This is a genomic window from Paenibacillus sp. PvR133 (assembly GCF_017833155.1).
Taxonomy (GTDB): domain Bacteria; phylum Bacillota; class Bacilli; order Paenibacillales; family Paenibacillaceae; genus Paenibacillus; species Paenibacillus polymyxa_B.
Window position 1 is genome coordinate 460,982 of the sequence record NZ_JAFIBS010000001.1, and the last position, 57,671, is coordinate 518,652.

Genomic DNA, 57,671 nt, shown 5'->3' on the forward strand with positions numbered 1-57,671 from the left:
TGTTTATGGTAATGTTTATTTTTACTTTTTTAGTTTTGACACGGCGAATCGTTAGAGACTTAATTACATTGGAGCAAGGGCTTCAGATTATTTCCGAAGGTAATTTAAAATATCGGGTACCTGTTGTTCGGCAAGATGAACTTGGACGGGTTGCGCTCAACATCAATCGAATGACAGAACGTTTAGAGCAACAGATTGTAAAAGAACGTGAAATAGAGAAATCCAAGATGGATTTGATCACAGGTATTTCACATGACTTGCGCACGCCTCTGACAAGCATTATCGGCTATATCGAGCTTTTAAGAACAGACTCATATCAGGATAAAGATGAATATACGCGCTTTGTTCAAAACACCTATAACAAAGCAATTCATTTGAAGAAGTTGCTCGATGACTTGTTCGAATATACTCGGCTCACTTCAGTCGATACCCACTTAAATCTGAGAAGGATCAATTTATTTCAACTCTTGGATCAATTGCTGTTCGAGTTCGAACCCATTGCTCAAGAAAACGGTGTATATATCGTAAAAGATATCGGTGACTCCCCAGTCGTTACCTCCATTGATAGCGATAAAATTGCTAGAGCAATCGATAATCTCCTCATGAACGCCTTAAAGTATTCCTTGAAGCCGGGAGGCATTTGCATTCGACTGAAAACGAGTCCTGAGCAAATTACGATTGAGGTCGAAAATAAAGGAGCTCCCCTCACGCAAGATCAAGAGGAGAAGCTATTTGATCGTTTTTATAAGGTTGATCATTCAAGAAGTAGCGAAGGTATCCAAACTGGAGCAGGACTGGGTCTTTCCATCGCTAGGAATATTGTTGAGTTACATCAAGGCACCCTAACGCTCAATCATAGTCATAACGTTTTTACATTCCAATTGAATTTACCTTTTGAAAACAACTCAAGTAGCTAACCGCAGTCCTTAAAGAATATTTATACAGTGGCGGATTATTATGATTTTACATCTTAATAAATCCATTTACAGCGACTCAGGATATTCCTATTTCATAACCATTTCCTCAATATACTGAATGTCGCATATAACGTGCTTAAATGATCAATTTTCTTTTTCAAAGAATTATCTCTAATAATCTGTCCATCTTTAGTCCATTGTCCATATATTTGAACTAACCGCCCTGTAGTTCGTGAGAGTTCAAGAAGAAGTGCTGTCTTCAGATGCTCTTTTTGAACTAAAGTTAGGTTATTATCCATTTTTATTTTATTAAATTCTTCTATCAAATCTCTTACTAATTCATTATTCACTTCTTTCAATGAAGCCATTGTCTTCTCCAAGAGCTTCACGTTTCCTTTTTATCTCTTGATACCCTGGAACTAAACATACTTCGGTTTGGACATCTTTGTACTCTAATTCAGCAGATTTATAGATTGATTTTCCGCAAATAGTTAAAAAGTAGCTCAATTTATCTAAGTTTGGTTTCGCTAAATTCTTTTTCCCATTAAGTTGACCCTTGTGAACATAGTCCTTAAGCGAATCAATTATATCCACCATTAAACCGATAAACTCTTCCTTCTGATCTTCCTTAAATTTTTTTACTCTCTCAATTAAATTGTCATAATAAACTGACAATTGGCTCTCGTTCGAGATATTTGAGACAAGTGTATTTATAAGTAACGAAAGATGTGATACGCAACAATTAGCAATAATAAGAATTTATAACAGTTTGAACTCTTCTGTCATCTAGTGAATTCAAACTATCTATTATTGGTTTAATATTAGTAGGTAATGGAACAAAGTAATCACCCCCTTCATCATATTCTTCGTAATCGAGTTCAGTTCCGTTAACGTCTTCTTTTCTAATTGTTGATTCTTCCTCTTCGTCTGTAATCGTTCTAACTTTATAAAGTTCCATTATCGTGCTTTATTACTTTATTTGTTGTTCTAAGGCTTCCAAGGTATCTAGTGTCACGGGAGCCGCATAGTCTTCGTGCCATCATACGATATTAAAAAACCTAATGAGGTGAGCCTATTGTTCGTTCAATTAACCGTGAGTGAGATAATGATCTGAAAACAAAAAAACTGGCACAAAAAATATCTCGATGGATAAGCCTTGAAAAAACAGCATCATTTTATGATAAATCTAAATGGGATTTATGCAGGAAATGCAGGATATAAAGAGAGTCTTAAAAATCTCAATTCAGCTTATTCGACCCCTTTTACAAAAAAAACTACCAAGCAGATTTGGATGGTAGTCTGTTGTGTTTTGTCGATTTTCCAATAAATTGAAATAGTTACTCGGCGGCACTTGACGTCAGATTCCTGTGGTGGATTTTTCCCTTTCATTCGAAAAAAAACACCCGGCAGGATGCGTACCGAGGGAAATACGGCATACACCCAAGCCGGGTAAGGGATTAGAAAATAATATCAATGGCCTCTAGCACATCTTGCTCCTGTTCGGATTGCCCGTTCAGGGAAATATCCTTCAACAGCACCGAAGGCTGTTCGCAAATTTGGGTGATGATCACGAGCAGGTCCTGAGCGAAATTGTCGATCAGATTGAGCGTAAACAACTTGGTGGCATATTCAAACTGCCCGTTCATTCCCTCATCCAGCAACGAAATGACCAAGGTAAGATCAAATTGGGAAACCGTATGAGTTTCCGGATAAGATTCGATCTTGATATCCCCGAAGCTTTGAACGTTATCTTCCTTGGTTTCCAGAGTAAACATGACATCGAATACAGGATTGCGGCTTTGATCTCGCGGCGCCTGCAGCTTTTTCACAAGCTCCTCGAACGGATAATCCTGGTGGTCGTAGGCCCCCAGCATCGTTTCTTTGACTTCGTTCAAGTAAGCGCGGAACGTCTTCTCCCCGGACGGATAATGGCGAATCGCCAAAGTGTTGACAAACATTCCGATGAGCGGCTCCAGGTCGGCATGTGTGCGGCCCGAAACCGGCGTGCCTACAATGAAGTCTTCTTGTCCCGAGTACTTGCTGAGCAGGATTGAATAGGCCGCCAATAACACCATATAAAGGGTGGCACCGTTCTCATCGGCGATGCGCTGCAAGCTGTCGGTCATCTGCTTGTCGATGCTGAAAGGCAGCACATCTCCCTCAAAGCTGCGAGCGGCAGGTCTGACAAAGTCCGTAGGCAGTTCAAGCGTCGGCAGTTCGCCTTCCAGCACGTCCAGCCAGTAGGCTTCCTGACGTTTCAGCCGCTCTTTTACAGGTTCGGACTGCTGCCAAGCGGCGAATTCCTTGTATTGAATCCGAAGCGGTTCCAGAGTCTCGCCGTTATACAGACGCAGCAGCTCTTCGACGAAGATGCCCATCGACATGCCATCCGTGACGATATGATGAATGTCCAGCATGAGCAGATGCCGTTCCGCTTCCCATTCGACTAAGCCCACACGCAGCAGCGGCGGCTGCTCCAAATCAAAGACGCGTACAAAGCCGTCTACGATGCTCTTCGTTTCACTTTCCGTCGCTTTCCTATACTCGACGGCAAACTTCAAGTCCGGATAAATCCGTTGTACCGGTTCGCCGTCGACCATTTCGAAGCCGGTTCGCAAAATTTCGTGACGAGCTATCAATCCTTTGAGCGCCGCCTCGAATTGATTCCGTTCCAAGCGCCCGACGAGAACCGTCATGCCGGACATGTTGTAGCTAAGCTCGGCGCCTTCCATCTGCTGCTGGATGTACAGCCGTTTTTGCACGGAGGAAAGCGGATAGTAATCCCTCTTATCCAGAACCGGAATGGAGAGGTATTCCTGCCGCTCCAATTGGCTGATCGCTTCGGCCATCGCTTCGATGGTCGAGTGCCGGAACACATCGCGCAGCGGCAGGTCCACGCTCAGCTCCTTGTGCACCTTGCTGACCAGCGTCGTCGCCCGCAGGGAATGCCCGCCGAGGTCGAAGAAGTTGTCCGTCACGCCAATCGTGACTGGCCCGAGCACGTTCTGCCAGATGGCGACCAGTTTCGCCTCCAGTTCGGTGCGCGGCGCCACGTATTCGCGGCCTGCGCTTGCTCCCCCTTCCGGCGCCGGCAGCGCCTTCCGGTCAATTTTCCCGTTCGGCGTCAGAGGCAGGCGCTCCAGCTCCACGAAGTACGACGGGATCATGTAACCCGGCAGCTCGCTGGAGATCGCCCGTTTCAGGTCTGCCGCCGTCAGTTCGCCATCCGTTGTGTAGTACGCGCACAGCGCTTTCTGCCCGTTCGCGTCACTTCGAACCAGCACCACCGCTTCGTGCACGCCTTCCACCCGCAGCAGCTGCGACTCGATCTCGCCCGTCTCGATCCGGTACCCCCGGATTTTCGCCTGGTTGTCGATCCGGCCGATGAAGTCCACGTTGCCGTCTTCCATCCACCGCGCCAAGTCTCCTGTGCGGTACAGCCGCTCGCCCGCGGCGAACGGGCTGTCTACGAACTTCTCTTCTGTCAGCTCCGGACGGTTCAAGTACCCGCGCGCTACCCCGACTCCGCCGATGACCAGCTCGCCCAGCACCCCGACCGGCACCGGATTCAGATGCGCATCCACGATGTAGAATTTCGCATTCAGCCACGCTTTGCCGATCGGCACATGGCCTGTCTGCGGCAGCTTCGCCAGTTCCTCGTCGTAGAAGCTTGAGTCGATCGCCGCTTCCGTCACGCCGTATGCGTTGATGATCCGGAACAACGAGCCGAAGCGTTCCTGCAAGGTCCGGTAATCCGCCACGCTGCAGCTGTCCGAGCTCGTGATCAACAGCTCCATCCCGCTCATATCCAGCCGCTGCTCGTGCACGTACTCCAGGAACGGCACGATCAGCGCCGGCGTCGATTCGAAGATGGTGACCCGCTCCCGCTCCATCCAGTAGTGCAGACGAGACGGATCGATCCGGTCGTCCTTCGGCACAATCACCATCGTGCCTCCGTTGTACAGCGTCCGCGCGATATCTCCCACGAACACGTCGAACGAGAAGCTGGCGAGCTGCAGCAGCCGCACCGGGAACTGATCCAACCGGTATTCCCGCTGGTAGCCCGCCGCCGTGTTCACCAGGCTGCGGTGCTCGATCATCACGCCCTTCGGCTTGCCCGTCGTTCCCGACGTATAGATCACGTACGCCAGGTCCTCTGGACGGGCTTCATGGAAGCTGTCGGCATTCGTCCCCTCCTCGCTGTACGAAGTTTCGTCGTCGAGGTACAGCACCGCCGCCAGCGCCAGCTCCTCTTCGCCGAGCCAGGCTCCGGCGCGCTCTCGCAGCGGCGTTTGCGTCAGCAGCACCTTCGCTCCGCTGTCTTCGAGCATGAACCGCACGCGCTCCGCCGGGTAATCCGGGTCGAGCGGCACATACGCCCCGCCCGCTTTCCAGACGGCCAGCACGGCCACCAGCAAGTCCACCGAACGCTCGGCGAGAATGCCGACGATTGACTCCCGGCCGATGCCGCTTGCGCGCAGCGTAGCCGCCAAGCGGTTCGCCCGCTCGTTCAGCTTCGCATACGTCAGCCGGTCGTTCTCGTACACGACGGCCGCCTCTTCCGGCGTGCGCTCCGCCTGTTCCTCGAACAGCCGGTGGAACGCGGCCGCAGGAGCCGCTTCCGGCTGCGCCGGGTTAAACGCGCCGAGAATTTGCTCTTTTTCCGCTGGTGTCAAAATGCCCAGCTCGGCAATAGTCGCCGATGGGTTGCGGAGAATGGATTCAAGCAGCTGCAAGTAGTGAGCGGCCAATTTCTCCACCGTTTCGGTTTTATAAAGAGCAGTGGCGTATTCAAACAGATATTCCAAGCCTTCCTCGATCTCCGTGACGTCCAAGCTGAGATCGAATTTAGAAACAATTTCTTCGCTGGCATACGTCGACAAATGAAGTCCGGGAAGCTGGATTTCCAAATTCTCTGTATTCTGCAAAGCAAACATCGTATCGAACAGCGGATTGCGGCGTAAATCACGAGCCACGTTCACCTTATCCACCAGTTCCTCAAACGGATAATTCTGATGTTCAAAAGCGCCCAGCGTCGTCTCCTTGATTTCCTTCAAGTAGCCAAGGAACGTCTTACCGGCAGCCGGATAACTGCGGATGGCCAGGGTATTGACGAACATCCCGATCAGCGGCTGAACGTCGCTATGATTTCTTCCCGCAATCGGCGTACCGACCACCACCTCTTCTTGCCCTGTATATTTATGCAATAATATTGTATAACCAGCAAGCAGAACCATGTAAAGCGTTGCGCCGTTCTCGGCTGCAAGCCGTTTCAGACCCTCGCTTTTCTCGCTATGCATAAACAATTGCAGCGTGCGGCCCTCGTAGCTCTGCATAGCCGGGCGCGGATAGTCCGTCGGCAATTCCAAAACCGGCAGCTCTCCGCGGAACATGTCGAGCCAGTAGGCTTCCTGCTTGGCAAGCTGAGCTTTCTGCTCGTCCGATTGCTGCCATACCGCATAATCTTTGTACTGAATGCGGAGCGGCTCCAACTGCTCCCCGCTGTACAAGTGGACGAACTCTTCGATCAGTACGTCAATCGAAACGCCGTCAGATACGATATGATGCGTATCGAACATTAGAATGTGCCGGTCCGGCGCCAGTTCGGCAAGGCCTACCCGCAGAAGTGGCGGCTTCGCTAGATCAAACGGACGAACGAATTGGCGCACCGTTTCTTCCGCCTGCTCCCCGCTGATCTGCACATATTCCACCTGGAAAGCGGCTTCTTCGTAAATCCGCTGAACCGCTTCGCCTTTTACCATCTCAAAGCCGGTACGCAGCGTTTCATGACGAGCTACGAGCCCGCGGAACGCTTCTTCAAACCGCTGCCGGTCGAGCTCCCCTTCGAGCAGCATAGCTCCCGGTATGTTGTAGCTCAGCTCGGCTCCTTCCAGCTGGTTCAAGATATAGAGACGTTTCTGAGCGGAAGAGAGCGGATAATACTCGCTAGGTTCCGCAGCCGGAATAGCCGTGAACGAGCCGATCTCCAGCCGCTCCATAGCCGCGGCCATTTCCTCAACCGTCGAGTAGCGGAATACGTCGCGAAGCGGGAATTCAACGCCTAGCTCCTTATGCATTTTGCTGACAAGCGTCGTCGCCCGCAGGGAGTGTCCGCCGAGGTCGAAGAAGTTGTCCGTTACGCCTACCGCCTTCTCCCGAACAAGCACATCGTGCCAAATGGCGGCCAGCTTCGCCTCCAGTTCGGTGCGCGGCGCCACGTATTCGCGGCCTCCGCCTGCTCCCCCTTCCGGTGCCGGCAGCGCCTTCCGGTCGATCTTTCCGTTCGGCGTCAGAGGCAGGCGCTCCAGCTCCACGAAGTACGACGGGATCATGTAACCCGGCAGCTCGCTGGCAATCGCCCGCTTCAGGTCCGCCGCCGTCAAGCCTTCTTCCGCTGTATAATAAGCGCACAAAGCTTTCTGACCTTCTTGATCTTCCCTGACGACGACGACCGCTTCCTTTACGCCACCTACACTCAGCAGCTTCGCTTCGACTTCGCCCGTCTCAATCCGGTACCCCCGGATTTTCGCCTGGTTGTCGATCCGGCCGATGAAGTCCACGTTCCCGTCCTCCATCCACCGTGCCAAGTCTCCCGTGCGGTACAGCCGCTCGCCCGCGGCGAACGGGCTGTCTACGAACTTCTCTTCCGTCAGCTCCGGACGGTTCAAGTACCCGCGCGCTACCCCGACTCCGCCGATGACCAGCTCGCCCAGCACCCCGACCGGCACCAGATTCAGATGCGCATCCACGATGTAGAATTTCGCATTCAGCCACGCTTTGCCAATCGGCACATGGCCTGTCTGCGGCAGCTTCGTCAGCGGCTCGTCGTAGAAGCTTGAGTCGATCGCCGCTTCCGTCACGCCGTATGCGTTGATGATCCGGAACAACGAGCCGAAGCGTTCCTGCAAGGTCCGGTAATCCGCCACGCTGCAGCTGTCCGAGCTCGTGATCAACAGCTCCATCCCGCTCATATCCAGTTGCTGCTCGTGCACGTACTCCAGGAACGGCACGATCAGCGCCGGCGTCGATTCGAAGATGGTGACCCGCTCCCGCTCCATCCAGTAGTGCAGACGAGACGGATCGATCCGGTCGTCCTTCGGCACAATCACCATCGTGCCTCCGTTGTACAGCGTCCGCGCGATATCTCCCACGAACACGTCGAACGAGAAGCTTGCGAGCTGCAGCAGCCGCACAGGGAACTGATCCAACCGGTATTCCCGCCGGTAGCCCGCCGCCGTGTTCACCAGGCTGCGGTGCTCGATCATCACGCCCTTCGGCTTGCCCGTCGTTCCCGACGTATAGATCACGTACGCCAGGTCCTCTGGACGGGCTTCATGGAAGCTGTCGGCATTCGTCCCCTCCTCGCTGTACGAGGTTTCGTCGTCGAGGTACAGCACCGCCGCCAGCGCCAGCTCCTCTTCGCCGAGCCAGGCTTCGGCGCGCTCTCGCAGCGGCGTTTGCGTCAGCAGCACCTTCGCTCCGCTGTCTTCAAGCATGAACCGCACGCGGTCTGCCGGATAATCCGGGTCGAGCGGCACATACGCCCCGCCCGATTTCCAGACGGCCAGCACGGCCACCAGCAAGTTCACCGAACGCTCGGCGAGAATGCCGACGATCGTCTCCCGGCCGATGCCGCTTGCGCGCAGCGTAGCCGCCAAGCGATTCGCCCGCTCGTTCAGCTCCGCATACGTCAGCCGGTCGTTCTCGTACACGACAGCTGCCGCTTCCGGCGTGCGTTCCGCCTGTTCCTCGAACAGCCGGTGGAACGCTGCCACAGGAGCCGCTTCCGGCTGCGCCGGGTTAAACGCACCGAGAATTTGCTCTTTTTCCTCTGCCGTCAAAAGCTCCAACTGATTCACGCGCAAGTTCGGGTTAGCTGCAACCTGCTCCAGTGCCCAGGTAAAATGACTGTAGAGCTGCCTGATGTCATCCTCTCTGAACGTCAGCGCATTGTACGTAAACCGCAGCAAAATATGCTCTTCCGGAATGACAGTAATGTCCAAGTTGTAGTTCGTTTGCTCCGGCGACTGGATATTAGCGATTTTCAGCGCTTCTTTGTCTCCTCCGACGACCTGCTCAATTTGTTCTTCCATCGGATAATTTTCAAACACCATGATGTGGTTGATCAAGTCACGCTTTTGCTCACTCAGCGACTGAATTTCGAACAGCGGGAACGTTTCGTAAGCTCTCGATGCCAGCGCTTGATCCTGGGTTTTTCTCAAGATAGCGGCTACCGTCTCCTCGGCTTTGCCTTGAATACGGACCGGGATCGTATTAATAAACAGGCCGATCATGCTTTCGATACCCGGAATCTCCGCTGGACGCCCGGATACGACGGAGCCAAATACGACATCTTCGCTGTTGTTGTATACCTGCAGAACCAGTCCCCATACGGTCTGCATGAATGTATTAAGCGTCACCTGATGCTGGCGCGCCACCCGCTCGATTTGCCCGGTCAGTTCCTTGCTGAGTTCCACATCGATCTCAGCTACTTCAAAAGCGCCCTGCTTCAGCCCTGTTTTCTCCCGAGGCAGCTTGGTCTGCTGATCGTAACCCGCCAAATACTCGGACCAGTAACGCGAAGCTTTCGCGGCATCTTGAGCTTCCAGCCATTCGATATACCGGGAGTACGAGGTAACCGGAGGAAGCTCCAGCGTCCGCTTCTCCTGGAACGCGAAGTAGGTGTCGAACACTTCCTTGATCATGAAGGACATGCACCAGCCGTCCATCAAAATGTGATGGTGACTCCAGATCACATGGTAGGACTCGTCGCCCGTGCGCAAAACGGTCACGCGCATAAGAGAGCCTCGGGCCAAATCGAACTTGTTCGCTTTATCCGCGCTGACGAAATCGGCTATCGTCTTCTCCGGGTCTTCATCGCTTACCGAGCGAATATCTTCGAAGTACACTTCACACTTCCGCTCGCGGAATACCACTTGAATCGGCTCGTCTCTCCAGTCGGTAATAAAGTTAGTCCGCAGCGCCTCATTCCGCTGCACCAGCGTATCCAATCCTTGGGTGAAGGCTTCGACATTCAGGCTTCCGTACAGATCGAAGGTCACCTGTTCGAAGTAAGCTTCCGAATCGGCATCCAGCAGGCTGTGGAACAACATCCCTTTTTGCAGCGGAGTCAGGGAGTATACATTCTCCAGTTCGCCGAGCGCCGCCGTATGTTCGGCCAGCCGCTCCAGTTCCTCCAACGTCACATCTTGAAGCAGTACGTCGCTAGGCGTAAGCTCCGGCCGCTCTTTCGATACGCAATGGCTGATGACTTCACGCAAGCTCGAATGAAGCAGGGTGCCCAGGCGCTCTACCGTTTCCCGTTTATACTGGGTTACCCCATAACGGATCGTGAGTTCCTGCACTCCTTCCGACACCATACCGTTGATATCGAGGACATAATCCATCACTGCATTCGGGCTTGAATCGGAGCCCGGGCTGAACGGAGACGGCCTCGAGCCGCTGCTTTCGTAATCCTGGTCGAACTGACCCAAATAGTTAAAGCTGATCTCCGGCTCCAAAGCGAAGCGCTCGCCGTCACGCGGCGCCGACAAATAACGCAGGATGCCGTAGCCGATTCCTTTGTTCGGAATGCGGCGCAAGCTTTCTTTAACCTGTTTCACCTGATGACCGAGCGCCTGGGCGTGACCCGGCTCCAGAACGACAGGGAATTGGCTTGTAAACCAGCCTACCGTGCGCGTAATGTCCACATCCGGCAAAAGTTCTTCCCGGCCGTGGCCTTCGAGATTCACCAGCACGCGTTCCCGGCCGCTCCAAGCTTGTACCGCGAGGCCAAGCGCGGCAAGCAGCAAATCGTTCATTTCCGTATGGTAAGCACGGTGTGCCTGCTTCAGCAGCTGTTCGGTTTCCTCCGCCGTCCAGCGGACGGTCACGAGCCCGCTGTCCTTCAGCTTAGATCTGCCTTGTTCAAAATCTTTCGGAAGCGGCTCATAGGTCAATTGCTCGATATGCTGCCAATACTCTCTCTCGCTTTCCATCGCCGGACCGTTCGCATAATCAGCGAGCTGTTTCGCCCACGTTTGGAATGAATCCGTTTTGAGCGGCAGACGGATCGGCTGCCCTTGCAGCGCCTGCTCATAGCCGGCAGCAAAATCCTCAAGCAGAATCCGCCAGGATACGCCGTCTACGACCAAGTGGTGGATCGCGATCAGCAGATGATCTCCATCCGCACAGCGGAACAAGCCGAGCTTCAGCAAAGGCCCTGCCTGCAGGTCAATGCTGCGCTGAAGCTCGTTCGCCTTGGCTTCGATCGCCTGCGCGCAGTCCGTCATTCCGCGGAAATAGATCACTTCCAGGCTGTAGAGCTCGCCGTCGCTTTCCGCGATGCCCCGGTTCCATGCCGCATACCCGCTCTCGGTCCGGCGGAAGACGAGGCGCAGCGCATCGTGATGCTCGGCCAGCTTCCGCACGGCCTGACGAAGCGCCGCTTCGTCGTAGCCTTCCTCCCGGTACAGCATCACCGCCTGGTTAAAGTGGTGCGGCTCGGCGAACGACTGCTCGAAGAACCAGCGCTGAATCGGCGTCAGCCGCGTCTCTCCCGTAGCTGCCCCCTGATCGGCGCGTCTTAAGACCGGCTGGAGATACGGGCTTAATTCCGCTACGGTCGGATATTTGAACAAATGCTTGATTTCCAGCTTGTACCCGGCCTGATATAGCCTGGACGACACCTGGATCGATTTAATCGAATCCCCGCCGAGCTCGAAGAAATTGTCCATCACGCCGATCGGACGACCCGTTCCCAGCACCTTTTGCCACACCGCAACCAACGTCTGCTCCGCCGGCGTCCGGGGCGCCACATATTCCGTTCCCACGAGCACACTGCTTTCCGGTGCGGGCAGCGCCTTACGGTCGAGCTTCCCGCTGTGTGTGAGGGGCATCCGCTCCAGCTGCACGAAGTAGGACGGAATCATGTACGTGGGCAGATCCTCCGCCAGCGCGCTTCGCAGCTCGCTCGCCGCAAGCGGCTTGTCCGCCACGAAGTACGCGCAGAGGTGCTTCTGACCGGCTTCGTCCTCTCTGGCGATGACAACCGCCTCTTGGACGGACGCCACTTTCAGGACCTGCGCCTCCACCTCGCCGAGCTCGATCCGGTACCCGCGGATTTTCACCTGATGGTCGATCCGGCCCATATACTCGATGTTGCCGTCCGGCAGCCATCTGGCCAGATCGCCCGTCCGGTACATCCGCCCGCCCGGCGTAAACGGACACTCTACGAATTTCTCCACGGTCAGCTCGGGACGGTTCAAGTAGCCTCTAGCCAGGCCTTCGCCCGCGATGCACAGCTCGCCCGGCACGCCGATCGGCTGCAGCGCTGTCGTCCCTTCCTTGACAATATGCAGCCGGATGTTCGAGATCGGCTTGCCGATCGGCACCGATACATGCGTCTCTTCCGGTCCGCAATCGTAGTACGAGACATCGACCGTCGCTTCCGTAGGCCCATAAAGGTTGATCAGCTGCGCTTGATTCACGGATGACGCAATCCACTGCCAGAACCGGCTCACATGCGACGTCGCCAGCGCTTCCCCGCTTGCAAACACCCGTTTCAGCGAAGACAGCTTGTTCCCCAGATCTTCGCTCGGCTGACGCTCGACATATTCGAGGAAGGCGTGCAGCATCGACGGCACGAAGTGCATCGTGGTGACGGCTTTCCGTTCGATCGTGTCCAGAATCGTCTCGGGATTCTTCTCTCCACCCGGCGGCAGCAAGCAAACTTTGGCCCCCGTCCAAGCCCACCAAAACAGCTCCCACACGGAAACGTCGAAGGTGATCGCCGTCTTTTGCAGAATCGTATCTCTGGAGTCGATCGGGTAAGCATTCTGCATCCACAGCAGCCGGTTGATCACCGGACGGTGCTCCACCATGACGCCCTTGGGCTTGCCAGTCGAGCCCGATGTGTAAATGACGTAGGCCAAGTGCTCCGGTCCGCTCGCCGGCTCCAGGTTCGAGCCGTCTTCGTCATACGCGGATGGATCGTTCAGATCGACGAGCGATAGACCGCCAAGCGGCTCAGTCCCGGCAAATGACGCGCTTTCCCTCAAATGGCTCTGAATCAGCAGCAGCCTAGCGCCCGAATCTTCGAGCATGTAGCGAATGCGCTCCTGCGGGAATTGCGGGTCGATCGGCACGTAGGCGCCCCCGGCCTTCAAGATCGCATAGATGCCGACGATCATCTCCAGCGAGCGCTCGGCCATGATCGCGATCGGCTGATCGGCCTGCACGCCAGGGGCACGCAAGGATCGCGCCAGCCGGTTCGCCCGCTCGTTCAGCTCCCGGTAAGTCAGGCGGCTGTCCTCATAGACGACGGCCACCTGCTCCGGCGTTCGCTCTGCCTGCTCCTCGAACAGCTCGTGGATCGTTCTCTCTCTCCACGACTCATCCGCTTCCAAACCTGTACCCTCTGCGGCGGGTTGCTTCGCAAGAGCCGAAGACGACACGTCAAACCCGACCAGCAAATCATGCTTTTCGCTGTCCGTCAAGATATCCAAATCCGAAATCCGTGCACCCGGCTGAGCCAGGATCGACGCCAAAAGCTGCTCGTAATGACCCGCCAGCCGGACCATCGTTTCCTGTCTAAACAACGAGGTAGCGTACTCGATCTTGCAAACCAGCTCGTTATCGGCTTCCACGATATCAAAGCTAAGATCAAACTTTGCCGTCTTTTCCTCGATGTCGAACAGCGACCATTGCAAGCCTTCCAGGGTTAAATCCAAGCTTTCGTGCTTTTGCAAAGAAAACATGGTGTCAAACAGAGGATTCCGGCTTAAATCCCGGCTCACCTGAAGAGCTTCCACCAGCTCCTCGAACGGATAGTCCTGGTGCTCGTAGGCTCCAAGCGTCGTTTCCTTCACTTCCTGCAAGTAATCCAGGAACGTCCGCTCCGCCGCCGGACCCAAGCGAAGGGCCAGCGTATTGACGAACATGCCGATAATCGGCTGCAGGTCGGCGTGAGAACGGGCGGCAATCGGAGTGCCGACCACTATATCTTCCTGTCCCGCGTATTTATGAAGCAATACGGAGTACGCAGCCAGCAGAAGCATGTACAGCGTCGCCCCCGAATCGCCGGCAAGCCGTTTGAGAGCTTCGCTTTTCTCCGCATCCAGCGTAAACGTGAGCGTTTGACCGTCAAACTGCTGGACGGCCGGGCGGGAGAAGTCGAGAGGCAACTCAAGAACCGGAAGCTCGGAGCTGAATACCCCGCGCCAGTATTCCTTCTGCCGTTTGATGCGCTGGCGCTGCTCCTCGGATTGCTGCCAAACGGCGTAATCCTTGTATTGAATCCGCAGCTCCGGCAATTCTTCCCCATTGTAAAGCCGCACGAATTCACGCAGCAGCACGTCCATGGAAAGGCCGTCGGAACCAATATGATGAATATCCAGCGCGAGCAGGAATTTCTCTTTCTCCAGTTCGATCAGCAGGGCGCGCAGCAAAGGCGGCTGGGTCAAGTCAAAAGGCTGAATGAAGCCTTCAAGAATGGCCGCAACCTGATCTTCGCTTGCTTGAAGCTTCTCGACCTTGAAAGCTACGAGCGGATGAATACGCTGAACCGGCTCCCCATTCACGATTTCAAATCCGGTGCGCAGCATATCGTGCCGGGCCACCAAAGTAGTCAGCGCCTTTTCCACTTTGGCCTCGTTCAAAGCCCCTCTCAATTGCAAGGCGCTTGGGAGATTATAATTCAGCTCCAAGCTATCCAGCTGGTGCAGGACGTACAGCCTTTTTTGCGCGGAGGAAACCGGATAGTACGCTTTCTCTTCCGCTTTCGGAATCGAGCTGTACTGCGATTCTTCCAAGCTAGCAATAGCCCCGGCCATCGATTCTACCGTCATATAGCGGAACACATCGCGCAGCGGAAGTTCGACGTTCATTTCCTTCCGAATCTTGCTGACAAGGTTCGTCGCTCGCAAGGAGTGGCCTCCGAGCTCGAAGAAATTGTCCAGGACTCCAATACCGGAGTAACCCAGCACTTCCTCCCAGATCTTCACAAGCTCGGACTCCGTCCGGTTACGCGGTGCTACATATTCGACGCCCGTCTGCAAGCTGCCTTGGGGCTCCGGCAGCGCTTTGCGGTCTACTTTGCCGTTGGCCGTCAGCGGCATGCGCTCCAGCTGCACGAAGTACGACGGGATCATGTACCCCGGCATTCCCTGGGCCAGCGAGGTTCTCATTTCGCTGACCGTCAGTGTCCGGTCCGCCACAAAGTAGGCGACAAGTGCCTTCTCGCCCCCCCCGTCCTGACGGGCAAGCACCACCGCTTCTTCCACGCCCTCGACGTTCAGAAGCTGCGTCTCGATTTCGTCCAGCTCGATCCGGTACCCGCGGATTTTGACCTGGTGGTCGATCCGGCCCAGGTATTCGATGTTGCCGTCCGGCAGCCAAGCCGCCAAGTCGCCCGAGCGGTACAGTTTCTCCCCCTCCGCAAACGGGGAATCGACGAACTTCTCCGCCGTCAGATCCGGACGGTTCAGATATCCTCTTGCAAGGCCTTCCCCGGCCACGTACATTTCGCCCGCTACGCCGATCGGCACTGGGCGGCGGTTTTCATCCAGGACGTACACCCTCAGCGTCGGGATCGGCTTGCCGATATTGCTCTTCGCCGCCTCTATTTCGACCCATGTGATTTCCTTATACGTCACGTGAACCGTCGTCTCGGTAATGCCGTACATATTGATCAGCTTCGTCTCCGGGTACTTCGTCTTGAAGCCCTTGAGCAGCAGCGGACTGAGCGCTTCGCCCCCGAAGATGACGTTGCGAATCCGCAGATCGTACGGATGGTCCGCCAAGACCTCACGCAGCAGCTGGTAGAAGTACGTTGGCGTCTGGTTCAAAATCGTGACCTGTTCGCGGCCCAGCAGCGCCAGGAAATCGGCCGGATTTTTCGCCGTGAGTGGCGGTACGATGACCAGCTTGCCTCCATACAGCAGCGCTCCGTACATTTCCCAGACGGAGAAATCGAAGCAGAACGAGTGGAACAGCGTCCACGTGTCGGATGGCCCGAAGTCAAACAGGTTCTTGTCGTTGAACAGGAGGCGCACGACGTTCTTATGCTCGATCAGCGTTCCTTTCGGTCTGCCGGTCGTTCCCGACGTGTAGATGACATATGCCAGGTTGCCCGGCCCGGAAATCGGCTCCAGGTTCGAAGCGTCCAGCGCATCGGCGGAGTCCGCCCCTCTGTCGCCCCAAACGAAATCGTCCAATTCGAGGCGCGTTCCTGCGAAGTCGGTCTTCTCGTGCAGATGCTTTTGAATCAGCAATAATGGCGCGCCCGAATCCTCGATCATGAAGCGGATGCGCTCCTCCGGGTAGTCGGGATCGACAGGCACGTAGGCTCCGCCCGCTTTGAGAATCGCCAGAATGCCGACAACCATATCGAGCGAGCGTTCGGCCAGAATCGCTACCAGCTGGTCCGCTTCTACTCCCGTCTCCCGCAGCTTCCGCGCAAGGCGGTTGGATCGCTCGTTCAGCTCGCGGTAGGTCAGCTGCCGCTCGTTCATGACGGCGGCCACGTTGTCCGGGTAAAGCTCCGCCTGCTCTTCGAACAAGCCGTGAATCGTCTGCTGCCGCGGGTAGTCCGCCTCCGAATCGTTGAAACCGCGCACCAGCTCGCGGATTTCCTCCTCCGTGAGCATTTCCAGCGAGGCAATATCCTCGTCCGGCGCTGCTGCGATGGTTTCGAGCAGCTTGTCATAATGTCTGGCGAACCGCTCCGCGGTCTCTTGTTTATACAGAGCCGTAGCGTACTCCAACCGGCATTCGAGCTGACCGTCCAGCTCCGAAATATCCAGGAGCAGCTCGAACTTGGATGTTTGGTTTTCTAGTGGATAAAACGATTGCTCCAGCCCCTCGATGACAATTTGCTCGTTCTCCGTATTTTGTAGGGAGAAGAACGTGTCAAAGAGCGGATTCCGGCCGGTCGCGCGCGGAATGTGAAGACTTTCTACCAAGTCTTCGAACAAATAATTTTGGTGTTCGAAAGCCCCGAGCGTGATGTCCTTGATTTCTTCCAGGTACGTAAGGTACGGCTTGGAACGCTCCGGACGGCTGCGAATGGCCAGCGTGTTGATAAACATCCCTACGATCGGCTGCACTTCTTCCTGCGTTCTTCCGGCAATCGGCGTTCCTACGATTAGATCTTCCTGACCCGAATATTTATGCATAAGGATGGTGTAAGCCGACAGCAGCACCATGTACAGGGTCGTCCCTGTCCGTGCCGCCAGCTCTTTCAGCTTCTCCGTCCGATCTTTCTCGATATAAAACTTCACGGTTCGGCCGTCAAAGCTTTGCACCGCAGGCCGCGGGAAGTCCGTCGGTAGCTCCAAGACCGGCAGCTCGCCCGACAGCTGTTCCAGCCAATACTCCTTCTGCGGCTGGAGCATCTGCCCGTAAGCTTCGGAATGCTGCCAAACGGCATAATCTTTGTATTGAATGCGCAGCGGGGCCAGCTCCTCGCCCCGATACAGGCGGCTGAACTCGTCGAAGAGCAGCGCTGTCGAAATGCCGTCCGAGACGATATGGTGCATATCGAACAGTAGAATGTGGCGATCCGCGGCGACTTCGATCAGGCCGATGCGGAGAAGTGGCGGCTTGGTCAGATCAAACGGGTGATAGTAAGCTTCCACCACTTGCTCCACTTCCCGCTCGCTCGCTTGGAAATAATCTACAGCAAACTCCACCTCGTCATAGATGCGCTGGACAAGCTCGCCTTGAACCTGCTCGATCCCGGTACGCAGCGTCTCATGGCGCTGAATCAGCGCCCGGAACGCGTGCTCGACGCGCGTGCGGTCCAGCTTGCCTTCGAGAAGAAGCGCCGCCGACATATTGTAGCTGCGCTCGGCCCCGTCAAGCTGGCGCAGGACGTACAGACGCTTTTGCTCGGATGAAACCGGATAGTACTCGGCCTCAGCCGCCTTTGTAATCTCATACGTCTCCTGCTGCCTTAAACCGCCGATTCTTTGGGCCAGCTGTTCGATCGTGGTGTAGCGGAAAACTTCCCGCAGCGGAACCTCGACTTGCAGCTCTTTCCGAATCTTGGAAACCAGCGTGGAGGCCCGCAAGGAATGACCACCCAAGTCAAAGAAATCGTCTTGGACTCCAACTCGCGCAATACCCAGCACCTGCTGCCAAATGAGAGCAAGTCTTGTTTCCAGCGTTGTGCGAGGAGCCACATACTCACGGCCTACTTCTACCTCTCCGGTCGGTTCAGGCAGCACTTTACGGTCAATTTTGCCGTTCGGCGTGAGCGGAAGCTTATCAAGAGACACCAGCCGGGCCGGGACCATATGGGCCGGCAGCTCTTGCTTCAATTGGGACAGCAGATCGCTCAGCTGCAAGGAAGCATCCGCCGCGACGTAGCCGCACAAATACTTTTGCCCCTGCTCATCCGTACGGTCGGTCACCACAGCCTGCTTGACGCCCGGGAAACGCAGCAGGGCCGTTTCAATTTCGCCGAGTTCGATCCGGAACCCGCGAATTTTCACCTGATAATCGATCCGGCCGATGAAGTCGACGTTGCCGTCTTCCAGCCAGCGGGCCAAATCGCCTGTCCGGTACAGACGTTCGCCCGGCACAAACGGGCTGTCCGCAAACTTCTCAGCGGTTAAGTCCGGACGGTTCCAGTACCCGCGCGCCACCCCGGCGCCGCCGATGACAAGCTCGCCCGGAACCCCTACAGGAACCGGCTTTAACGCGGCATCGACAATGTAAAACCGGGCGTTCAGCCAAGCTTTGCCGATCGGCACATGACCCGACGGCGGCAGCTTATCCAGCGGCTCACCGTAAAAGCTGCTGTCAATGGCCGCTTCGGTAACGCCATAGCTGTTGATGATGCGGAATTGTCCGCCGAATCTTTCCTGCAGCAATCGGTAATCGGTGACACTGCAAGCATCCGAACTGGTAATCAGCAACTGCATGGAGCTAACGTCCAGCCCTTCTTCATAAATATGCTGCATGAACGGCAGGATGAGCGCAGGCGTCGATTCGAATACCGTAATGTTTTGGTCCCGAATCCAGCCGTATAAGAGGTTCGGATCAATCCGGTCATCCTTCGGCACAATCACCATCGTGCCTCCGTTATACAGCGTCCGCGCGATGTCTCCGACGAACACGTCAAACGAGAAGCTGGCCAGCTGCAGCAGCCGCACCGGAAACTGATCCAACCGGTACTCGCGACGGTACGCATCCGCCGTATTCACGAGACTACCGTGCTCGATCATGACGCCTTTCGGGCGTCCCGTCGTACCCGAGGTGTAAATCACATAAGCCAAGTCTTGCGGGGCGCTGTCGGCAGATTCAAATTCCACGGTTAAGGCATCCCCGTTATAAATATGTTCATCGTCCATGGCATAGACAGCTTGAAGCTTCAGCCGGTCATCGGCCAACCAACCTCTGGCCCGCTCCAACAGATGACGCTGCGTAAGCAGCACCGATGCATCGCTATCGCTGAGCATGTACTCAATCCGCTCCGCCGGATAATCGGGGTCCAGCGGTACATAGGCTCCGCCGGCTTTCCAAACGGCGAGCACCCCGACCAGCAGTTCCACTGAACGCTCCGCCCAGATCCCCGTAATCGTCTCCCTTCCCACGCCCTGTTCGCGAAGGAGAGAAGCCAGCCGCTCGGCGCGTTCGTTCAATTCGCCGTAGGTCAGCTGTTTGTCCATGTAGACGACTGCCGGATGATCCGGAATTTCCCGGGCAAACTTTTCAACATACCGATGAAACGCTTCTCCCTCGCTCAGCCCTGCCACCGGCGGGTTAAAAACGTTGAGAATGCAGTGTCTCTCCTCATCGCTCAGCAGAGAAATCTCGCGTACCGGCAGTTCGGGAGTCTGAAGAAACTGGTCCAGAATGGTTACATACTGTTCCATAATCCGATCAATCTCGGCCGTCTCGAACAGGCCGGTACGATAGGAAGCATGGAGAATTACATGGCCTTCATTCAGCATATGGTCGAAGCGCAGCAGCAAATCGTCCATCTCGTGCCTAGCGAAGTGAGCCTCCAGGCGTACCTTGATTTCTTCGTACTCCACGATTTTCAAAGGCAGATATTCCAGAGACGTGCGGAACAGCCCCGAAAGATCGTTGCGGCCGTGTTGTTCGCGTAAATCCTGGATCAATTGGTTATAAGGGTATTTCTGATACCGCAGATCCGCCGTATTTTCCTTGGAAACCGTTTGGATCAAGGAAAGCACGTGCCCGTCTGGATTCAGACGAATCCGCGTAGCCACGGTGCTGACGAACATGCCTATCGTTTCTTTTTCCTTCTTGCTGGTGCGATTGGCGAAAACCGTGCCGACCGGAACATCGGTGCTGTCGGTCAGCTTGTACAATAAGGCGTACATGGCGGACAGAAATAACGTATATAAGCTGACCTGATATTGTTCGCTGAAGGCCAGAATGCGTTCATACCGGGAACCATCCAAAGTGATGGCCAGTTTATTGGATTCGCTGCCGATCGAGAATGGCGGATACGATTTAATGCCGGTCGTTTCAGGCAAAGTGTTGTACTTCGTCAGCCAGTATTCCTTGCCTTTTTGATAACGCTGCGATTGCTCATATTCACGCTCCGCGGAAATATAATCCAGATAGGTAGGGGCCTGGTAACTGCTGGAGATGCCTTTGCGCAGTTCCAGGTATTTTTCCATCACCGCATGCAGCAAAGCATTGACGGACAAGCCGTCGGCGATAATATGATTTACCGTCAAATTGAGCCATACTTGGCCGTTCGCAAAATGGATAATCGTAAATTGGTAGAGGTGTTCGTCGAACACGCTGGCCGGTTTTTCGCTTACTTCTTTCACCCAAGCATAGAATTGTTCGGTTGTGCCTATTTCGAGGCGGCTTATCCTAGCTTGGACATTCTCCGGCTCTTCGAACCACTGCGTTGGATTTTGCAAATCCCCGCTAATGCGGATTCGGAAAACGTCATAGGTTTTGACGATCTCTGCCGCCGCTTGCTCCAGAAGCTGTGTGTTGATCTCGCCCGTAATCTGGTAGGTCGCGGAAAGCATCGTGATGGACGTTCCCGGATTCATAATTTCCATGAACCATATTCGGCGCTGGGCTTGCGTTAATCCATATTGCTCGTTGGTATTCTCTCTCACATCGACACACTCCCGGTTTAGAGATTCTTTATAGATAGGCTTTGTACCTAGATGTCACTTAGTCACTCTTAGAAGAACCGCGCGGCCATTCCCGGAACGGCTCCTTCGGACTCTGTCCCCTTTTTCGTGTCTGCGTTTTCTGGTAACTACCGGTTATAAAGTCATACCTTGGATTACTAAAAGACTCTGTCGCATTCGCAAGCAGGAAGCCGCCCGCCGTAAAGCGGGTCTAGCCGTACAGCCGGGCGTAATAACCCCCGAGCGCCAGCAGGTCCTGATGGCGGCCCCGCTCGACGACCGTCCCTTGGTTCATGACGGTAATCAAATCCGCATGTTCCACGGTGCTGAGACGGTGGGCGATCAGAATGGTGGTGCGCCCCTTCATCAACACGTTCAGGGCCTGCTGTACCCAATGCTGGGATTCGTTATCCAGCGCGGAAGTCGCTTCGTCCAGCAGCAGAATCGGGGCGTTTTTGAGAATCGCCCGGGCGATCGCAATTCGCTGCCTTTGTCCGCCCGACAACGACGCTCCTCTCTCTCCCGCCGGCGTTTTATACTGTTCAGGAAGTTCCTGAATGAAATGGTGAGCGTATGCCGCTTTGGCCGCTTCGATCACTTCTTCATCCGTTGCATCCGGGTTGCCGTAGCGGATGTTTTCCTCAATCGTGCCGGTAAACAAGAACGGCTCCTGCGGAACGTATGCAATCTGCCTGCGGATTTCGTCCAGCGTGTAATGGCCGAACGGTTTGCCTTGGAGCAGGATTTCTCCGCTGTCCACAGGATAAAAGCCGAGCAGCAGCTTGATCAGCGTACTTTTGCCGCTGCCGCTGGCCCCCACGATAGCGGCGACCTGGCCGGGAAACACCTGCATGGACATGTCGACAAGCACCTTTTTATCCGCCTGATAGGAAAATTCCACATCGCGAAACTCCACCGCAGCCTCCGACACGAGCTCGCTGTGAGGAGATCCCAAACTCTCCGGTTCCTCTTCCTCTCTTAGTACCTCTTGAATCCGGTGAGCGCCTGCGAGCGAATTTTGGGTCATCGACAGAACCATCCCCAAGTTCAACAAGGCGTGCGTCAGATTCACTTGCAGAACCGCCAGGGCGGCAACGCTTCCCATTCCCATCAGTCCGTAGGCATAAAGAAGACTGCCGATGACGATAATGCCGCAGAACGTGACGTAACTGATAAAATGGTTCACCGCAGCCTGCATGCCATTCTTCTGCGCGGTTTGCCGAAGCGTCTGCGTCATTTGTTCGTTCAACGCCTCATACTGGCCGTAAATCGTGCGGATGCGGAACAGCTTCACAATTTGAATGCCGCCCATAAAATCTTTGAATTTTTCGGTCATTTTACCAAGCGTTTGCAAGCCTTGTTCGGACAAGACGCGAATATCCCGCGCAAATTTCAGGCTGACCACGGAGGACAGCAGCAGAATGACGAAGGATACGCCGGCAAACCGCCAATCGATCAACACCATAGAGACAATGGAGCCGATGCAAAAGACAACCTGAAGCAGCAAAACGAAGTAAACCTGCGAGAATGTAAACTCAACGGTCGTTACGTCGTTGTTCACCCGTGACAGCAAATCCCCATGGTGGGTCTGCTCCAGGAATCTCGGCCGCACCCGGCACAGCTTGTCATAAAGACGTTCGCGGATATTCAGCACAGTCAGCTCGACACTGCGCTGGTATAAGTAAATGAACCAGGGAGAAATTATATTTTCCAGGAACAGGGCCGCGCCCAAAATAATAAAGGCTTCGACCATCAGGGACGTATCTCGGGACACGGCGAAATCAACCAAGTTATGTACGACCAAACTGAAGGCGATCAGGAACAATGTCTGGGTGAGCGCCGTCACGGCCAGGCCAATGGCGTACTGGGTTTTGCGCTTGCGGTTCATAAACATCAGCAAGTAGCCGAGTTCTTTCACTTGCGAGAGCCATCCGCCCTTTTTCATGTGTACGCCACCTCCCTGCGTTCGGCAGACTCGGTAAATTCCTGATAGTACGACTGGGCGTACAGTCCCTTCATCTTCAGCAATTGTTCATGAGTGCCCTTTTCAACAATACTCCCCTGTTCCATGACCCAAATTTCGTCGGCGTTTTGTACTGTAGAAAGCCGGTGGGCAATAACCATCGTCGTTCTCTGCTTCATCAATACGCCCAGCGCTTTCTGAACCGCGCTTTCCGACTCCGGATCAAGAGCCGAAGTTGGCTCGTCCAGCAGCATAACGGGAGCAACCTTCAGAAAAGCCCGGGCCATTGCAATGCGCTGGCGCTGCCCGCCGGACAAAAAGCCTCCGCGCTCTCCGACATACGTCTGGTAGCCGCCCTCAAGCTGCATAATGAAGGAATGCGCCTGAGCTGCTTTGGCGGCTTCGATAATCTCGTCCATCGACGCTACTTCCCGCCCGTAGCCGATATTTTCAGCGATCGTGCCGCTAAACAAATATGAATCCTGGGTTACCACGGAAAAATGCGACCGAAGCTGCTCCGGATCGGCGCCGTGGATCAGGCTGCCGAACACGCGGATCTCGCCCTGGTCCTCCGGAAGCGGATAAAAGCCGCATACAAGCTTAAACACCGTGCTCTTCCCTCCGCCGCTCGCTCCGACAAGCGCGATCGTCTTCCCTTCCGGCACCGAGAAGCTAACATTCCGCAGAATCGGGGAGCTCTCCTCATACCCGAAGGTTACGTTCTGAAACTCGATAGGGGCGGCGCTCGCTTTCGGAAGCGAACGGCCATTTTCCGTTTCGGTCGGCTGCTCGACGATTTCGGAGACCCTTCTCAGAGCACCGGACATTTCAAACGTCCGCGTGATGAGCTCGGGAATGTGCTCCAGAGGCTCCAGACACAGATTCAGCAAGTACAGGAAGGCGATCAGCTCTCCCGCGCCTAGCTGCCCGTTGTAGATCAAATAGCTTCCGTAACTGACGGCGAAGATGATCGGGCTGATCATCAGCGTGGAAAGCAGCGGGTTGACCCAGGCTTCCCGCTTTTTCACGGCCAGCTTTTTTTGGGCCGTCAATTGCAGCAGCACTTGGTAGGAGCGAGATAACATGCCGGATAGCAGGTAGCTTTTTACAATAGGCATACCCCCAAGCGTATCTTGGAGGTTGACGTTCATTCGGCCCATGTTCGCCTGGGCTTCCTCCGTCAACCGCTCCAACTGCTTGCCGATCCATTGGGAAACCAGCAGCGCTACGGGAAATAACAGCAGGCTGTACAGCATCATCTCCCATTGGAGGTAGATCAAATAAGCGAAACATCCGATGAACAATAGCGGATGATAAAACCACTGGGCAAGGTCCCGAATCATAAACTGCTGGATGAGCTGCAGGTCGTTGTTGATCCGCGACAACACGTCGCCGGAGTGCTGCTTTTCCAAATAGGAGACCGGGAGTTTGCCGATATGACGCATGACATGGTTGCGGATATCCTGCACCGCAGAGGCGCTGCTTCGCTCCACGCCGAAGCTCATGAAAAACTTCGCCGGCACACCGATCAAGATGACCACAAAGACCGTGTACACGATTTGCAGAACGATTGGCCCCGCCCCCTTCTCGGCCTGGGTGGTCAGCTGCTCGATCAAACTTCCCGTCCATATCTCAATAACGGCGGCGGCAATTGCGGACAAGGTACCGACGATCATCCAGCCTTTGTGACGGCTTACATAGGACATCAGCCAGCGGAACGCTTTCCAGGCGGCGTAAGCGGTTTGGCGCTTGGAAGGCGCCGCTGTGCCTTGTTCTTGAACAGACGGCTGCCGGTCAGCTTCCATGCAGTACCCCGGCCTCCGCTTCGATCTGCCGCTTGACTTGCTCTAAGATGTCCCGGATGACAACGGCTGTTTCGTCCACGCGCGCGAGTTCCAGCAATTCCTCGTGCGCGCCCTCCAGCCGGTAATCGGCGTAAGCTTGCGTCGTTGCCCCCCGCCAGGACGGCAATTGGTGCTCCAGGCGGAACGCTTCGCTGTCCTTCGCAATCAGTTCGTAAATCCGGGCCGGGATCGTGCCAGAATTAATAAGCTGCGCTTCGTACGCCAAGGTCGCTTTGACCTTCCGGTGAACCCGCTCCCGCACGAGCGGGTTGCTCATTAATTCCTTCTCTTCTTCGTCGAAATCGGCAAGCGTTTCTTCAAGCTCTTTCTCCGACGTTTCGGAAGGCGTCAGCGTGTCCTTAATCCACGAGTCCACCATGAGCACGTCCGTTACGGAATACCCTCTTTTCTCCATCGTTTTGGCTACCTCGAACGTCAGGTTGCCTCCGAAGCAGTAGCCGAGCAGCACGTAAGGTCCTTCCGGCTGGATGCTGACGATCTCGTCCACATAACGGTTCAGCATGGCCTCGTAATCGGCGGCATCGTCGATAAAATCAATGCCGTAGAGCACAAACCGGCCGTCGAGCCTGCTTGCGAGCTCTCGGTAACCGATGCCGAAGCCGCTGCCCGGAGGGAAGCAGAACACGTTCAGATCTCCTGCTTTATTCAGCTTAATGAAGGAGTCTCCCCCTTTATCCAGGCCCAGATCCCCCTCTCCGAAAGCCATGGCTTCAACTGTTACATTATGGAATTGGCGGTTCAGCGGTATCTCAATGCCCGTTTCATCGTAAACGGCTTGAACGAGCCTCATCAGACTTAACGAATTGCCACCCAACTCAAAAAAGTTATCCTTTACACCGACCTGCGGAACGCCAAGCGTATCCTGCCAGACGCGGGCGATCTTCATTTCGAGCAGCGTTCTCGGCGCGACATATTCCGCTCCTCCGGCCGCGGCTTCCTCCGGCGCGGGCAGCGCTTTGCGGTCGATTTTCCCGTTCGGGGTCAGCGGCATCCGCGAAAGCTGCACGAGGTGCGAAGGAATCATATACCCCGGAAGCTGCTTGGCGAGCTCCTCCTTGAGTTCATGCGCCGCCAGCCTCGTTTCCGCGACGTAGTAAGCGACAAGCTGCTTTTGGCCGTTCGCGTCGTCGCGGTCGAGCACCTTGGCTTCTTGCACGGCGGCGATCTTCAGCAGCTGCGTCTCGATTTCGTCCAGCTCGATCCGGTACCCGCGGATTTTCACCTGATGATCGATCCGGCCCAGGTATTCGATGTTGCCGTCCGGCAGCCAAGCCGCCAAGTCGCCCGAGCGGTACAGTTTCTCCCCCTCCGCAAACGGGGAATCGACGAACTTCTCCGCCGTCAGATCCGGACGGTTCAGGTATCCTCTTGCAAGGCCTTCCCCGGCCACGTACATTTCGCCCGCTACGCCGATCGGCACTGGGCGGCGGTTTTCATCCAGGACGTACACCCTCAGCGTCGGGATCGGCTTGCCGATATTGCTCTTCGCCGCCTCCATTTCGACCCACGTTATTTCCTTATACGTCACGTGAACCGTCGTCTCGGTAATGCCGTACATATTGATCAGCTTCGTCTCCGGGTACTTCGTCTTGAAGCCCTTGAGCAGCAGCGGACTCAGCGCTTCGCCCCCGAAGATGACGTTGCGAATCCGCAGATCGTATGGATGATCCGCCAAGACCTTACGCAGCAGCTGGTAGAAGTACGTTGGCGTCTGGTTCAAAATCGTGACCTGTTCGCGGCCCAGCAGCGCCAGGAAATCAGCCGGATTTTTCGCCGTGAGCGGCGGTACGATGACCAGCTTGCCTCCGTACAGCAGCGCTCCGTACATTTCCCAGACGGAGAAATCGAAGCAGAACGAGTGGAACAGCGTCCACGTGTCGGACGGCCCGTAGTCGAACAGGTTCTTGTCGTTGAACAGGAGCCGCACGACGTTCTTATGCTCGATCAACGTTCCTTTCGGTCTGCCGGTCGTTCCCGACGTGTAGATGACATATGCCAGGTTGCCCGGCCCGGAAATCGGCTCCAGGTTCGAAGCGTCCAGCGCATCGGCGGAGTCCGCCCCTCTGTCGCCCCAAACGAAATCGTCCAATTCGAGGCGCGTTCCTACGAAGTCGGTCTTCTCGTGCAGATGCTTTTGAATCAGCAATAACGGCGCGCCCGAATCCTCGATCATGAAGCGGATGCGCTCCTCCGGGTAGTCGGGATCGACAGGCACGTAGGCTCCGCCCGCTTTGAGAATCGCCAAAATGCCGACGACCATATCGAGCGAGCGTTCGGCCAGAATCGCTACCAGCTGGTCCGCTTCTACTCCCGTCTCCCGAAGCTTCCGCGCAAGGCGGTTGGATCGCTCGTTCAGCTCGCGGTAGGTCAGCTGCCGCTCGTTCATGACGGCGGCCACGTTGTCCGGGTAAAGCTCCGCCTGTTCTTCGAACAAGCCGTAGATCGTTTTCCCCCGCTCGAACTCGGTTTCGGTGTCATTAAATCGCTTCAGCAGCGTCTCCCTCTCGTCTGGGGACAGCACATCGGCTTGTCCGAGCTCTAGATCCGGCTGAAATAAAAGCACGGACAGCAGCCGAACAAGATGGTCGGTCGCCTGTTCCACAAATGCCCGCTCGTACCGCTGCCCGTCAAAGCTTAATTCCAGCTCGATGGAGTGGTTTTGGCGGTCGAAGCGAAAAACCGTATCGGCTGCCACCCGGTTACCCAGCGGTCCCGGATGAATCGGGGCGAAGGATGCGACGGTGTTGACGACCGGGAGGCCGTCCCCCGTATAGTCCAGATGGAGCGGCTCCACCATTTTTCGAAAAGGCAGGTGCTGATGCTCCAGCGCCTCGCCGATGGAGGCCTTGATGCCCCCGAGCAGCGTTTTCAGCGTAGTCTGGCGGCTTACGGACGTCTTGATCACCAAGATGTCATGCGGCGGCGGAGTCCCGTCGAGGTCTGCGCTATAAGAAGGCATGCCGACCAGCACTTGGTCCCGCCCGGTATATTTGAACAGCAGGCTTTTTACTCCTGCCAAAACAATCATGTACAAAGCCAAATCCGAACCGTTGGCGAGGCAAATGATTCTCTCCGAGAGTTCGCTCGGCAGAGTACGGTGAAGCAAGCCCGGCTCGGCCGCAGCTTCCCCGTCGGCGGATAATTTGGAGGATTGACTATAGGGAAGGAAGCTCAGGCTGTCATCGGCGTCAAACTTGCCGCTCCAGTACCGTTCTTCCTTTTCAAACAAAGATTTCATTTGTACCTCCCCTAAAAATGAAGTGACCGCATGCCCCGGCGCAGGTCCGAAAAAGCTTGCTTTTGGCCTGCGCGTTTACGGGCTTGGACGTTGTTCGCCGTCTTCCTTGGGATGCGCGCCGCTTTCGCTTGACGGCGGAGGCGCGCTTGTAGGATTAGAACGCGAATTCGATCGTATCGACGGCACTCTTTGCGCCTGCCGCCGGTTTATGACATTCAATCCGGCTTAGCTCGAGTTGTGGATTTTCCGCAATTTGAGACAGTACCCGCAGGTAATCCTCGGTCAAGGTGCGGATCATCGCTTCTTTGAACAGCTTGGTGGCGTAGAAGAAGCCCCCGCTCAGCGCCCCGTTGTTTTCATACATAAATAGCGTCAGATCGAACTTCGCTTCTTCCAAATGGTCAAGCTCGTAAGTCTTCAGGCTGACCCCTTCCAGCTCGGCGTCTCGTTCTTCGATATTTTGCAAGTCGAAAACGGCATCGAACAGCGGGAAGCGGCCCGGCTCCCGCTTCACATTCAAACGCTCCACGAGCTCCTCCAATGGATAATCCTGGTTCTCGAAAGCACCCAAAGCCGTTTCCTTCACTTCTTCCAGGTAGGACAAGAACGTTTTGTCGTCCGACGGACGATTGCGGATCGCCAGCGTATTGACAAACATCCCGATGACCGGTTCCAAATCGGCGTTCGTTCTTCCCGCCACCGGGGTGCCCACGACCAAGTCCTCCTGCCCGCTGTACTTGGACAGCAGCACGGTATAAGCCGCAAGCAGCACCATGAACAGCGTGCTTTCACGCTCGGCCGCCAATTCGCGCAGCCGCGCAGAGAGAGAAGCTTCGACGTCGAACTCCAGATGCGCGCCTTCGTAGCTGCGAGTCGCGGACCGTTCGTAGTCAATCGGCAGGTCCGCCGTCGGCAGCTCGCCTTCGAAGGTTTGCAGCCAGTACGCTTCCTGCCGCCCGATCCGCTCTCGGTGAGCCTTCGACTGCTGCCAAACGGCATAATCCTTGTATTGAATGCGCAGTGGCGGCAGTTCTTCCCCGGCGTAGAAACTTGAGAACTCATCGATCACAATCGCCATCGATACGCCGTCGGACACCATATGGTGCATGTCGAAAAGGAGAATATGCAGGTTCGACTCCAGCTCGATGACCCCGGCTCGCAGCAGCGGCGGCTTGCCGAGATCAAACGGACGAACGAAGCTGCGGACGATCTGCTCGATTTGAGCCGCATCTTCTTTATCCGCTTGATGATGCTCGATAGCAAAATCGACCTGCGGGTAAATCCGCTGAACCGCTTCGCCCTTCACGATTTCAAAACCGGTGCGCAGCGATTCATGCCGTGTTATCAATTTCCGCAAGGCGGCTTCCAACCGGTCTAAATCAAACTCGCCTTCCACCTGCACCAGCTCCGGCATGTTGTAAAGCTGATCCGCTCCATCCAGCGTGTGCTGAATGAACAGCCGTTTCTGCGCGGAGGACAGAGGGTAGTACTCTCTCTCCTCCGCTTGAGGAATGGCCTCATGCTCCCGCCGTTCCATCCGGGCGATCGCCTCGGCCATCGCCGCAATCGTCGAGTGACGGAATACGTCGCGCAGCGGCAGGTTGACGTTTAATTCCTTAAATACCTTGCCCGCCAGCGTCGTCGCTCGCAGGGAGTGGCCGCCGATGTCAAAGAAGTTGTCGTGAACGCCAATCTCCTTCCCAAGCCCCAGCACCTCCTGCCAAATCGCCGCCAGCTTCGTTTCCAGCTCATTGCGCGGTGCGACGTACTCCGTTCCGCTTCCCGCTTCCCCTTCCGGCGCTGGAAGTGCCTTCCGGTCAATCTTTCCGTTCGGCGTCAGAGGCAGGCGCTCCAGCTCCACGAAGTACGACGGGATCATGTAGCCCGGCAGCTCCTGCGCCAGCGCGCCGCGCAGATCGTTCACTGCCAGCTCCGCTCCGGTATCCGGCGTGTAATACGCGCATAGCGCCTTCTGCCCGTTCGCGTCACTTCGAACCAGCACCACCGCTTCGTGCACGCCTTCCACCCGCAGCAGCTGCGACTCGATCTCGCCCGTCTCGATCCGGTAGCCCCGGATTTTCGCCTGGGTGTCGATCCGGCCGATGAAGTCCACGTTGCCGTCTTCCATCCACCGCGCCAAGTCTCCTGTGCGGTACAGCCGCTCGCCCGCGGCGAACGGGCTGTCTACGAACTTCTCTTCTGTCAGCTCCGGACGGTTCAAGTACCCGCGCGCTACCCCGACTCCGCCGATGACCAGCTCGCCCAGCACCCCGACCGGCACCGGATTCAGATGCGCATCCACGATGTAGAATTTCGCATTCAGCCACGCTTTGCCAATCGGCACATGGCCTGTCTGCGGCAGCTTCGTCAGCGGCTCGTCGTAGAAGCTTGAGTCGATCGCCGCTTCCGTCACGCCGTATGCGTTGATGATCCGGAACAACGAGCCGAAGCGTTCCTGCAAGGTCCGGTAATCCGCCACGCTGCAGCTGTCCGAGCTCGTGATCAACAGCTCCATCCAGCTCATATCCAGCCGCTGATCGTGCACGTACTCCAGGAACGGCACGATCAGCGCCGGCGTCGATTCGAAGATGGTGACCCGCTCCCGCTCCATCCAGTGGTGCAGACGAGACGGATCGATCCGGTCGTCCTTCGGCACAATCACCATCGTGCCTCCGTTATACAGCGTCCGGGCGATGTCTCCCACGAACACGTCAAACGAGAAGCTTGCGAGCTGCAGCAGCCGCACAGGGAACTGATCCAACCGGTATTCCCGCCGGTAGCCCGCCGCCGTGTTCACCAGGCTGCGGTGCTCGATCATCACGCCCTTCGGCTTGCCCGTCGTTCCCGACGTGTAGATCACGTACGCCAGGTCCTCCGGACGGCATTCGTGCAAGTGATCATCCGCTTCCAGCGGCGCATTCGCCCGCTCGTCGCTGTACGACGCTTCGTCGTCGAGGTACAGCACCGCCGCCAGCGCCAGCTCCTCTTCGCCGAGCCATGCTTCGGCACGCTCTCGCAGCGCCGTTTGCGTCAGCAGCACCTTCGCTCCGCTGTCTTCAAGCATGAACCGCACGCGGTCTGCCGGATAATCCGGGTCGAGCGGCACATACGCCCCGCCCGCTTTCCAGACGGCCAGCACGGCCACCAGCAAGTCCACCGAACGCTCGGCGAGAATGCCGACGATCGTCTCCCGGCCGATGCCGCTTGCGCGCAGCGTGGCCGCCAAACGGTTCGCCCGCTCGTTCAGCTCCGCATACGTAAGCCGGTCGTTCTCGTACACGACGGCCTCCGCTTCCGGCGTGCGCTCCGCCTGTTCCTCGAACAGCCGGTGGAACGCGGCCACAGGAGCCACTTCCGGCTGCGCTGGGTTGAACGCGCCGAGAATTTGTTCTTTTTCCTCTGCCGTCAGCAAGTTCAGCTCGGCGATCTTCGCATCTGGACGGCTTACGATCGTTACGAGCAGCTGCTCGTAATGTTTCGCCAGCCGTTCGATCGTCTCCCTTTTGTAGAGAGCCGTCGCATATTCGAAGCTGTAATCCAAGCCGCCGTTCTCCTCGCCCACATCCAAGCTGATATCAAACTTCGCGGTATCCAGTGCGCTCGGATAAGGAATCAGGCGAAGCCCTTCCAGCTCAAATTCCTCGTTCTCAATATTCTGCATCGTAAACAGCGTGTCGAAGAGCGGATTGCGGCTTAAATCACGGGTGACTTGCACCTTGTCCACCAATTCTTCGAACGGATAGTTTTGATGCTCGAAGGCGTGGAGGGTCGTTTCTTTGACTTCGTTCAGGTATGACAGGAATGTCTTCTCCGAAGCCGGATAACTGCGGATAGCCAGCGTGTTTAAGAAAATCCCGATCAACGGCTGCACATCCCCATGATTCCTTCCGGCAATCGGCGTACCGACGATCACGTCTTCCTGACCTGAATATTTATGCAGAAGGACGTTATACGCCGCAAGCAGCACCATAAACAGCGTTGTGCCCGTTTCCGAGGCCAGCTGCTTCAGGCCGTCGGTTTTCGAAGCGTCGAAGAAAAACTCCAGCGTTTGGCCTTCGTAGCTCTGCACGGCCGGACGCGGATAGTCGGTCGGCATTTCCAGCACCGGAAGCTCGCCTTGGAACATGTCCAGCCAGTACGCCTCCTGACGCTGAAGCCGTTCCTTCTGCTCCTGCGAATGCTGCCAAACGGTGTAGTCTTTGTACTGAACGCGCAGAGGCTCCAATTGCTCGCCGCCGTACAAGCGGACGAATTCTTCAACAAAGATTTCCATCGAGACGCCGTCGGAAATAATATGATGCATGTCGTACATTAGAATATGGCGTTCCGGAGCCAGCTCGACAAGGCCTACCCTCAGCAGCGGAGGCTTCGCCAAGTCAAACGGACGGACGAAACGGCGAACCGTCTCTTCGGCCTCTTGCTCATCCACTCGATAGAACTCCACAGCAAAATTCACGTCATGGTATAACCGCTGCGATGCTTCGCCATCCACCATTTCGAACCCGGTGCGCAGCATTTCATGCCGCGCCACGAGCTTACGGAACGCTTCTTCGAACCTTGTCCGATCCAAAGCACCCTCCAGCAGCATCGCTTCCGGCATGTTGTAGCTAAGCTCCGCGCCTTCCAGTTGATTCAGGATAAAGAGACGTTTTTGAGCAAAAGATTGCGGGTACACCTCCCGGTCATCCGCCACCGGAATGGCAACGAATGTCTGCTCATCCAGCCGGGAAATGACGGATGCCATGCTCTCGATCATGGAATGGCGGAACACGTCACGCAGCGGCAGATCCACGTTCAACTCTTTATGAATCTTGCTGACCAGCGTCGTCGCCCGCAGGGAGTGGCCGCCGATGTCGAAGAAGTTGTCGTGAACGCCAATCTCCTTCGCAAGCCCCAGCACCTCCTGCCAAATCGCCGCCAGCTTCGTTTCCAGCTCATTGCGCGGTGCGACGTACTCCGTTCCGCTTCCCGCTTCCCCTTCCGGCGCCGGCAGCGCCTTCCGGTCAATCTTTCCGTTCGGCGTCAGAGGCAGGCGCTCCAGCTCCACGAAGTACGACGGGATCATGTAGCCCGGCAGCTCCTGCGCCAGCGCGCTGCGCAAATCGTTCACCGCCAGCTCCGCTCCGGTATCCGGCGTGTAATACGCGCATAGCGCCTTCTGCCCGTTCGCGTCACTTCGAACCAGCACCACCGCTTCGCGCACGCCTTCCACCCGCAGCAGCTGCGACTCGATCTCGCCCGTCTCGATCCGGTAACCCCGGATTTTCGCCTGGTTGTCGATCCGGCCGATGAAGTCCACGTTGCCGTCTTCCATCCACCGCGCCAAGTCTCCTGTGCGGTACAGCCGCTCGCCCGCGGCGAATGGGCTGTCTACGAACTTCTCTTCCGTCAGCTCCGGACGGTTCAAGTACCCGCGCGCCACTCCGACTCCGCCGATGACCAGCTCGCCCAGCACCCCGACCGGCACCGGGTTCAGATGCGCGTCCACGATGTAGAATTTCGCATTCAGCCACGCTTTGCCGATCGGCACATGGCCTGTCTGCGGCAGCTTCGCCAGCTCCTCGTCGTAGAAGCTGGAGTCGATCGCCGCTTCTGTCACGCCGTATGCGTTGATGATCCGGAACAACGAGCCGAAGCGTTCCTGCAAGGTCCGGTAATCCGCCACGCTGCAGCTGTCCGAGCTCGTGATCAACAGCTCCATCCCGCTCATATCCAGTTGCTGCTCGTGCACGTACTCCAGGAACGGCACGATCAGCGCCGGCGTCGATTCGAAGATGGTGACCCGCTCCCGCTCCATCCAGTGGTGCAGACGAGACGGATCGATCCGGTCGTCCTTCGGCACAATCACCATCGTGCCTCCGTTGTACAGCGTCCGCGCGATATCTCCCACGAACACGTCGAACGAGAAGCTTGCGAGCTGCAGCAGCCGCACCGGGAACTGATTCAACCGGTATTCCCGCCGGTAGCCCGCCGCCGTGTTCACCAGGCTGCGGTGCTCGATCATCACGCCCTTCGGCTTGCCCGTCGTTCCCGACGTATAGATCACGTACGCCAGGTCCTCTGGACGGGCTTCATGGAAGCTGTCGGTGCCAACATTCTGATGGCTCTCACCGCCGTCGTCCACAGCATCCGTCAGCTTGCCGGAGACCATGCCGGAGCCAATCGGCGCATTCGCCCGCTCCTCGCTGTACGACGCTTCGTCGTCGAGGTACAGCACCGCCGCCAGCGCCAGCTCCTCTTCGCCGAGCCAGGCTTCGGCACGCTCTCGCAGCGGCGTTTGCGTCAGCAGTACCTTCGTTCCGCTGTCTTCAAGCATGAACCGCACGCGGTCCGCCGGATAATCCGGGTCGAGCGGCACATACGCCCCACCCGCTTTCCAGACGGCCAGCACGGCCACCAGCAAGTTCACCGAACGCTCGGCGAGAATGCCGACGATCGTCTCCCGGCCGATGCCGCTTGCGCGCAGCGTGGCCGCCAAGCGGTTCGCCCGCTCGTTCAGCTCCGCATACGTCAGCCGCTCGTTCTCGTACACGACGGCCGCCTCTTCCGGCGTGCGCTCCGCCTGTTCCTCGAACAGCCGGTGGAACGCTGCCACAGGAGCCGCTTCCGGCTGCGCCGGGTTAAACGCGCCGAGAATTTGCTCTTTTTCCTCTTCCGTCAACAAGTTCAGCTCGGCAATCTTCGCATCCGGACGGCTTACGATCGCCGCAAGCAAATGTCCGAAATGAGTCGACAGCCGCCGGATCGTGCTTTCTTTATAAAGAGCCGTTGCGAATTCAAAGCTGCACTCCAGGCCGCCGTTTTCTTCCGTAACATCCACACTCAGGTCGAACTTGGCCGTGCCGTATTCGCTAGGGTACGGGGACAATTTCAGCCCTTCCAGCTCAAACTCTTTATCCTCCAAGTTTTGCAGGGAGAACATCGTGTCAAACAGCGGGTTGCGGCTCAAATCCCGGCTGACCTGCACTTTATCAACGAGCTCTTCGAACGGATAATTCTGATGCTCGTAAGCGCCTAAGGTCGTTTCTTTCACTTCTTCCAAATACGACAGGAAGGTCTTCTCCGAAGCCGGATAATTGCGGAGCGCCAGCGTATTGACGAACATTCCGATCAAAGGCTGCGTGTCTCCGTGCGTTCTGCCCGCAATCGACGTTCCGACGATCAAATCGTCCTGACCTGTGTATTTATGCAAAAGCACGGTATATGCCGCAAGCAGCACCATATACAGCGTCGTTCCTCTTTGAGCGGCCAGCTGCTTCAAGCCTTCGTTCGTTGCCTCGTCCACGAAGGACGTCAGCGTTTGTCCCTCAAAGCTCTGCACGGCAGGACGCGGATAGTCCGTCGGCATTTCCAGAACCGGCAGCTCGCCCCGGTAACGGTCCAGCCAGTAAGCTTCCTCGCGTTTCAACTGCACTTTTTGCTCGTCCGACTGCTGCCATACCGCATAGTCCTTGTATTGAATGCGCAAAGGCTCTAATGATTCGCCGCCGTACAGACGAACGAGTTCCTCGACTAACACGTCCATCGAAACCCCGTCGGAGACGATATGGTGCATGTCGAACATCAGCAAATAACGTTCGGCTGCCAGCTCTACGAGCTCCGCCCGCAGCAGCGGAGGCTTCGCCAAGTCGAAAGGCCGGATAAAGTCCTGCACGACTTCAGGCGCTTCTTCCTCGCTCGCATGACGGTACTCGACGGCAAAGTCGACGCTCTCGTAAATGCGCTGTATTGCTTCGCCTTGTACGATCTCAAAGCTGGTTCGCAGTGTTTCGTGCCGTGCGATCAGTCCGCGGAAAGCCTTCTCCAGCAGGCTCCGGTCAATCGATCCTTCCAGCAGCAGCACGCTCGGCATGTTGTAGCTCTGATCGGCCCCTTCCAGCTGATTCAGGATAAACAGCCGCTTCTGAACTGAGGAAAGCGGATAATATGCTCTTGCGCCTGTCAGCGGAATCGACGAGAACGACTGCTCTCCGATCCGGGAGATGGCAAGAGCCATCTCTTCGATCGTCGAGTAGCGGAATACGTCGCGCAGAGGCAGCTCGACGTTCATTTCCTTCTGAATCTTGCTGACAAGGTTCGTCGCCCGCAAGGAGTGACCTCCGAGCTCGAAGAAATTGTCCAGGACTCCAATGCCAGAGTAGCCCAGCACTTCCTCCCAGATCTTCACAAGCTGGGACTCCGTCCGGTTACGCGGCGCTACGTATTCGACGCCCGTTTGTATGCCGCCTTGCGGCTCCGGCAGCGCTTTGCGGTCCACTTTGCCGTTGGTCGTCAGCGGCATACGCTCCAACTGCACGAAGTACGACGGGATCATGTACCCCGGCATTCCCTGGGCCAGCGAGGTTCTCATTTCGCTGACCGTCAGTGTCCGGTCCGCCACAAAGTAGGCGACAAGCGCCTTCTCGCCCCCGCCGTCCTGACGGGCAAGCACCACCGCTTCTTCCACGCCCTCGACGTTCAGCAGCTGCGTCTCGATTTCGTCCAGTTCGATCCGGTACCCGCGGATTTTGACCTGGTGGTCGATCCGGCCCAGGTATTCGATGTTGCCGTCCGGCAGCCAAGCCGCCAAGTCGCCCGAGCGGTACAGTTTCTCCCCCTCCGCAAACGGGGAATCGACGAACTTCTCCGCCGTCAGATCCGGACGGTTCAGGTATCCTCTCGCAAGGCCTTCCCCGGCCACGTACATTTCGCCCGCTACGCCGATCGGCACTGGGCGGCGGTTTTCATCCAGGACGTACACCCTCAGCGTCGGGATCGGCTTGCCGATATTGCTCTTCGCCGCCTCCATTTCGACCCACGTTATTTCCTTATACGTCACGTGAACCGTCGTCTCGGTAATGCCGTACATATTGATCAGCTTCGTCTCCGGGTACTTCGTCTTGAAGCCCTTGAGCAGCAGCGGACTCAGCGCTTCGCCCCCAAAGATCACATTGCGAATCCGCAAATCGTATGGATGATCCGTCAAGACCTCACGCAGCAGCTGGTAGAAGTACGTTGGTGTCTGGTTCAAAATGGTAACCTGTTCGCGGCCCAGCAGCGCCAGGAAATCGGCCGGATTTTTCGCCGTGAGTGGCGGTACGATGACCAGCTTGCCTCCATACAGCAGCGCTCCGTACATTTCCCAGACGGAGAAATCGAAGCAGAACGAGTGGAACAGCGTCCACGTGTCGGATGGCCCGAAGTCAAACAGGTTCTTGTCGTTGAACAGGAGGCGCACGACGTTCTTATGCTCGATCAGCGTTCCTTTCGGTCTGCCGGTCGTTCCCGACGTGTAGATGACATATGCCAGGTTGCCCGGCCCGGAAATCGGCTCCAGGTTCGAAGCGTCCAGCGCATCGGCGGAGTCCGCCCCTCTGTCGCCCCAAACGAAATCGTCCAATTCGAGGCGCGTTCCTGCGAAGTTGGTCTTCTCGTGCAGATGCTTTTGAATTAGCAATAACGGCGCGCCCGAATCCTCGATCATGAAGCGGATGCGCTCCTCCGGGTAGTCGGGATCGACAGGCACGTAGGCTCCGCCCGCTTTGAGAATCGCCAGAATGCCGACAACCATATCGAGCGAGCGTTCGGCCAGAATCGCTACCAGCTGGTCCGCTTCTACTCCCGTCTCCCGCAGCTTCCGCGCAAGGCGGTTGGATCGCTCGTTCAGCTCGCGGTAGGTCAGCTGCCGCTCGTTCATGACGGCGGCCACGTTGTCCGGGTAAAGCTCCGCCTGCTCTTCGAACAATTGAACGAGCGTCTTCCCGCGCGGAAATTCCGTGGTGGTGTCGTTAAAACGTCCGAGAAGGTCGGCCTTTTCCGCTTCCGTCACTAGTTCCAGCTCGCCCACGGTAATTTCCGGGTTATCCGTCACTTGCTCCAGCAGATGGACGAGATGCCCCTTGAGCCGCTCGATGCTGTCTTTATCGAACACTTCGGCGTTAAAGTCGAACCGAATTTCGATCTCGGCTCCCGGCACCACGGTCACGTTGAAGTTATAGTTCGTCTGCTCCTCCATCTGAACGTCAGCGATCGTCAGGTCGCCGTGCTGCTGGTCGCCCGCCTGCTCCATCTGCTCGTCCACCGGATAGTTCTCGAAAGCGATGATATGGTTGATCAGGTTCTGCTTTTGCACGCTGCGGGCTTGAATTTCATACAGCGGATAGTAATCATATCGCCCGGACTCCAGCGCACGCTCTTGGAGATTCGCCATCATATCGGCGAACACGGTGTCGGCTTCGCTCGTGACGCGGACCGGCACCGTATTGATGAACAGCCCGATCATGGACTCGATGCCCGGGATTTCCACCGGTCTTCCGGCCACGACGCTGCCGAATACGGCATCGTTTGTTCCGTTATATTTTTGCAGCATCACGCCCCACGCGGCTTGCAGCAGCGTATTGACCGTAACCAGGCGCTGTTTCGCCACCCGGTCCATCCGCTCGCTCAAGTCCTTACCCAGCTCGGCGGTGACGTGATCTGCCGTAAATCTGCCGTTCGACGCCGCTTCCTTTTGTCCCGGGAGTACGGTTTGCCCTTCATAACCTGACAGGAATGCCGTCCAATAGCCGGATGCCGCCTGATCGTCCTGTTTCTCCAACCATTCGATATAGGCGCCATAATCCGATCCCTTATCTCCCGCTGGCTGCGTGCCGGAGGTCAAGGCCGAGTATATCTCAAACAGCTCCTGCGTCAGCTGCGCCAGGCACCAGCCGTCCATCAAAATATGCTGGAAACTCCACAGCACATGATAGCTTTGCTCTTCGGTGCGCAGGATCGTAACCCGAACGAGCGCGTCATATTCCATGTCGAAGCCGCGACGCTTGTCATCCTCAGCCTTTTTATCCAAATACGCTTGTTTCTCGTCCACCTGCAAATGAAGCAACTCTTCATATTCAAAGCCGACCGGCTTGTCGCGGTATATGATTTGCAGCGGCTCGCCCGCCGGTCCCTTCACAAAATTTGCCCGCAGCACCAGATGACGTTTCGCAAGTTCCATCCAGCTCCTCTCAAAAAGCTGAACGTCGAGCGCTCCACGCATCGTAAAGCGCGTCTGCTCGAAGTAAGCGGCCGTTTGCCGGTCAAGCGCGTTGTGGAACCACATGCCCTTCTGCATCGGCGTAAGCGAGTAAATATTTTCGATTTCCCCGACATGGCCCGAACGCTGGGCGATTTGCTCCAATTCCGCGATGGTCAAGCCTTTAAATTGCACGTCGCTCGGTGTCAATTCGGTATTTTCTTTGCCTGCACAGTGGGTAATGAGCTCTCGAAGACTTTTCTCAAACTGCTGAGCGAAGGCTTCCATCGTTTCCTTGCGATACTGCTTCCGGCTGTAGCTGAGATCGAGCGATAAAGCGCCGTCCAGCACCATGCCGTTGATATCCAGCACAAAGCTGCGGGCCTGCCGGTCGCTGGCCGGGCTGCCGCTGGAATAAGAAGATATGCCGATCTCGTCCTGATTGACATCATCGTCGAACTGGCCGAGGTAGTTAAAATTAATTTCCGGCTCTGCGCCCCAAACAAAGCCATCCTCCGATTTGGAGAGATAGCGGCATACGCCGTACCCAAGCCCCTTGTTCGGAATGCGGCGCAAGCTTTCCTTGACCTGTTTAATCTGATAGGCCAAATCCCGGTCGGTTTCCGGCTCCAGGACGACCGGAAACTTGGTCGTAAACCAGCCGACTGTGCGCGTGATGTCGATATCCGTTCCGATCGATTCGCGTCCGTGTCCTTCGAGATTGATCCGCACCCGTTCGTGTCCCGTCCACTTGCGAACGGCTATGCCGAGCGCCGTTACCAAAATATCGTTCATTTCGGTGTTGTAGGCCCGGTGAACCCGCTTCAGCAGCAGCTCCGTTTCTTCGGGAGTCAAACGGACGAACAGCGATTCGCTGTCCTGCTGCGTCGTAACGTCCGCCTCCAGATCCTTCGGCACAGCCGGAACCGCAATTTGTTCCACGGCCTGCCAATAGGCCCGTTCCTTCGCCATCTCCGGGCTTTGCGCGTAAGCGGCCAGCTGCTCGGACCAAGTGCGGTACGCATCCGTTTTCGCCGAGAAACGAATTTCCTCGCTTTTGCCGGCCTGCTCGTAACCCAGAGCGAAATCCTCCATCAAAATGCGCCAAGACACGCCGTCCACCACGGCATGATGAACCGCGAGCAGCAAATGATCGCCGTCCGCGCACCGGAACAGTCCCGCCTTCACGAGGGGCCCGTTCTCCAGATCGATGCCCGCTTGAATGTCCGTTGTCTTCGCTTCCACAGCCTGCGCGGTATTCTCCGCATCCTTGAAGTCGAACACGTCCAGCGTGAACAGCCCGCCGTCCTGAATCGCGCGGTTCCGCGCGCTAAACCCTTTTTCCGTCTTGCGGAACACCATCCGCAAGGCGTCATGATGCTCGGCCAGCTTTTGCAGCACCTGACGCACCGTCTCTTCGTCGAAGCGTTCCTTCCGGTACAGCATTACCGACTGGTTGAAATGATGCGGGTCCGCAAAGGAGCTCTCGAAAAACCAATGCTGAATCGGCGTCAGCGCCGTTTCACCCGTTATTTCGCCCTGATCAATGGTACGTCCGATCGGTTTCACATGCAGGCTGAGCTGTGAAATAGTCGGATATTTGAACAAATCCCGGATTTCCAGCTTGTAGCCGGCTTGATGAAGCCGCGAAGATACTTGAATGGACTTGATCGAGTCTCCGCCCAGCTCGAAGAAATGATCCGTTACCCCAACGCGATCAGCGTTCAATACCGCCTGCCACACATCGGCAAGCGTCCGCTCGGCTTCATTGCGGGGAGCTACGTACGCGCCGCCGGTCAGCGCGTTTCCTTCCGGAGCGGGCAAAGCCTTGCGGTCGATTTTGTCGTTCGGCGTGAGCGGCATCTGCGGAAGCTGAACAAAATGCGCCGGAATCATGTAATTCGGCAATTTTTGCGCCAGCGCGCTTCTTAGCTCGCCGAGCGTAAGCGGGCGCCCCGCGACCAGGTAAGCGCACAGTTCTTGCCCGCTTTTGCCTTCCCGCGCGATTACGATCGTCTCCTGCACGGAGTCGATCTTCAGAAGCTGCTCTTCAATCTCGCCGATCTCGATCCGGAATCCACGGATTTTCACCTGATGGTCGATCCGGCCCAAGTACTCAATATTTCCGTCCGGCAGCCAGCGGGCGAGATCTCCCGTCCGGTAAAGGCGTTCTCCCGGCGCAAACGGATGTTCCACGAACTTCTCTGCCGTCAGCTCCGGATGGTTCAGGTAACCTCTCGCAAGCCCCACGCCTGCCACGCACAGCTCGCCGTCCACTCCCGGAGGCACAAGCTGCAGGTGGGCATCCAAAATAAAAATCCGGTGATTGGCCAGCGGGCGCCCGATCGGAATGACTCTGCCCTCCGGCTGCTCCTCATCCGCATCCCAAAGCGTCGTAACAATCGAAGCTTCGGTAGGGCCGTAAGCATTGAAATAGTGGACCTTGCGTTTCCACTGCTGCACGAATTCGGCCGATACCGCCGAGCCTCCCGTTACGAGCTTCGTTAAGCTGGGAAGGCGGTCCGGGTTCAAATAAGCACTGTACGTCGGAGGCAAAATCGCCGCCGTAATCGCATGCTCGTTCATATAACTCTCGAACAGGCGGTTGTCGAGAATCGTCTCGGCCGTCGGGATGTACAAAGCCGCGCCAAAATAGAGCGCTTTGAACACTTCCCAGCAGGACGCGTCGAACGACAGGCTGGCGAATTGAACGATCCGGTCATGCTCCGTGATGCCCAGCCTGTCCGCGAACATCAGCTTCAAGCTGACCAAACCGCGATGCTCCAGCATGACCCCTTTGGGATTGCCCGTCGTACCTGACGTATAGATGACATAAGCCAGATCGTTCGGACCGCTGGCCGGCTCCAGGTTCGAGCCATCGTCGCTGTAGGCCTGCTCGTCATCCAGCGCCACCACGGTCCCTTCGAACGGCACCTGCTGCAGCAGGTGCCGTTGAGTCAGCAGCAGCTGCGCATTCGAGTTCTCCAGAATGTAGCGGATGCGTTCTTCCGGGTATTCCGGGTCGATCGGCACGTAGGCACCGCCAGCTTTCAGAACCGCCAGAATGCCAACGACCGTCTCCAGCGATCTCCTGACCATCAAGCCTACCAGCTGATTGGGCAGCACGCCGACCGATCGCAACGTCCGCGCCAGCCGGTTCGCCCGTTCGTTCAGCTCCGCGTACGAAAGCCGCCGACCCTCAAAGACAACCGCCGTCGCTTCGGGCACCCGCTTCGCCTGCTCCTCCACGAGCTGATGAATCGTCCGATCACGGGGATAGTCCTTCTCGGTATCGTTAAAGCTTTGCAGCAATTGAAATTTCTCGTCTTCCGACAGCATGTCCGCCCGCACGATGTCCAGCTCCAACTCGTGAAGCCCCACGGCCAGCAGGCGATTCAGATGGCCGACGACCCGAGTCATAAACTCGGAGTCATATAAGTGCTCGTTATATGACAGCGCTAGCTGTATCGTCCCGTCGGTTAAGCTGAATTCAAAGGAACAATCCGTGACCACATTTTGCCCGATTTCGTCCAGATGCAGCTCCTTAAGGGATACTAGCGTATGGATGACGGGTATACCGTCTGCATATTGCAGGTCCAGCTTCTCCGTCATTTTCAAGAACGGAATATGTTGATGCTGAATCGCTTCCGGCAAGGAAGTCCTCAGCTCGCTCAGAAGCGTTTTAAAAGTCGCACCCGCCGAAAGCGAGTTTTTCAAAATGACCGTATGATTAACGGATCGACGCGTCTCCGTCGGTTTCCGTACAACCGGCATGCCGACCAGAATGTCAGAAGCGCCTGTGTATTTATGCAAGAGTGACTGAACACCGGCGAGCAAAATCATAAAAGCGGCCAGCGGAGCGCCCTTGCTCATTTGAAGGACGCGCTGCGCCGCTTTTTCCGAAAGCGAACCGCCCACGGTTTTCATAATGGGCGCCAGGGAGCTTGGAGCTTTGCTGTAAGGCAGCGGCGTCAAGGTATAATCGTCGCTACCGAATTTTTCGTTCCAAAACAACGTTTCTTTTTCAAAAGCCATCTGGATCGTTCCCCTCTCTTCATCGGTAAAAGCAATCCGGCGGAGCATATGCCGCAGCAACGCTTCAGCCTCGCTCCCCGCCTTTTCAAACATGTGACAACAATGTCAATGGCTTTCGCCAGGTCACCGCTTCGCTTGCCCGTTTGATCGCATGCGGCAATCCTCTGCCTAGCAGCTGTCCCGCTCAGCTCCCATGCGTGAAAGACAACAAAGAGCATCGTTCTACGCAAGAGATGCAGCTGCTTCCGGCTCCTCTGCTTCAATATGCTTGCTGCGGACGAGCCGCCCGAAGACGGGCTTTGGTTTAACATTGGGTTCGGAATTAGATTTGGGGGTGGACAAGGGATGTTCCACCCATCGATGTTAGGCTTGCTGTAGGGTTCCGGCCGGCCAGCAGGAAGTCGACCGTACCTCCGGATTCGGCACCGGAGCTGCCTTTGTCGAAGCCTATGTTTAAGGGATATTGATACACTCTATGTACGATTTTAGTATTCCCCCGCCTGGTGTGGATAAGTAAAGATCTGGCTGCGGGGTAGTGAGCTTTTCCTGACGATTAGATGTGACAATGGTGCTGCATGAGGCTCAAAGAATGCTCCGTATGGCATAAACGGGACAGCCCTTGGATCGGCGGTGAATTCCATGCTGCCTGACGGTATCGCAGGCAGCATGGGGAGAAAATCTTCCAATGGGATGAAAACGTTATCTTAACATCAGGGCCGCACGACCCCCAGAAGGCACTTCCGTGCCTCTTGCCGGGGCGTCCACCTGCTTTCGTTACCAGCAAATCCTGGGTCTCCTGAGAGATCACCTGCTGCATACTGGACTTGATAATGTCGCAGCCGGCGGCCAGATGCTCCATCGAGACGGTCAGCGGAGGCATGATCTTCAGCACGCAGTCTCCTCTGCCGGCTCTTTCAATGATGAGTCCGTTCTCGAAGCTGATCTCCGTCATCCGCTTCGCCCCGGCTTCATCCTTTCTGAACCTTCTGAAGTCATGGAGCAACATATTCTCGGCAGTCATTTTCCACAATTGTCGGTCCCCGCATGCCAGCTTGCTGGGTAGCCAGTGGACTGGTCTCTCGCACACAGCTTGGATAGGTATAAAAACCATCCAATTCTATTTTCTATCATAATTGGAAAGGTAACCTAGGTAAAATTATATCAAAATTCCGAAGAATGTATAGTAAAACTTTAGTTAAATTTGGTCAAGGTGTTAATATTTTGCCTAAAAATAGCGAATGGAGAAGAAACGCTGGGAATGGTTTTCCATCAATCGAGGAATTCGACGCGTGTCGACATTCAGGCGGGGTGCCGGCCGATTTGGGAGATATTCCCTGTATACATTCTCTGCCGGTGCTCCGAATCCTTGCGCTTTGCGATAACTTAACATGATTACCTGACGAATTTCTGGAAGCCTGGCTGGAAACGTGACTGGATGTCAGCTGGATATTCTGCTGGAAAATCCGTTGGATACTCGGTTGGAACTGCCCGGCTGGAAGCTGGCCGTAGCGTCCGCCCGGATGGCAGCCGGCATAGTTTTGTATCCCGCCGTCTTCACTGCGCCTCTGCTAGAGTAAAGGGCAGATAAATTCTGCCCCTCCTCATCAAACCGTACGTGAGGTTTTCCCTCATACGCTTCTTGGCATACCATTTTGTGAGTCGCTGAAGGATGTACCAGTCACGTTTAGCCATCTTCCTTTGGCTGTAGGTCGTAACGTAGTAGTTACGCCAACCCTGTATTTTCGGGTTTAAGTATTCCAAATGTTCTTGGAATGATTTGTGACGCATATTCGCAGGGGCTAGTCGTTCCTTCACGACTTCCCTAATTCGCTCCTCTGCCTTACGGCACAGCCATTGTTGGGTCGTATAATATACTTGGCTTTCGGAAGTTTCGGCCTTCGTCTTTCGGTGATGCATGCCTAGGAAGTCGAAGCCTTCTTCTCCTGTCCATAGTCCGACGATTCGCGTTTTGGTCGGGTGTAACGTTAACTCCAGACGTTCCATTATCGTTCGAATGATCTCGTATGCCCGATCCGCATCCTTCTTGGGGATAAATTGGCGCTTTACGGGTTTCCCATACCCTGGCCTTTACCTTGTTTTATCCATTTTTCTATCGTGGTGGGAATCGGATATGCTTGAGCCATAATGCCCCTCCATTCACCTCGTAGTTTCTTAATGCAAAAAAAGCCCCATTGTAAAAACAAGGTGCCTGACTTTAAGATGTGTGATATATAATTTTTCAAGAGAGATTTCAGTACTAGGCTAGCTTCTTAATAAACTAACTTTCGACAAAAAAGCGTAAATTATAAAGGATGTATATTTAGTGAGATTATACCATGAATTGTGCTTTAAGGGATAAAAAAATAGGTCTTACCATCATAAATATCTTGGTTATCGAGGTTGATATACAATCGCTCAGCACGTAATTTCACATCTTTGGTCTCCGTCGGATTATCTTAGGTTGCTTTCTTTTATTCTCCAATCCCTTTGAAAAATAACACTGCTACAGATAGTGTCGTCTTAGAGGAATCTTAAATTGGGTTGCTTTTTATGAAAAAATTTATGCATCCATTCGTCTTTCTCCAGCTTGGTCAGTATATATTTAGTCGTTATATTTTTTAACTGACGAAACCGATTAATCTCAGATTTTTTAAAGAAACCTTTTGCAGCATACTCCATCAATAACTCGTAATTAATACGCCCAGCACAAACTAAAGAATCCTCACTTAATTGACCAAGTGCATCTTTGACATTAAGCTGCGGACTTGGGATCACTACATTCAAGCTTCCAAAAGGAAGCTCTATTCTTTGAATTTCCTCTTTGACCCCCCCGACTCATGGCTTCCCATGAGCTGTAGAAGGATATACGAGTGTACGCATATACTCCAAGGAGCACTAATATTCAAACCAGGACTCGTAACGAACATCTTATAGACGTCGGTGTGCCCATGGCATCAATTACATCTTGGATGGAAGATCCTATCGTAAATGGAGCGGCCCCCTTCTTCTTTGAGCCAATAGATACTTTCAAATTATGGTTGATATTATTCCACCCAATGATATGATCATTAGAGTCCAATTCCACATTTGATTCCCATAAGTCCATGAGTTTCCGATGACCGATGTCGAAGTTCCCATAACATCAATCACTTTTTGCTTCGGAGACCCTATAGGTAAAAAAAATTGGGACTTTCTTCTTCCAGATTTATATGGATAGCCGTGTGTCCATCTCAATTGGATGGATCATATGTCTAATGTGAACTTAAAACATAACTACTGAAGGCTTTGCAATAATGAGTCCCCTTCACGGCTCCGCGAAGGTTCATTTATCTCTATACCGCTTTAACTTCAAGTCAACAATTCCCTCTATTTCCTGTTTATCGCCCAGGTCTAACTTTCGAAATCCTGAGATTAATTTTGATTCAAGATCATCTAACTTAACTTGAAATAATCCACTATAAAAAGTTGCCGCCTCATCAAGTAACAACCAATCTAAATCAATTTCGAAATTTAGTTTAAGGCAATTACGGTTTCTAAGGATGGTTTGTATTTATCTTTTTCCAATTCACTTAATGTACCCTGAGAAATACCAATAGTAGATGAAAAGCCAGTTTGATTAAGCTTATTTAATTTTCTTATACTCTTTATCTTTTCACCCAAAGTCTTCATTGCTCCACCTACCATCCATAAAAATGAAATACATACTTAATTTATAATAGTTATATATATATTATATATTCATTTGTATTTTAGATAAAAAAACATTTTTTTATCGCGACAATAAGCTCTTGATTTCTCATACTGTTTTCAACAGAAACTTGGATTTCTCCTGCTTCAATTACTTAAGATACCAATACAGGAAAGGGTTCAAAGCCCTTTGATTTGTCATGCAACTATACTCGCTCTGATTGAGCCAAAGCAGTCGCCTCCTGAATTTAATAAAAAAGCCCGATGATACTTGCTCATCGGACTTTTGTTAAATACTTACTAAAAAGAGATATTATTGTTATTTTTCATTAATATTTAGTACACAACTTTATTGTTTAGTACACAACTTTATTGTCCGAAGACAAATTAGTGTCTATATACAATAAAGTTGAGTTCTCAAATCATATTTAAAGCTTCTCCTTCAATTAAAAAAGTCATTTTATAATTATCCGTTATTACTTAGCCCCTCATCGGATTTTAATTTCAAAAAGTTGGCCACTGAATCAGAGAAATAAATCATATAAATAATGTAGATAAGGGGATTAATCAACGCCTCTTTTCCCCAGAGCGAAGGAAGCACAATATCCTGATCTGACAGCCCAATTTGCGACAACATTTCTTCGCCAAAGCGACTGGGAAATTTTGAATACATTGTTGTTGTATAAAAAGAATGGGTTTGTTCAACTTTATCTCTATTTAAAAAATAAAACATGTTCTTTCGGATTTTAGTAAAGCGAATGGCTCTTTGCATGTGAAGCAGGAGGCAGTTATTGTGGGCAATGGTAAACAAGTCGTTATTAATATTTGAATGAGTACAATGAAGGGATTGAAAAAACTCGCGCAAATGTTCAATCCTGGTATGTTAAACGTAGCAAGAGGGATGACATAGCTTGGAGACAATTTGTGATTTACCAGCCCCCACATATAGCTTGATTGCGCGCATAAAAACAACCTTCTCCCCACTTTTCAGGTGCCTTGTTCAAGCGCATATCTTGTAAGCTGGACACGATTTTGAAGATGCAACTTTTGCAATATAATTTTCAAATGGTTTTTAACCATAGTATAACGAGGTTCCATTTATTTGAATGCAGGCATTCAATGATACTCTTCTCTTATACTTAACCTTGCATAATACTATCAGGAAGAGTATCTCGCTTGATATGAGGATCGTAATTGGCGACCACAAGAATATCCATATGCCGCGCAGTGCGCAGCAACTTTTGGATAATTGTTCCTTCTCGTAAACGTTTCCATATGGGGCTGTCACTCTGAGCAATAATGAGTTGGGTAGTATGATATTCATTAGCTCTGGCAAGAAGAACATCTGCAAGCTTATCAGAATGCCCAAGTGGCACAACTTCAAAATGCCCGCCTAGACGCACTACCAGGCTTTCGAGTTTCTCTTTTTTCATCAATTCCTCTTCATTCATCGTATCCGTTGGGTGTACATATGTGACAATCCATTGTGCCTTTAGTCGGAATGCAATTCTAAATCCCCGCCGGATTAACCTTTCTGCATTGGAACTCAGCTTGACGCATACGAAAATGACCTCCCGCTTATTCCAGGGTCCACGTAAGGAACTTTTGCGCTCCCATGCTTCCAGACGTTCATCCACATCGTCCGCAATTTCCCGAAGCGCCAGCTCCCTTAAAGCAATTAATTTTCCAATTTTAAAAAAGTTCCCCAGAGTCTGATCTATCTTCTCCCGGGCATATATCTTTCCTTCCTTCATACGGGCTTGTAGAGCCTGCGGTGCCACATCGATCAGCTCGACCTCGTCAGCAAGGCGAAGAATGGAATCCGGGACGGTTTCCCTGACACGCACCCCTGTAATTTGCTCCACTGCATCATTTAAGCTCTCTAAATGCTGAACGTTAACGGTAGAAATGACAGAAATCCCAGCATTCAAAATTTCCAATACATCTTCATATCGCTTTTTGTTTTTGCTACCGGGAACGTTGGTGTGAGCCAACTCGTCGACAAGTACCAGTTCAGGATTCCGCCGGATGATTGCCCCAGTATCCATTTCTACAAGTTCTGTGCCTGAATATTGTGCGCTCGATTAATGGCAGTTCTGCAACCTGCTGGATGGTTTCTTTTCGCCCATGCGTTTCCAGCAAACCAATTACAACATCAATGCCCTTTTTAAGAAGATGATTGCCCTCTCGCAGCATAGTGTAGGTTTTGCCAACTCCAGGAGCCGCACCAATAAAGACCTTGAATCTTCCCCTTTTGATTCGTCCAATTTTCTCATCCACTTCCCGTGAATTTAAGCGGTGATATAACGGGTTTTTCTTCGGATTGGTCATTTTGGCTGGCAGAATTCGCTCTCCATGGTGCTCCGCCCGATCAGCAACGATAAAGATATCCATATTTTTGGATTTTTTTAGAATGTCATTGATGACGGAGCCTTGTCAGAAATAATGTCCCGGTTGCAGTATAACGAGCTTTCGAGCATCTTGGTGCATCTTCTTTCAATTGTTCTAGAGTTAAAGCTGCGCAAGCAGTCTTCGGCATATTTAAATAAATCAACAAAGCTTATGACTGAGACAAAATTCCTTTTACAAACAATGAGACACTGTGCTTGTAGAACTCTTCCTCGGTAACGAGTTGGGACTGATATTGCCGGTGAATCAGCTCGCTCATCTGAAATCCGTAGCACATCGAGAGAAAAGACATGGCGGCAAGACGCTCATCCTGTCTGGCTATAACTTTTTTCTTCTGCAAGCGTTCAAAATATTCAACCAGCAAGGAGTGCAGCTTCACCGGCGGATCGGCCAGCACTCTGTCCAATTCGGGAAGCATTCCTTTGTCGCGGATGCCAATCAAAATGATGTCCGCATTTTTATGGAAAAACAAACGGTACTGCTGGCTTACATTCAGCAGATCGACTTCCGGATTATCGGTCGCGTCCTCTTTTAACAGCTTCTCAAATTGCGGGATATCCGAATGTCTTTCAATGATGGCTTCCAATATGCCTTTCTTGCTTCCAAATTGCCGGAAAATCGTAGATTCATTGACTTTAGCTTCCGTTGCAATGGCTTTGGTGCTTACTCCCCGATAGCCCTTCTTTTTGATGAGCCGTGTCGCGGCTTCAATGATTCTGTCTGAAGTTTGCATTGTATTTCTCCTTTTGCATATGTTAAACCTATTCTACTACAAGTTTTGCATGTGCAGCAGGGTCGGGGTTCATCATTTTCATAAACGTTTATCTAAGGCAAATCGCTTCTTTTTTCCCAGCGGCTTGGTTCCGTAATCTTGACATGATCAGGCACCAATTGCGTGAGCGTGCCTAATTTATCAAATGTAATCTGGATTCGGTCAGAGGGCAACAGCCATTGTTCGGTCTCGATTGCGCAGCAATCCGGTATCGTCCCCATTCCTATAATCGTGCCCGGGAGCGGCGTGAAAACTTTGAGAACCTCCTCCATCACTTTTGCAGGATGTGCAGAATACTCGGATGTGCTTCCCTTCCAGTGCAGTCTCTCTCCGATGCGTACATCCACATCCAGTACCAGCGGGTTGTCGATTTCATCCGGCGTAACCAGAAATGGTCCTATTCCTTTGCTGCGATCAAAATCTTTGCAGCGCGTCGGTCCGGTCAGCGCCTGGAAATCCGGCCACTGCACATCGCGGACAGTACTGTCGTTAAAAATAACATAACCTGCAATGCAGTTCCCCTTCCCTGTAACAAAGGCCAGCTCCGGCTCGATATCCAGGTAGGAAGTGTACGAAGGCCAATGAATCGTATCCCCATCGCCAATTAATGCATTATGGTTACACTTGTAATAACTGAAAGTTACTTTATTCGGATCTTTCTGGAATTTTTCGGTAATATTTCGTTTAAGCTCTTCTCTTTCCGACCCTGTATATTCTCTTTGCAGCAGATTTGCGCCAGCATTTCTCAGATGTCTTGGCGTCAGCCCAAAATCGATAAGCGCAGCCGGATTCGGAACCGGCGGCAGCAGTTTTACCGCTGCAATCGGGCAGATTTCATGTTCATTGAATTGATGCGACTGTTCGACAGCATATTGCATCAATTCCTTAGCGGCATCATAACTTGCCGGCAAATAATGAAGATAGCTGTCCATACATTCAAGACTGTCAACGAATGTTCCCTGCTTTTTCATGATTGCGGCAAAAGACACGACAAATTTCTCGTTAATTACAAGCCCAAACAAAGGTTCCTGGGATGTCTTGGTTTGAAAGGTTACTAGCTTCATGTTGCAGCGCCTCCATCTATGTAGTGTGATGTTGTTCTGTTACTATTATATAGCACAGAGAAAATGCATGCAAGTACATGCTTGCATATCTGTTTTCCATTCTCTATAATAAAGACATAGTCAGTATGCCTTACCCCAAAAACATATACGCAAAGGAGAATTTTCATGAAGTATGGACATATTATCCAAAAACCTCGTGTTAAATTTTTTGAAGTTGCAGATGGCGTCTTTGCCGGTATTTCGCCGTATCGCGGCATCAGTTGGGCCAATGCCGGGTTCATCAACAAGGGTGAAGGGCTGGTGTATGACACGTTCTTCGATTTGTTCCATGCGCGGGAAATGCGGGAGGCTTTTATGGAAGTAAGCAACGGCGGCTCTCCCGCATATGTGGTGAACTCGCACTATAACAGCGACCATGCCTGGGGAAACAAAGTGTTTGAAGATGCTTGCATTATTATGCACAAGGAAGCGTCCAGAGAGCGTCTCACCGAAAATATCGCCTGGATGGACAGCGTCATTAGAAGAGGAAAGGATTCTCCGGAATCGACTTCGGGCGAGCGGTTTTTTGCAGCGGAATTTGAAGGATTCGACCTGGAAGGCGTAGAATGGGTGCTCCCGAATATTGAGATAAAGGACGATATCAACATCCGTCTTGGAGATACGGAAGTTATGATTTACAACGTAGCTCCGGCCCACTCTGACAGTGACTTGCTGCTGTGGATGCCAAAAGAAAAAGTGCTGTTCGCCGGCGATGTCGTGTTTAACGGTTGTACGGCATACAGCGAAGAGGGAACCCTCAATTGGGTTAAAGTGCTTGATCGCATTATTGATGAAATTAAACCCGAAATCGTTGTTCCAGGACATGGCGCCATCTGTGGCCTGGACTTCGTGAAGGAGCAGAGAGACTACCTCCTGAATCTGATCAGCGAGTTCAACAAGCATTACAATGGCGAAATTGATTCCTTGTCCCTGACCAAGCAAATTGATATTTCCCGCTTTCTTCATTGGATTCAGCCAGAACGCTTGTATGTTACAGTGGATATCCTATTGAAAAGCAAACGAGGGTTACCACCCCTTCCAATTTGGAACGAGGTGCCTGCTAAGCTGGAAGACATGAAAGCTTTTTTGGCCGGAAAATATGGTAATCAAATCAAACCATGGGACCCTATGAGTGTTTGGCAAGAATAGCAATTTGAAGCTAGCCTACGAAAAACAAAAAACGGCCCTGTCGCAAACGATGCGAACAGCGGCCGTTCTTTTGAATTGTTCCACGGAAATAAAATCGGCGCTTAGAACCGATTATGAAAAAAATGGAGATGGACTTATGACTTACTAGTAGAACTCTTCTAAAACGATATAACCAAAATTTGATGTTAAGTGTATTTCTCTTCTTTAAAGGGATTCCAAGACTTTTGGCGGTAGCCACCATCACTAACCTGCCCGTTAGCTTAATGACGAATCGTCAGTCTAAGACTTTATTTTCTCAATCTATATCTTTATTTTCTTAGTCTAGAACTTTGTTTTACGGTCTAATACTTTATTTTCTTTTAACAGAAGGCACATCCTGTACTCGCAACCAAGGAAGATAGCCAGCTCCTGTTCCTTGGCCTCTACCTTCTTTGATGAATCTATCGATTTTGGCATCCGTGATTTCACGCTTACGCTTTGCCATGGTTACGCCTCCTTATAAGAAAACAGGGCTACCCGAAGGCAGCCCCGTTTGGAGTCATGATGTTAATCTGGATGTCAGTTCTGTAGACAGTAGAAGAGCTTCTAGTAGTAGTATGGCCAATTTTGTTAGTCTAATACTTTATTTTCTTAGTCTAACACTTTATTTTTCAGTCTAATACTTTATTTTCTTTAGACATCAATTTGTCTTGAGAAAACAAAGCTTTAATCTGCCCTTTTTGTATGTTACAGAGATCAAACAACTCATTAATTGCTTTATAAGAGGAGAGGTCACGATCCCTCAGCGACTACGAAATAATGCAACATCAAGAAATCAATGTTTTACAGCAAATTCGGAATACTAAATCGAATTTGCTAAAGAATCTACAAAAAAGCAAATATAAATCGCCTAGTACACAATAAACATCTCCCGTTATAGCTGTATAAGAACGAACCCTAATACGAACAACGGATGCTAGGTTTCATTAATCCCCTTCATAACCTTCTGGATTTTAGCCTTTGTTACACCGTCGTCAAGCGGAATAAGAATAGAGATTTGAAGGTCGGGAGTATCAGACGGCTTAAAAGAAATATAATCGAAAGCCAGCTCACCGACAATCGGGTGATGGATAGTTTTATGTGCCTTTGAGTAGTTCAATACATCGTGGAGGTCCCAGTAGACTCGAAATTCTTCGCTTACCTCGGATAAAGCAATAACCTGTTCGCTCCACCAAGGATCGTCGACATGGCAGGCATATTCAGCGCGGAACTGGGCGACGCTCCGTTGTGCGTGTTCCTCCCACAGATCGCCCTTCATTTTACGAAAATCCGCTGAGGTGAACGTGCTCCACAACAGGTTCCGTTCCCGTTCGGATGCATGGTTTAAATCTCCATTCAGCACGCACATGGCGGCATTCCAGGCTATGATATTCATCCGGGCATCCATAACACAGCCGGGACTAGTATCCAGCTCGTCCAGAAACCGCTGTAGAACTGGACTCACTGCACTTTGCAGAATTGGCTTCACGGGAGGAGGCTGCCGATGCGCGAGCAGAAACATATGTTTTCGCTCCTCGGCGTTCAACTGCAGCGCAATTGCCAAGCTTTCGAGGAATTCCGTAGACACATGGATCAAGCGACCCTGCTCCAAATAAGTGTACCATTCCAAGCTTACGCCAGCCAGCATGGCAACCTCCCCGCGCCGCAGTCCCGGCGTTCGTCTGCGTCCGCCTTCCGCAAGCCCGACTTGCCTTGGAGTTATGCGTTCACGTCGACTACGAAGGAAATGGGCCAATTCACTATTTCGTTTTAACTCTGTTTTTCCCACGCACTATCCTCCTATCACATGCTAAGAAGGGGGGGAGTGGTTATACTAGTATAATCATCCACCTTCTTGGCTCATTCACTTATCTTTACAATAGCTTATGCGATGATACGCATTAAATCAACTTTTTGAAAAGGGGCATTGATATGGAAAAAATGGATTCTAACACGATTCTCATAACCGGTGGTGCAAACGGGATTGGTTTGGTGTTGGCCGAAAGGTTTATAACTGCTGGAAACAAGGTCATTATCTGCGGAAGAAGAGAGGACAAGTTGGCAGAAGCGAAAAAAAAAATCCCTGAGCTCCACACCTATAAGTTTGACGTCTCCAAGGAAGAAGATCGCATTGCGTTATACGAACAAGTGACGCATGAACATCCGGATGTGAACGTATTGCTCAATAATGCAGGCGTGCAGCGCTATCTACAGCTGGATGAAAAGGAGCCTTGGAAGAATACCGAGTCCGAAATTGCAACGAATTTGGATGCGCCGATTCATTTGGCAATGCTCTTCACACAGCATTTTTTAGGGAGGGAGTATGCGGCTATTATGAATGTGACTTCGGGTCTTTCCCACGTACCACTTGTAGTAGTTCCCGTATATAACGCGACTAAAGCGGGTCTACATTCGTTCACATTGTCTCTAAGAAAGCAATTGGAAAAGCATAACATTGAAGTAATCGAGATAAGTCCGCCACATACAAATACGGATCTTGGCGCGCCTGGGGCAAACACAGCTGGCGTACCGGTTGAAGAGTTTGCGGACGCGGTGATGAAAGGCCTGATGGAAGGACAGCAGGAAGTGACTTACGGCTGGTCTCAGTTAACCGCACAAGCATCCCGTGCAGAACGCGACGAGATCTTTAAACAGTTGAACGCTGATTATTAAAAACGTAAAGTCAAAAAAACAGGCTGGAAAACGTCCCTCTGCCCGAATCAGTTGGGGCGAAGATAAGAGAAACCGCCGTATTAAACGGCGGTTTCTCTGTTAATGCTTGATGGCTTAGTGTATCTGAACTGATTTTATCACATACCATTACTAACGTAATCTGCCAATTAGCTTAATGGCACTGCGTAGTCCACAACTATATTTTACAATTTATCAAGAGCAAATTTTAAAATTAATCGAGAAAATATCGTTTCGATCCTATCACCAATTGCCTAGAACTTATTTTTAAGTCGGAAAATGGAAGACCATCCACTCCCAATAATTATGTGTATTCCGTATTGTATTTGACCTAGTATATAATTACCAATTAACATGATCTAAAACTTTATTTTCGCGGTACATCAACGATATGTTTATTCGTTCATTTGTACCGATTTAACTTCAAATTTACAATCCCCTCAATCTCCTGTTTATCGACTAAATTTAACTTTCGAAAACCTGAGATTAAATTTGATTCAAGATCATCTATTTGCACACGAAATATCCCAGTATTAGAAATTACCGCATCTTCAAGTAGCAGCCAATCTAAATCAACACTGAAATTTAATTTTAGAGCAATTACAGTTTCTAAAGATGGTTTGTATTTATCTTTTTCCAATTCACTCAACGTTCCTTGTGATACGCCAATAATATGTGAGAATTCAATTTGATTAAGCTTGTTCAATTTTCGTATAATCTTTATCTTTTCACCCAAAGTCTTCACTGTATCACCAACTTCCATTAAAATACATAAAAACTCAACTCATGAAATTTATATTTAGATCGGAAAGTTTGTTTTAATACAACAAAAAAACATTTTTTATATCACAACAACTAACTCTTGATTTCTCATACTATTTTCAACAGAAGCTTGAATTGATCCTGCTTCAACTCATTTAAGAATATTTGTAAGATACCAATACAGGTAAGGGTTCAAAGGCATTTGAATTGTCATACAACTATACTCGCTCTGATTGGACTAAAGATGTCGCCTCCTGAATTTAATAACAAAAGCCCGATGATACTTGCTCATCGGGCTTTTGTTAAATACTTACTTAGAAGAGATATTCTTATTAGTTGTCAGTAAAATTTAGCACACAACTTTATTGTCCGAAGACAGTTACTAACTATAATGTTTAGTTACTAACATTAATGTCACTGAACAATTAGTTTAGCATTTTACTAAAGCTTATTCTACGGTAACACTTTTCGCCAGGTTACGTGGTTTGTCAACATCATGACCCAGTGCAAGAGAAGCGTAGTAAGCCAACAGTTGGAGAGATACAACCGAAATTGCAGCAGACAGGATTGGAAGTGTCTTTGGAATGGCAAATACCTGATCCACGGACTTCAGCAACTCAACTGCGTGCTCTTCGTACGTAATTGCAAGAACATCTGCACCACGAGCCTTAACTTCCTTAATGTTGCTCACGGTTTTCTCCAACACGGATTCCTGTGTTACCAAAGCGATAACCGGAATGCCGTCTTCAATCAATGCCAGTGTACCATGCTTCAATTCACCCGCAGCATAAGCCTCGGAATGAATGTAGGAGATTTCCTTGAGCTTCAGGGAGCCTTCCTGTACTACAGCATAGTCCTGACCGCGACCAATAAAGAACAGGTGCTTGTGGCTCGCAATTTGCTCAGCATAGGCTTTGATCGCATCTGCTTTACCCAGCATCTCTTCCACTTGCTCTGGCAGAGATTCCATAGCAGCCAGCACATGAGCTACTTGCTCATCCGTTTGTGTGCCACGCACTTGAGCGAGATACAAACCAAACAGATAGAAAGCAATCAACTGCGAAGAATATGCTTTAGTGGAGGCTACGGCAATTTCCGGTCCTGCCAGTGTAACCAACACATCATCTGCATCACGGGCAATGGAGCTGCCGACTACGTTGGTAATCGCCAGTACATGAGCGCCATTTGCTTGTGCTTCACGCAGTGCTGCCAACGTGTCAGCAGTTTCACCGGATTGGCTCACTACAATCACCAATGTCTCTGGTGTTACGATAGGTGAACGATAACGATATTCGGAAGCTACATCATTTTCTACCGGTATACGAGCCAGACTTTCAATAACTGTACGACCAATCAAACCAGCATTGTAAGCTGTACCACACGCAACAATTTGAATGTTGCGGATATTTTTAATTTGTTCTTCTGTCAGCTTCAACTCAGGAAGAACAACTTTTTTAGTATCTTTATCGATACGGCCCAACATTGTGTCACGATAAGCCTTAGGCTGCTCGTGAATTTCTTTCAGCATGAAATGCTCATAGCCGCCTTTTTCTGCTGTTACAGCATCCCATTCGACATGAATCATTTCCCGAGAAATAAATTGGCCTTCGATTGTCATTAATTCGACAGCATCACTGGTCAAAACAGCCATTTCGCCATCGTTCAAAATAAATACATTGCGTGTATATTTCAGAATAGCCGGAATGTCGGAACCGATAAAGTTCTCGCCTTCTCCCACACCAATAACCAGCGGGCTAGCTTGACGAACAGCAACCAGCTTATTAGGCTCATGCTCTGTCAGCACACCCAGTGCAAAAGCACCTCGCATAAAGGTAATAGCTTTTTGTACTGCTTTAACGATATCCCCTTTATATTCACGCGCAACCAGATGGGAAATAACTTCCGTGTCCGTTTCGGAAATAAAGGTATGACCT

At 52.9% G+C, this 57,671-nt stretch carries 22 protein-coding genes and 3 pseudogenes (2 of these 25 running past the window's edge); 4 read left to right on the forward strand and 21 right to left on the reverse strand.

The genetic code is table 11. The features are described 5' to 3' along the window. Positions 1–917, forward strand: the 3' portion of a protein-coding gene (locus JOE49_RS02120; protein WP_160789373.1) for a sensor histidine kinase. Its footprint begins 187 nt before the window's first position; only the last 917 of its 1,104 coding nucleotides appear in the window; its start codon lies off the left edge, out of view; the stop codon is at positions 915–917. Positions 918–1,009: 92 nt separating this feature from the next. Here the strand turns inward: JOE49_RS02120 and JOE49_RS02125 are convergent, their stop codons facing one another. From JOE49_RS02125 to JOE49_RS26765, 9 genes and pseudogenes are all read right to left on the reverse strand, one after another. Beyond that, positions 1,010–1,285, reverse strand: coding sequence for a hypothetical protein (locus tag JOE49_RS02125; RefSeq protein WP_023990460.1), 276 nt, complete (start codon positions 1,283–1,285; stop codon positions 1,010–1,012). After that, positions 1,260–1,592 (reverse strand): hypothetical protein, encoded by a 333-nt coding sequence (locus tag JOE49_RS02130; protein ID WP_160789374.1) that lies wholly within the window; start codon positions 1,590–1,592, stop codon positions 1,260–1,262. Before JOE49_RS02130 ends, JOE49_RS02125 begins: the two co-directional genes overlap by 26 nt. Positions 1,593–1,659: 67 nt before the next feature. Further along, positions 1,660–1,875, reverse strand: a complete 216-nt coding sequence (locus JOE49_RS02135) for a hypothetical protein (RefSeq protein WP_160789375.1) — start codon at positions 1,873–1,875, stop codon at positions 1,660–1,662. Positions 1,876–2,374: 499 nt separating this feature from the next. Beyond that, positions 2,375–21,034, reverse strand: coding sequence for a non-ribosomal peptide synthetase (locus JOE49_RS02140; protein WP_209940494.1), 18,660 nt, complete (start codon positions 21,032–21,034; stop codon positions 2,375–2,377). A gap of 229 nt (positions 21,035–21,263) precedes the next feature. After that, a complete protein-coding gene (locus JOE49_RS02145; protein ID WP_209940495.1) occupies positions 21,264–22,997 on the reverse strand; it encodes an ABC transporter ATP-binding protein in 1,734 nt (577 codons plus the stop codon). Then, positions 22,994–24,820, reverse strand: coding sequence for an ABC transporter ATP-binding protein (locus tag JOE49_RS02150; RefSeq protein WP_209940496.1), 1,827 nt, complete (start codon positions 24,818–24,820; stop codon positions 22,994–22,996). Before JOE49_RS02150 ends, JOE49_RS02145 begins: the two co-directional genes overlap by 4 nt. Further along, positions 24,810–28,118, reverse strand: a complete 3,309-nt coding sequence (locus tag JOE49_RS02155; protein ID WP_209940497.1) for a non-ribosomal peptide synthetase — start codon at positions 28,116–28,118, stop codon at positions 24,810–24,812. The genes JOE49_RS02150 and JOE49_RS02155 overlap by 11 nt, the downstream gene beginning before the upstream one ends. A 154-nt stretch (positions 28,119–28,272) precedes the next feature. Continuing rightward, on the reverse strand, positions 28,273–43,239 hold the full coding sequence (locus tag JOE49_RS02160; RefSeq protein ID WP_209940498.1) for a non-ribosomal peptide synthetase: 14,967 nt from the start codon (positions 43,237–43,239) through the stop codon (positions 28,273–28,275). A 679-nt stretch (positions 43,240–43,918) separates the two neighbouring features. Continuing rightward, positions 43,919–44,119 (reverse strand): annotated as a pseudogene (locus JOE49_RS26765) (diaminobutyrate--2-oxoglutarate transaminase); the annotation flags it as partial. A gap of 454 nt (positions 44,120–44,573) precedes the next feature. Between JOE49_RS26765 and JOE49_RS02170 the strand changes: the two are divergent. Next, the gene (locus tag JOE49_RS02170; RefSeq protein WP_023990470.1) at positions 44,574–44,723 is read left to right on the forward strand and encodes a hypothetical protein; all 150 of its coding nucleotides are present in this window, start codon (positions 44,574–44,576) and stop codon (positions 44,721–44,723) included. Here the strand turns inward: JOE49_RS02170 and JOE49_RS26250 are convergent. The 8 genes and pseudogenes from JOE49_RS26250 to JOE49_RS02205 form a co-directional block, all read right to left on the reverse strand. Beyond that, positions 44,701–45,150: a group II intron maturase-specific domain-containing protein gene (locus tag JOE49_RS26250; protein ID WP_245248337.1), complete on the reverse strand. Its 450-nt coding sequence runs from the start codon at positions 45,148–45,150 to the stop codon at positions 44,701–44,703. The genes JOE49_RS02170 and JOE49_RS26250 overlap by 23 nt on opposite strands. A 516-nt stretch (positions 45,151–45,666) precedes the next feature. Further along, positions 45,667–45,921: a hypothetical protein gene (locus JOE49_RS02180; RefSeq protein WP_023990472.1), complete on the reverse strand. Its 255-nt coding sequence runs from the start codon at positions 45,919–45,921 to the stop codon at positions 45,667–45,669. Positions 45,922–46,656: 735 nt separating this feature from the next. Continuing rightward, positions 46,657–46,815 carry a helix-turn-helix transcriptional regulator gene (locus JOE49_RS26255; protein WP_233903783.1) on the reverse strand — a complete coding sequence of 53 codons (159 nt, stop codon included), beginning with the start codon at positions 46,813–46,815 and terminating at the stop codon, positions 46,657–46,659. A 484-nt stretch (positions 46,816–47,299) separates the two neighbouring features. Beyond that, positions 47,300–47,698: a hypothetical protein gene (locus tag JOE49_RS02190; protein WP_209940499.1), complete on the reverse strand. Its 399-nt coding sequence runs from the start codon at positions 47,696–47,698 to the stop codon at positions 47,300–47,302. A gap of 122 nt (positions 47,699–47,820) precedes the next feature. Continuing rightward, positions 47,821–47,910: pseudogene (locus JOE49_RS26260) on the reverse strand (DNA-binding response regulator); the annotation flags it as partial. Positions 47,911–47,972: 62 nt separating this feature from the next. Then, positions 47,973–49,227: pseudogene (locus tag JOE49_RS02195) on the reverse strand (sensor histidine kinase KdpD). Positions 49,228–49,393: 166 nt separating this feature from the next. Next, the gene (locus JOE49_RS02200; protein WP_053326174.1) at positions 49,394–49,975 is read right to left on the reverse strand and encodes a TetR/AcrR family transcriptional regulator; all 582 of its coding nucleotides are present in this window, start codon (positions 49,973–49,975) and stop codon (positions 49,394–49,396) included. A 92-nt stretch (positions 49,976–50,067) separates the two neighbouring features. Beyond that, positions 50,068–51,078, reverse strand: a complete 1,011-nt coding sequence (locus JOE49_RS02205; protein WP_071558190.1) for a fumarylacetoacetate hydrolase family protein — start codon at positions 51,076–51,078, stop codon at positions 50,068–50,070. Between the two features lie 165 nt (positions 51,079–51,243). On the opposite strand from JOE49_RS02205, the gene JOE49_RS02210 reads away from it, so the two are divergent. Next, the gene (locus tag JOE49_RS02210) at positions 51,244–52,266 is read left to right on the forward strand and encodes an MBL fold metallo-hydrolase (RefSeq protein ID WP_023990479.1); all 1,023 of its coding nucleotides are present in this window, start codon (positions 51,244–51,246) and stop codon (positions 52,264–52,266) included. A 349-nt stretch (positions 52,267–52,615) separates the two neighbouring features. On the opposite strand, the gene JOE49_RS26640 is transcribed toward JOE49_RS02210, so the two are convergent. Continuing rightward, positions 52,616–52,750 (reverse strand): hypothetical protein, encoded by a 135-nt coding sequence (locus tag JOE49_RS26640; RefSeq protein WP_280922020.1) that lies wholly within the window; start codon positions 52,748–52,750, stop codon positions 52,616–52,618. Between the two features lie 471 nt (positions 52,751–53,221). Further along, a complete protein-coding gene (locus tag JOE49_RS02215; RefSeq protein ID WP_209940500.1) occupies positions 53,222–54,073 on the reverse strand; it encodes a helix-turn-helix transcriptional regulator in 852 nt (283 codons plus the stop codon). A gap of 143 nt (positions 54,074–54,216) precedes the next feature. Here JOE49_RS02215 and JOE49_RS02220 point away from each other — a divergent pair, with 143 nt between their 5' ends. Then, a complete protein-coding gene (locus JOE49_RS02220; protein WP_209940501.1) occupies positions 54,217–54,957 on the forward strand; it encodes an SDR family oxidoreductase in 741 nt (246 codons plus the stop codon). Positions 54,958–55,378: 421 nt separating this feature from the next. Here JOE49_RS02220 and JOE49_RS02225 read toward each other — a convergent pair whose 3' ends face one another. Both JOE49_RS02225 and glmS read right to left on the reverse strand, forming a co-directional pair. Further along, positions 55,379–55,720, reverse strand: a complete 342-nt coding sequence (locus tag JOE49_RS02225; RefSeq protein ID WP_209940502.1) for a helix-turn-helix domain-containing protein — start codon at positions 55,718–55,720, stop codon at positions 55,379–55,381. Between the two features lie 465 nt (positions 55,721–56,185). Next, a protein-coding gene (gene glmS / locus JOE49_RS02230; RefSeq protein WP_071643165.1) for a glutamine--fructose-6-phosphate transaminase (isomerizing) crosses the window boundary here: on the reverse strand, positions 56,186–57,671 show its 3' portion. It continues 347 nt past the right edge of the window; only the last 1,486 of its 1,833 coding nucleotides appear in the window; the start codon falls outside the window, past its right edge; its stop codon occupies positions 56,186–56,188.

Coding starts and splice junctions, on each gene's coding strand:
- JOE49_RS02220 (WP_209940501.1), top strand. CDS start 54,217: ATGGAAAAAATGGATTCTAACACGATTCTCATAACCGGTGGTGCAAAC.
- JOE49_RS02155 (WP_209940497.1), bottom strand. CDS start 28,118: ATGAAATCTTTGTTTGAAAAGGAAGAACGGTACTGGAGCGGCAAGTTT.
- JOE49_RS02210 (WP_023990479.1), top strand. CDS start 51,244: ATGAAGTATGGACATATTATCCAAAAACCTCGTGTTAAATTTTTTGAA.
- JOE49_RS02135 (WP_160789375.1), bottom strand. CDS start 1,875: ATGGAACTTTATAAAGTTAGAACGATTACAGACGAAGAGGAAGAATCA.
- JOE49_RS26255 (WP_233903783.1), bottom strand. CDS start 46,815: ATGAAGACTTTGGGTGAAAAGATAAAGAGTATAAGAAAATTAAATAAG.
- JOE49_RS26640 (WP_280922020.1), bottom strand. CDS start 52,750: ATGGCAAAGCGTAAGCGTGAAATCACGGATGCCAAAATCGATAGATTC.
- JOE49_RS02150 (WP_209940496.1), bottom strand. CDS start 24,820: ATGGAAGCTGACCGGCAGCCGTCTGTTCAAGAACAAGGCACAGCGGCG.
- JOE49_RS02160 (WP_209940498.1), bottom strand. CDS start 43,239: ATGTTTGAAAAGGCGGGGAGCGAGGCTGAAGCGTTGCTGCGGCATATG.
- JOE49_RS02200 (WP_053326174.1), bottom strand. CDS start 49,975: ATGCAAACTTCAGACAGAATCATTGAAGCCGCGACACGGCTCATCAAA.
- JOE49_RS02125 (WP_023990460.1), bottom strand. CDS start 1,285: ATGGCTTCATTGAAAGAAGTGAATAATGAATTAGTAAGAGATTTGATA.
- JOE49_RS26250 (WP_245248337.1), bottom strand. CDS start 45,150: ATGGAACGTCTGGAGTTAACGTTACACCCGACCAAAACGCGAATCGTC.
- JOE49_RS02205 (WP_071558190.1), bottom strand. CDS start 51,078: ATGAAGCTAGTAACCTTTCAAACCAAGACATCCCAGGAACCTTTGTTT.
- JOE49_RS02145 (WP_209940495.1), bottom strand. CDS start 22,997: ATGAAAAAGGGCGGATGGCTCTCGCAAGTGAAAGAACTCGGCTACTTG.